60 protein-coding genes (1 of these 60 only partly in view) are annotated in these 56907 nt (G+C 58.3%); 53 read left to right on the top strand and 7 right to left on the bottom strand.

Going from position 1 to position 56907, the window contains the following annotated elements; genetic code table 11:
• Positions 1 to 276: the end of a DNA topoisomerase IV subunit A gene (parC, locus tag FHW77_RS14730; protein WP_004441156.1), read on the top strand. 1977 nt of this gene lie to the left of the window's left edge; 276 of the gene's 2253 nt are visible here — the last part of the coding sequence; the start codon falls outside the window, past its left edge; it ends in the stop codon at positions 274 to 276.
• A 66-nt stretch (positions 277 to 342) separates the two neighbouring features.
• On the opposite strand, the gene FHW77_RS14725 is transcribed toward parC, so the two are convergent.
• From FHW77_RS14725 to hemB, 5 genes are all read right to left on the bottom strand, one after another.
• Positions 343 to 732, bottom strand: coding sequence for a type II toxin-antitoxin system death-on-curing family toxin (locus tag FHW77_RS14725; protein WP_004441159.1), 390 nt, complete (start codon positions 730 to 732; stop codon positions 343 to 345).
• Positions 729 to 950, bottom strand: a complete 222-nt coding sequence (locus FHW77_RS14720) for an AbrB/MazE/SpoVT family DNA-binding domain-containing protein (protein ID WP_004441162.1) — start codon at positions 948 to 950, stop codon at positions 729 to 731. The genes FHW77_RS14725 and FHW77_RS14720 overlap by 4 nt, the downstream gene beginning before the upstream one ends.
• A gap of 99 nt (positions 951 to 1049) precedes the next feature.
• Positions 1050 to 1808: an arginyltransferase gene (locus FHW77_RS14715; protein ID WP_004441164.1), complete on the bottom strand. Its 759-nt coding sequence runs from the start codon at positions 1806 to 1808 to the stop codon at positions 1050 to 1052.
• A 176-nt stretch (positions 1809 to 1984) separates the two neighbouring features.
• A complete protein-coding gene (locus FHW77_RS14710; protein ID WP_004441165.1) occupies positions 1985 to 2443 on the bottom strand; it encodes an RDD family protein in 459 nt (152 codons plus the stop codon).
• 95 nt (positions 2444 to 2538) lie between these two features.
• A complete protein-coding gene (gene hemB / locus FHW77_RS14705; RefSeq protein ID WP_004441167.1) occupies positions 2539 to 3552 on the bottom strand; it encodes a porphobilinogen synthase in 1014 nt (337 codons plus the stop codon).
• Positions 3553 to 3726: 174 nt separating this feature from the next.
• On the opposite strand from hemB, the gene FHW77_RS14700 reads away from it, so the two are divergent.
• From FHW77_RS14700 to FHW77_RS14645, 12 genes are all read left to right on the top strand, one after another.
• On the top strand, positions 3727 to 4164 hold the full coding sequence (locus FHW77_RS14700) for a DUF6163 family protein (protein ID WP_006700200.1): 438 nt from the start codon (positions 3727 to 3729) through the stop codon (positions 4162 to 4164).
• A 234-nt stretch (positions 4165 to 4398) separates the two neighbouring features.
• On the top strand, positions 4399 to 4908 hold the full coding sequence (gene ldtR / locus FHW77_RS14695; protein WP_026363448.1) for a transcriptional regulator LdtR: 510 nt from the start codon (positions 4399 to 4401) through the stop codon (positions 4906 to 4908).
• 374 nt (positions 4909 to 5282) lie between these two features.
• Entirely contained in the window at positions 5283 to 6614 is a 1332-nt protein-coding gene (locus FHW77_RS14690; protein WP_004441170.1) for a L,D-transpeptidase family protein, read from the top strand.
• A 389-nt stretch (positions 6615 to 7003) separates the two neighbouring features.
• A complete protein-coding gene (gene glyA / locus FHW77_RS14685; RefSeq protein ID WP_004441171.1) occupies positions 7004 to 8293 on the top strand; it encodes a serine hydroxymethyltransferase in 1290 nt (429 codons plus the stop codon).
• A gap of 12 nt (positions 8294 to 8305) precedes the next feature.
• The gene (gene nrdR, locus FHW77_RS14680) at positions 8306 to 8785 is read left to right on the top strand and encodes a transcriptional regulator NrdR (RefSeq protein WP_003512508.1); all 480 of its coding nucleotides are present in this window, start codon (positions 8306 to 8308) and stop codon (positions 8783 to 8785) included.
• 2 nt (positions 8786 to 8787) lie between these two features.
• Complete coding sequence (ribD, locus tag FHW77_RS14675; RefSeq protein WP_034495789.1) at positions 8788 to 10032, top strand: bifunctional diaminohydroxyphosphoribosylaminopyrimidine deaminase/5-amino-6-(5-phosphoribosylamino)uracil reductase RibD; 1245 nt, start codon at positions 8788 to 8790, stop codon at positions 10030 to 10032.
• On the top strand, positions 10032 to 10643 hold the full coding sequence (locus FHW77_RS14670) for a riboflavin synthase (RefSeq protein WP_004441174.1): 612 nt from the start codon (positions 10032 to 10034) through the stop codon (positions 10641 to 10643). The genes ribD and FHW77_RS14670 overlap by 1 nt, the downstream gene beginning before the upstream one ends.
• 296 nt (positions 10644 to 10939) lie before the next feature.
• Positions 10940 to 11572: a LysE family translocator gene (locus FHW77_RS14665; protein WP_004441175.1), complete on the top strand. Its 633-nt coding sequence runs from the start codon at positions 10940 to 10942 to the stop codon at positions 11570 to 11572.
• Positions 11573 to 11734: 162 nt separating this feature from the next.
• Positions 11735 to 12181: a 6,7-dimethyl-8-ribityllumazine synthase gene (gene ribH, locus FHW77_RS14660; RefSeq protein WP_004441178.1), complete on the top strand. Its 447-nt coding sequence runs from the start codon at positions 11735 to 11737 to the stop codon at positions 12179 to 12181.
• 4 nt (positions 12182 to 12185) lie between these two features.
• On the top strand, positions 12186 to 12683 hold the full coding sequence (gene nusB, locus FHW77_RS14655) for a transcription antitermination factor NusB (RefSeq protein WP_004441180.1): 498 nt from the start codon (positions 12186 to 12188) through the stop codon (positions 12681 to 12683).
• 22 nt (positions 12684 to 12705) lie between these two features.
• Positions 12706 to 13935, top strand: coding sequence for an MFS transporter (locus FHW77_RS14650; RefSeq protein ID WP_022555986.1), 1230 nt, complete (start codon positions 12706 to 12708; stop codon positions 13933 to 13935).
• 208 nt (positions 13936 to 14143) lie between these two features.
• Positions 14144 to 16282, top strand: a complete 2139-nt coding sequence (locus FHW77_RS14645; protein WP_004441182.1) for a sodium-translocating pyrophosphatase — start codon at positions 14144 to 14146, stop codon at positions 16280 to 16282.
• Positions 16283 to 16357: 75 nt separating this feature from the next.
• Here the strand turns inward: FHW77_RS14645 and FHW77_RS14640 are convergent, their stop codons facing one another.
• Positions 16358 to 16888 carry an outer membrane protein assembly factor BamE gene (locus tag FHW77_RS14640; protein ID WP_004441184.1) on the bottom strand — a complete coding sequence of 177 codons (531 nt, stop codon included), beginning with the start codon at positions 16886 to 16888 and terminating at the stop codon, positions 16358 to 16360.
• A gap of 271 nt (positions 16889 to 17159) precedes the next feature.
• Here FHW77_RS14640 and FHW77_RS14635 point away from each other — a divergent pair, with 271 nt between their 5' ends.
• The 15 genes from FHW77_RS14635 (at position 17160) to FHW77_RS14565 (ending at position 29805) form a co-directional block, all read left to right on the top strand.
• On the top strand, positions 17160 to 17699 hold the full coding sequence (locus FHW77_RS14635) for a ubiquinol-cytochrome C chaperone family protein (RefSeq protein ID WP_004441188.1): 540 nt from the start codon (positions 17160 to 17162) through the stop codon (positions 17697 to 17699).
• Positions 17700 to 17706: 7 nt separating this feature from the next.
• The gene (locus FHW77_RS14630; RefSeq protein ID WP_006697939.1) at positions 17707 to 18270 is read left to right on the top strand and encodes a YceD family protein; all 564 of its coding nucleotides are present in this window, start codon (positions 17707 to 17709) and stop codon (positions 18268 to 18270) included.
• A 101-nt stretch (positions 18271 to 18371) separates the two neighbouring features.
• Positions 18372 to 19433: a phosphate acyltransferase PlsX gene (gene plsX / locus FHW77_RS14625; protein WP_004441191.1), complete on the top strand. Its 1062-nt coding sequence runs from the start codon at positions 18372 to 18374 to the stop codon at positions 19431 to 19433.
• A 4-nt stretch (positions 19434 to 19437) separates the two neighbouring features.
• Positions 19438 to 20409 (top strand): beta-ketoacyl-ACP synthase III, encoded by a 972-nt coding sequence (locus tag FHW77_RS14620; RefSeq protein ID WP_004441193.1) that lies wholly within the window; start codon positions 19438 to 19440, stop codon positions 20407 to 20409.
• 243 nt (positions 20410 to 20652) lie between these two features.
• Positions 20653 to 20991 (top strand): integration host factor subunit alpha, encoded by a 339-nt coding sequence (locus FHW77_RS14615; protein WP_006697942.1) that lies wholly within the window; start codon positions 20653 to 20655, stop codon positions 20989 to 20991.
• A 276-nt stretch (positions 20992 to 21267) separates the two neighbouring features.
• The gene (locus tag FHW77_RS14610) at positions 21268 to 21801 is read left to right on the top strand and encodes a MerR family transcriptional regulator (protein WP_004441196.1); all 534 of its coding nucleotides are present in this window, start codon (positions 21268 to 21270) and stop codon (positions 21799 to 21801) included.
• 84 nt (positions 21802 to 21885) lie between these two features.
• The gene (locus FHW77_RS14605) at positions 21886 to 22614 is read left to right on the top strand and encodes a thermonuclease family protein (protein ID WP_044458767.1); all 729 of its coding nucleotides are present in this window, start codon (positions 21886 to 21888) and stop codon (positions 22612 to 22614) included.
• A 558-nt stretch (positions 22615 to 23172) separates the two neighbouring features.
• A complete protein-coding gene (locus FHW77_RS14600) occupies positions 23173 to 25764 on the top strand; it encodes a DNA-directed RNA polymerase (RefSeq protein WP_182590595.1) in 2592 nt (863 codons plus the stop codon).
• Positions 25765 to 25843: 79 nt separating this feature from the next.
• Complete coding sequence (locus FHW77_RS14595; RefSeq protein WP_162180300.1) at positions 25844 to 25993, top strand: hypothetical protein; 150 nt, start codon at positions 25844 to 25846, stop codon at positions 25991 to 25993.
• 409 nt (positions 25994 to 26402) lie between these two features.
• Positions 26403 to 27080: a hypothetical protein gene (locus FHW77_RS14590; protein ID WP_182590594.1), complete on the top strand. Its 678-nt coding sequence runs from the start codon at positions 26403 to 26405 to the stop codon at positions 27078 to 27080.
• Between the two features lie 349 nt (positions 27081 to 27429).
• Complete coding sequence (locus FHW77_RS14585; RefSeq protein ID WP_149741539.1) at positions 27430 to 28113, top strand: ssDNA-binding protein; 684 nt, start codon at positions 27430 to 27432, stop codon at positions 28111 to 28113.
• Between the two features lie 2 nt (positions 28114 to 28115).
• Complete coding sequence (locus tag FHW77_RS14580; protein ID WP_113049071.1) at positions 28116 to 28538, top strand: endodeoxyribonuclease; 423 nt, start codon at positions 28116 to 28118, stop codon at positions 28536 to 28538.
• Positions 28529 to 29179 carry an N-acetylmuramoyl-L-alanine amidase gene (locus tag FHW77_RS14575; protein WP_149741538.1) on the top strand — a complete coding sequence of 217 codons (651 nt, stop codon included), beginning with the start codon at positions 28529 to 28531 and terminating at the stop codon, positions 29177 to 29179. The genes FHW77_RS14580 and FHW77_RS14575 overlap by 10 nt, the downstream gene beginning before the upstream one ends.
• Before the next feature lie 106 nt (positions 29180 to 29285).
• Entirely contained in the window at positions 29286 to 29498 is a 213-nt protein-coding gene (locus FHW77_RS14570; RefSeq protein WP_182590593.1) for a helix-turn-helix domain-containing protein, read from the top strand.
• Positions 29499 to 29661: 163 nt separating this feature from the next.
• On the top strand, positions 29662 to 29805 hold the full coding sequence (locus tag FHW77_RS14565; RefSeq protein ID WP_162730948.1) for a hypothetical protein: 144 nt from the start codon (positions 29662 to 29664) through the stop codon (positions 29803 to 29805).
• Positions 29806 to 29823: 18 nt separating this feature from the next.
• Here the strand turns inward: FHW77_RS14565 and FHW77_RS14560 are convergent, their stop codons facing one another.
• Complete coding sequence (locus FHW77_RS14560) at positions 29824 to 30201, bottom strand: hypothetical protein (RefSeq protein WP_182590592.1); 378 nt, start codon at positions 30199 to 30201, stop codon at positions 29824 to 29826.
• A gap of 202 nt (positions 30202 to 30403) precedes the next feature.
• On the opposite strand from FHW77_RS14560, the gene FHW77_RS14555 reads away from it, so the two are divergent.
• The 25 genes from FHW77_RS14555 to FHW77_RS14435 all read left to right on the top strand — a co-directional run bounded on the left by FHW77_RS14555 (position 30404) and on the right by FHW77_RS14435 (position 56866).
• Positions 30404 to 31870: a DnaB-like helicase C-terminal domain-containing protein gene (locus tag FHW77_RS14555; protein WP_182590591.1), complete on the top strand. Its 1467-nt coding sequence runs from the start codon at positions 30404 to 30406 to the stop codon at positions 31868 to 31870.
• A gap of 115 nt (positions 31871 to 31985) precedes the next feature.
• A complete protein-coding gene (locus FHW77_RS14550; RefSeq protein ID WP_182590590.1) occupies positions 31986 to 32750 on the top strand; it encodes a hypothetical protein in 765 nt (254 codons plus the stop codon).
• A gap of 9 nt (positions 32751 to 32759) precedes the next feature.
• On the top strand, positions 32760 to 33362 hold the full coding sequence (locus FHW77_RS14545; RefSeq protein WP_182590589.1) for a hypothetical protein: 603 nt from the start codon (positions 32760 to 32762) through the stop codon (positions 33360 to 33362).
• A gap of 54 nt (positions 33363 to 33416) precedes the next feature.
• Positions 33417 to 35468: a DNA polymerase gene (locus tag FHW77_RS14540; protein ID WP_210277015.1), complete on the top strand. Its 2052-nt coding sequence runs from the start codon at positions 33417 to 33419 to the stop codon at positions 35466 to 35468.
• A complete protein-coding gene (locus FHW77_RS14535; RefSeq protein WP_149741534.1) occupies positions 35440 to 35661 on the top strand; it encodes a hypothetical protein in 222 nt (73 codons plus the stop codon). Before FHW77_RS14540 ends, FHW77_RS14535 begins: the two co-directional genes overlap by 29 nt.
• Positions 35661 to 36065, top strand: coding sequence for a hypothetical protein (locus FHW77_RS14530; protein WP_182590588.1), 405 nt, complete (start codon positions 35661 to 35663; stop codon positions 36063 to 36065). The genes FHW77_RS14535 and FHW77_RS14530 overlap by 1 nt, the downstream gene beginning before the upstream one ends.
• Positions 36062 to 36808, top strand: coding sequence for an exonuclease (locus FHW77_RS14525; protein ID WP_182590587.1), 747 nt, complete (start codon positions 36062 to 36064; stop codon positions 36806 to 36808). Before FHW77_RS14530 ends, FHW77_RS14525 begins: the two co-directional genes overlap by 4 nt.
• Positions 36784 to 37365, top strand: coding sequence for a deoxynucleotide monophosphate kinase family protein (locus FHW77_RS14520; RefSeq protein WP_149741532.1), 582 nt, complete (start codon positions 36784 to 36786; stop codon positions 37363 to 37365). The genes FHW77_RS14525 and FHW77_RS14520 overlap by 25 nt, the downstream gene beginning before the upstream one ends.
• 448 nt (positions 37366 to 37813) lie before the next feature.
• On the top strand, positions 37814 to 39355 hold the full coding sequence (locus FHW77_RS14515; RefSeq protein WP_182590586.1) for a portal protein: 1542 nt from the start codon (positions 37814 to 37816) through the stop codon (positions 39353 to 39355).
• A 3-nt stretch (positions 39356 to 39358) separates the two neighbouring features.
• Positions 39359 to 39583, top strand: coding sequence for a hypothetical protein (locus FHW77_RS14510; RefSeq protein ID WP_182590585.1), 225 nt, complete (start codon positions 39359 to 39361; stop codon positions 39581 to 39583).
• Positions 39583 to 40356, top strand: a complete 774-nt coding sequence (locus FHW77_RS14505) for a capsid assembly protein (protein WP_182590584.1) — start codon at positions 39583 to 39585, stop codon at positions 40354 to 40356. The genes FHW77_RS14510 and FHW77_RS14505 overlap by 1 nt, the downstream gene beginning before the upstream one ends.
• A gap of 18 nt (positions 40357 to 40374) precedes the next feature.
• Positions 40375 to 40614, top strand: coding sequence for a hypothetical protein (locus FHW77_RS14500; RefSeq protein WP_113090363.1), 240 nt, complete (start codon positions 40375 to 40377; stop codon positions 40612 to 40614).
• A gap of 221 nt (positions 40615 to 40835) precedes the next feature.
• Positions 40836 to 41810 carry a phage capsid protein gene (locus FHW77_RS14495; RefSeq protein ID WP_113090362.1) on the top strand — a complete coding sequence of 325 codons (975 nt, stop codon included), beginning with the start codon at positions 40836 to 40838 and terminating at the stop codon, positions 41808 to 41810.
• A 93-nt stretch (positions 41811 to 41903) separates the two neighbouring features.
• Positions 41904 to 42485, top strand: a complete 582-nt coding sequence (locus tag FHW77_RS14490) for a phage tail tubular protein A (protein WP_149741528.1) — start codon at positions 41904 to 41906, stop codon at positions 42483 to 42485.
• Positions 42482 to 44848 carry a phage nozzle protein gene (locus FHW77_RS14485; protein WP_182590583.1) on the top strand — a complete coding sequence of 789 codons (2367 nt, stop codon included), beginning with the start codon at positions 42482 to 42484 and terminating at the stop codon, positions 44846 to 44848. Before FHW77_RS14490 ends, FHW77_RS14485 begins: the two co-directional genes overlap by 4 nt.
• A gap of 1 nt (position 44849) precedes the next feature.
• Complete coding sequence (locus FHW77_RS14480; protein ID WP_182590582.1) at positions 44850 to 45338, top strand: DUF2833 domain-containing protein; 489 nt, start codon at positions 44850 to 44852, stop codon at positions 45336 to 45338.
• The gene (locus FHW77_RS14475; RefSeq protein ID WP_149741525.1) at positions 45317 to 45847 is read left to right on the top strand and encodes a virion core protein, T7 gp14 family; all 531 of its coding nucleotides are present in this window, start codon (positions 45317 to 45319) and stop codon (positions 45845 to 45847) included. The genes FHW77_RS14480 and FHW77_RS14475 overlap by 22 nt, the downstream gene beginning before the upstream one ends.
• A 104-nt stretch (positions 45848 to 45951) precedes the next feature.
• Positions 45952 to 48120 (top strand): hypothetical protein, encoded by a 2169-nt coding sequence (locus tag FHW77_RS14470; protein WP_182590581.1) that lies wholly within the window; start codon positions 45952 to 45954, stop codon positions 48118 to 48120.
• Positions 48121 to 48165: 45 nt separating this feature from the next.
• Complete coding sequence (locus FHW77_RS14465; protein WP_182590580.1) at positions 48166 to 51930, top strand: hypothetical protein; 3765 nt, start codon at positions 48166 to 48168, stop codon at positions 51928 to 51930.
• A 74-nt stretch (positions 51931 to 52004) separates the two neighbouring features.
• Positions 52005 to 53381: a phage tail fiber domain-containing protein gene (locus tag FHW77_RS14460; RefSeq protein ID WP_182590579.1), complete on the top strand. Its 1377-nt coding sequence runs from the start codon at positions 52005 to 52007 to the stop codon at positions 53379 to 53381.
• Positions 53381 to 53824, top strand: a complete 444-nt coding sequence (locus tag FHW77_RS14455; protein ID WP_182590578.1) for a hypothetical protein — start codon at positions 53381 to 53383, stop codon at positions 53822 to 53824. Before FHW77_RS14460 ends, FHW77_RS14455 begins: the two co-directional genes overlap by 1 nt.
• Before the next feature lie 8 nt (positions 53825 to 53832).
• On the top strand, positions 53833 to 54075 hold the full coding sequence (locus tag FHW77_RS14450; RefSeq protein ID WP_113090355.1) for a hypothetical protein: 243 nt from the start codon (positions 53833 to 53835) through the stop codon (positions 54073 to 54075).
• Positions 54060 to 54308 carry a DNA packaging protein gene (locus tag FHW77_RS14445; protein WP_210246908.1) on the top strand — a complete coding sequence of 83 codons (249 nt, stop codon included), beginning with the start codon at positions 54060 to 54062 and terminating at the stop codon, positions 54306 to 54308. The genes FHW77_RS14450 and FHW77_RS14445 overlap by 16 nt, the downstream gene beginning before the upstream one ends.
• Before the next feature lie 429 nt (positions 54309 to 54737).
• A complete protein-coding gene (gene terL / locus FHW77_RS14440) occupies positions 54738 to 56426 on the top strand; it encodes a phage terminase large subunit (protein WP_182590577.1) in 1689 nt (562 codons plus the stop codon).
• 89 nt (positions 56427 to 56515) lie between these two features.
• Entirely contained in the window at positions 56516 to 56866 is a 351-nt protein-coding gene (locus FHW77_RS14435) for a hypothetical protein (protein WP_182590576.1), read from the top strand.
• Positions 56867 to 56907: the final 41 nt, after the last annotated feature.

Raw genomic sequence — 56907 nt, 5'->3', positions numbered from 1 at the left:
GCTGTCGTCGGCGAAAACCGCAAGCTCCTGGCGTTCCCGCTGGCGCAGGTCCCGGAAATGTCGCGCGGCAAGGGCGTGCGCCTGCAGCGTTACAAGGACGGCGGCGTCGTGGATGTGAAATGTTTCGCGCTTGCCGACGGCCTCAGCTGGTCCGACACGGCCGGGCGTCTCTTCAACAAGGTGGGTGAAGAACTGCGCGAATGGCTTGCCGACCGCGCCACCGCCGGCCGCACCGTGCCGAAGGGCTTTCCGCGCAGCGGGAAATTTGGTGGGTAAAGCCGCCTGGTATTGACAGGTTATCGATGAAGCGCCGCGCATCGGAAAGATGTGCGGCGTTTCTGTCTATTCGAGTGGGATGACGTGGTCCTTGAGGAACAGATATGCGCCGTCCTCATCGATCTCACCTGCCGCGACATCAAGAACAAAAGCCACGATCTCCGCTTGTTCGGCAACGACTTCAAGTCGGTTGATAAAAAGGAAGGTGTAGGCGGCAAGAAAAGCGGTCCGTTTGTTACCGTCGGAAAAGGGATGGTTGCGCGCTATACCGTAAAGATAAGCGGCGGCGAGTTTCAGCGGTTCCTCTTCTCCATAGGCAGCTTTGTGCAATGGACGCGCCAAAGCTGCCTCGAGTGCGTTTTCATCCTTAAGGCCCGGCAAGCCACCATGTTCGGCTAATTGCTCTTGATGTATAACTTCGATGGCGACACGGGAGAGCCACTTTATATTGCTCACTTAGCGAGTTCTCTCAGAGCTTTATGGTATTTTTTCATACCACGCCGGGCGGCTTCAAGCTGTTCTCTCATTTCCGCATGCTCGGGAATGAGTTCGATATTGCCGGCAGTTTCTCTGAGTTCCAGCGCGTCGCCGGCCTTGAGACCCATGCGATCCAGAACTTCCTTCGGAATGAGGATGCCTTCGGAATTGCCGATTTTGCGGATCGTAATGTTCATGGTAGTAACTCCTGTTATAACAGTGGTTATAACATGGCTGAAATTCGTACACAATGTACGATTTCCGGAGGTTCTCGGTATGACACTTCCAAACGCGGGTTACTTATCTTCCGGCGTATAAACCTCCCACCCGCGCGGCGTCAGATGCTCCTGCGGGTGGTAGCGGGTCTTATAGCCCATCTTTTCGGAGCCATCGACCCAATAGCCGAGATAGACGTGTGGCAGGCCGAGCGCACGGGTGCGGGTGATATGATCGATGATCATGTAGGTGCCAAGCGAGCGCTTCTCGAGTTCCGGATTGAAGAAGGAATAGACCATCGACAGGCCGTCGCTCATCACGTCGCTGAGCGCCACGGCGAGAAGCTCGCCGCGTTTGCTGGAATCGATGCCGGAGCCGGGCTCGCGGACGCGGTATTCGATGATGCGGGTGTTCACATGTGTGTCTTCCACCATGATCGCATAATCCAGCGCCGACATGTCGGACATGCCGCCAGACTGGTGCCGGTGGTCGAGGTAGCGGCGAAACAGGGCAAACTGTTCGGTGGAAGGCTCGGCCGCATGCACCGTGGCGACGACATCCTTGTTGGCGGCAAGAACGCGTCGCATCGATTTTGTCGGTTGAAACTGCTCGGTCAGGATCCGCACGGATACACAGGCGCGGCAGTTTTCGCAGGCCGGACGATAAGCGATGTTCTGCGAGCGCCTGAAACCGCCCTGGGTCAGAAGGTCGTTCATTTCCGAGGCGCGCGGGCCAACCAGATGGGTGAAGACCTTCCGCTCCATCTGGTTCGGCAGATAGGGGCAGGTGGCCGGCGCCGTAAGATAGAATTGTGGAGAGGGCGTCGCCTGCGTGTTCATCGAACCGTGATCGCCTCCTGCGTCTGTTATAAAGCGCGCCGCGATTTCACGGGGCTGACGGCGGCGCTTCAAGCGACATGCATAATGTCACAGAATGGCAAAATGACGGAAAACGTCAACTGCGGGATGAGGTATTTGGCGGGGTGAAAGCCACGTTTCCGTGGCTTTCCGTAATATTAGCGTGTTCTGACGATGACGGTGCCGAGCAGGAAGTCGTGAACGAGGCGCGAGCGCTCCGTAAACAGGCCGGCAAGCAGGATCAGCGGCGTCAAAACCGAGTTGATGACCCAGAAAAGCACGATGTGAACGGTGGACAGCAGGAAATCGATTCGCCGCCCGTCCATGCGCGCCATCGCAATACCCATCGCCCGCATACCGGGGGTGGCCTGCGACGGGCCTCCGAGCGTCATGCCGAAATAGAGTACCGCAACGATAATGAAGAGCGAAGGCAGGAGAATGAAGCCGAGACCCAGCGTGATAATGCCGAGAAAGATGACAATCACGGCGGCCGGGATGCACAGGAGGAGAACGATTGCGTAATCGATCAGGAACGCAAAGACCCGTCGGCTCAGGACGCCGCTATAGGCGCGCCAGTCATCCGGTGCGGCATAGGTGGGGTTCTGGTCGAGGCTCATCGGTCGTTTTCTCCTGAAGGAACTGACAGCTCGGCATGAGTGCCGTGTCAGCAACAATATGGGTAAGGAACCACCGAATACAATAAGCGCTGGCCTTAGCCCCTGTTGAGTTTGTGTGCGGCTTCGATGGCGAAATAAGTCAGAATGCCGTCGCAACCTGCACGCTTGAAACAGAGAAGCGTTTCCATCATCACCCGCTCGCCGTCGATCCAGCCGTTCATCGCCGCAGCCTTGATCTGGGTATATTCGCCGGAGACCTGATAGGCAAAGGTCGGCAGGCCGAAATTCTCCTTCAGCCGCCAGCAGATGTCGAGATAGGGCAGGCCGGGCTTGACCATCAGCATGTCCGCGCCTTCTTCCACATCGAGCGCCGCGTCGCGGATGGCCTCCATGCCGTTGGCAGGGCTGATGTAGTAGCTTGCCTTGTCGCCCTTCAGCAGGCCGGCGGTGGAAATCGCCTCGCGATAGGGGCCGTAATAGCCGGATGAGAACTTTGTCGCATAGGCCATGATCCCGACATTCTGGTGCCCGGCCGCATCAAGGCCGCGGCGGATGGCGCCGATACGGCCGTCCATCATCTCAGAAGGAGAAATAATGTCCGATCCGGCTTCCGCCTGCAGGATCGCCGCCTTGACGACCTGTTCCACGGTCTCATCGTTGACGATCTCGTTGCCGCGCAGAATGCCGTCATGCCCGTGGCTGGTGAATGGGTCGAGCGCCACGTCGGTGATCATGCCAATATTGGGAACGGCTTTCTTGACGGCGGCAGTCGCCTGATTGATGAGGTTATTGGCCTCAAGCGCGTTCGAGCCGGTCTCGTCCCGCAATTCCATCTCGACATTCGGGAAGGTGGCGATTGCCGGAATGCCGAGATCGGCGGCTTCCTTCGCCGCTTCGACCAGTCTGTCGACGCTCATGCGGTTGACGCCAGGCATCGCCGGAATGGGCTCCAGAATATTGCTGCCCGGCACGATGAAGACCGGCCAGATCAGGTCGTCCACAGTGAGGCGGCTTTCCTGTACCAGACGGCGCGTCCAATCCGCCTTGCGATTGCGACGCATGCGGCGATGGCCGGTGATTTCGTCGACCAGGTGGGTTTTGTCCTGCATGTCAGAATGTCCTTCGATCAAATTTGGAAGGCTGCATACCATGAAGCGCGGCGCATGCGAATGCGACAATCTTCCCTCATTGCCGTCCGGCAATGACGATGATGCTTTGACAAGGCAGGCGGCGGAATTCAGTATGGGCTGGTCGCCCGTTCGTCGAGACCGTATCTTCCGGCCATGGAACCTGATTCTCAACCTCTGCCGAAGCGCCCGCTCACTGAAATCCTGTTTCTGGTCTTCATGAGGCTGGTCGCGGTTTCGTGTTTCTGGTTCGGGCTGCAATATTGGGCAATGCTGACGGGCTATTCTCTGGGCGGTCACGGCAGGTTCGATATGCTGAACCTGCCCTGGCGTGTGGCCGGCAGCGCGCTTGCCGTCATTTTCCCGGTCGCCGCCCTCGGCCTTTGGCTCGGCGCCTCCTGGGGCGCTGTCATGTGGGTGATGGGCGCGGGCACGCAGATCGCGATGTACAAGGTGTGGCCCCACATCTTCGGCGCCAACACGCTGGTGCCCGTCATGCACGGTCTCGTGGCAACCATTTATATACTATTCCTGGTCGCTTTCTGGCTGGATCAGCGGCAGAATGAAGAACGGGCAAGAATTGATTTACCATAAGAATAAAGCAATTCGGCCTGATTTGCGGCCGAATTTCATATCTAACCCATTGATTTATAACGATCGCCTGTCAGGCATTCCCGCTTCGCCACAAGTTGGGGCCTCCAGGCAAAATGCAGGTAACCATTTGTTAATCGTAGCTTTTAAGTAGAATTTTATGCGCATTGATTAGGTTCTCACTCAAGGCGGGAGACAAACAAACACACCGCCAAACAAAACAGTGAGGCAGTCATGATCAATAGCAAAGTTAAGCCCCAGGCCGTTGTTGCCGATGCACATGAAGATACCATCCGCTCGCTCTACATGGAGTCGCTGCATCTGGTGGAACGTCTCCACCGCCGTCTCCTCGATGTCATCAAGGATGAGTTCGACCGCCAGGGTCGCGATGACGTCAACGCCGTTCAGGCCCTGCTGCTGTTCAACATCGGCAATTCTGAACTGACCGCCGGCGAGCTTCGTTCGCGTGGTTATTATCTCGGCTCAAACGTTTCCTACAACGTCAAGAAGCTGGTCGACCTTGGTCTCATCAACCACCAGCGCTCTCGCGTCGATCGCCGCTCGGTTCGCATCAGCCTGACCGAAAAGGGCCAGGAAATCGCCGAAACGGTTGCCCGCCTTTATGAACGCCACGTCGGCTCGATCGAAAAGGTCGGCGGCATCGGCACCGGTGAGTTCTCCGAAATGAACAAGCTGCTGCAGCGCCTCGATCGCTTCTGGAACGACTCGATCGCTTACCGCCTGTAATGCCGCGACGGTTTCACTGTTTAGGCCGGGGGCATTCTTGCTCCCGGCCTGCGGATTCGGCGGCTACATCTCTGCCGTTTCTTCATGTCAAGCCCAACCTGCAAAGCTCGTAGGAACCCTGTTTTGTGGGGCATACACAGCTTCGTGAGAAATGGCCCGTGACACGAATTGGCCATATTGATATGGGACCCGCAAAGCTTGAGGAGCCGGCTGTTTCTCCTGCTGTCGCGGCAAGTCCCGACCGTTCTGCCAGACAATAGCGCCCAGGCGATGGGTGTCGAGTATTCCAGGCCGGCAGGCACGTTGTACGTGTTTGTTAATCATATTGATTTAGGCATTATAGAGAATGCCGAATAGAGTGGCTGGTAGGTAGAATGACAAAGACATCCGTTTCCAATTCCGTATCGCGCCGCACGCTTCTGCGCTCGGCCGTTTCCGCTGGTGTCGCCGCGCTCGCTGCGCCGGCCTTGGCGCAGGACGCGCTTAACGATCTCATGGGTTCCTCGCGCCGCGGCAACTGGGATGACCAGTTCGACGCCAATACGTCGCGTTCGGCTGTGGGCGTCGTTTCCAACAATCCGGTCCTCGGCCGCGAAGCCCCCGTCTATATGCAGCAGGCGATCATGCAATATCAGCAGATCGTGCAGAATGGCGGCTGGCCGGAAGTTCCGGCGTCGCAGCAGCGTCTGCAGATCGGCGTCTCCGATCCCTCCGTTCAGGCACTGCGCCAGCGACTGATGGTATCGGGCGACCTGCCGCGTGAAGCCGGCATTTCCAGCGCCTTCGACTCCTATGTCGATGGCGCGCTGAAGCGTTTCCAGGCCCGTCATGGCCTTCCGGCTGACGGCGTCAGCGGCGAATATACCACCAAGGCTCTCAATGTGTCCGCGCAGATCCGTCTCGCGCAGCTGCAGACCAACCTCGTGCGCATCCAGTCCATGTCCGGCGATCTCGGACAGCGTCACCTGATGGTGAACATTCCGGCCGCCGCCATTGAAGCCGTTGAAAACGAACGCGTCGTGCTGCGCAACACTGCCGTTGTCGGCCGCGCCAGCCGTCCGACGCACGTTATCAATTCGAAGATTTACGAGGTCATCCTCAACCCCTATTGGACCGCACCGCGCTCGATCGTCGAAAAGGACATCGTGCCGCTGATGCAGAAGGATCCGACCTATCTGGAGCGGAACAATATCCGCCTTATCGACGGCAAGGGACAGGAAGTCTCGCCGACCACGGTCGACTGGTTCGCGCCGAAAGCGCCGAACCTGATGTTCCGCCAGGACCCCGGCAAGATCAACGCCATGTCCTCGACGAAGATCAACTTCCACAATCCGAACAACGAATACATGCACGACACGCCGCAGCAGGGCCTGTTCAACAAGCTGATGCGCTTCGAGTCCTCCGGTTGCGTCCGCGTGCAGAACGTGCGCGACCTGACGTCGTGGCTGCTGCGCGATACGCCCGGCTGGTCGCGCCAAGAAATGGAACGCGTCATTGCCTCGCGCGTCAACACGCCGATCAAGCTCGCACAGGAAGTGCCCGTCTACTTCGTCTACATCACCGCATGGTCGGCGAAGGACGGCGTGGTTCAGTTCCGCGACGATATCTACGGCAAGGACGGCAATGCCGAACTGGCGCTGAACACGACGGCGGGCATGGAACAGCCGGCCGGTGCCGTGGACGACGATCTGCTGCCGCGCAACTGATCGGGCATTGCTGTCAGTTTCTTATCACGAATGAAGGCCGCGCTTCGCCGAGTACGGCGTAGCCTCATACGCCGTCACCCCGGACCTGATCCGGGGTCCAGTGCGATCAAGTCCTTGATCGCGAGAGAGTCCTTTCACGGCGCAGACGCGCCGTGGCTGGATGCCGGATCTAGTCCGGCATGACGGGAGCAAAGCTTGTCGCCTTTCCTCACAAGTCTGATCCTCCCGCTGCGTGCGGCTTTTTCTCCTCTCATCGCTGCCTTCATAAAAACAACTGCCACTTTTCGTCGCGACGTCGCAGTTTGACGGGCAAATCTCGCTCTCCGTATTGCTCTTGTTCGGGCAGGGCGCTAAGACGCCATCGCATTACTGTTTCAGGAGCCTTCACCATGTCGAACACAGATGCTTTCTTCTCCAGTCCGCTTGCCGATGTCGATCCGGAAATTTTCGGCGCGATCGAGAAGGAACTGGGCCGCCAGCGCCACGAGATCGAACTGATTGCCTCGGAAAACATCGTTTCCCGTGCAGTGCTCGAAGCACAGGGTTCGATCATGACGAACAAATATGCGGAAGGTTATCCGGGCAAGCGTTATTACGGCGGCTGCCAGTTCGTCGACATTGCTGAAGAACTCGCCATCGAACGCGCCAAGAAGCTGTTCGGCGTCAACTTCGCCAACGTTCAGCCGAATTCCGGCTCGCAGATGAACCAGGCCGTGTTCCTCGCGCTGCTGCAGCCGGGCGACACCTTCATGGGTCTCGATCTGAATTCGGGAGGTCACCTGACGCATGGTTCCCCGGTCAACATGTCCGGCAAGTGGTTCAACGTCGTGTCCTACGGCGTGCGCGAAGGCGATAACCTGCTCGATATGGACGAAGTGGAGCGCAAGGCCAAGGAACATAAGCCGAAGCTCATTCTCGCCGGCGGCACCGCCTATTCGCGCGTGTGGGACTGGAAGCGCTTCCGCGAAATCGCTGACGAAGTCGGCGCTTACCTCATGGTCGACATGGCTCACATCGCCGGTCTCGTGGCTGGTGACCAGCACCCGTCGCCGTTCCCGCACTGCCACGTCGCAACCACGACGACGCACAAGTCCCTGCGCGGCCCGCGCGGTGGCATGATCCTCACCAACGACGAGGATCTGGCGAAGAAGTTCAACTCCGCCGTCTTCCCCGGCCTGCAGGGCGGCCCGCTGATGCACGTCATCGCCGCCAAGGCTGTTGCCTTCGGTGAAGCGCTGAAGCCCGAGTTCAAGGATTATGCCGCACAGGTCGTGAAGAACGCCAAGGCGCTGGCCGAAACCCTGGTTGAAGGCGGTCTTGATGTCGTTTCCGGCGGTACCGACAACCACCTGATGCTGGTCGACCTTCGCAAGAAGAACGCCACCGGCAAGCGTGCGGAGGCAGCCCTTGGTCGCGCCTACATCACCTGCAACAAGAACGGCATTCCCTTCGACCCGGAAAAGCCCTTCGTTACCTCTGGTGTCCGTCTCGGCACGCCGGCCGGCACGACGCGCGGTTTCAAGGAAGCGGAATTCCGCGAAATCGGCAAGCTGATCGTTGAGGTTCTCGATGGTTTGAAGGTCGCTAATTCGGATGAAGGCAATGCCTCCGTCGAGGCTGCGGTGCGTGAAAAGGTCGTCGGCCTGACGGACCGTTTCCCGATGTATCCGTACATGTAAGGAAAGAAGACGATGCGCTGCCCATTCTGCGGTTCCGAAGACACACAGGTCAAGGACTCGCGTCCGGCGGAGGACAACACCTCCATCCGCCGGCGGCGCATCTGCCCGGATTGCGGCGGCCGTTTTACGACCTATGAGCGCGTGCAACTGCGCGAGCTGATGGTCATCAAGAAAAGCGGCCGCAAGCTTCCTTTCGACCGCGAAAAGCTGGTGCGCTCGTTCGAGATCGCGCTGCGCAAGCGGCCGGTTGATCGAGACCGGATCGAACGCGCCGTGTCGGGCATTGCCCGTCGCCTCGAAAGCTCCGGCGAGACGGAAATTCCCTCGGAAGAAATCGGTCTTCAGGTTTTGGAAGCACTGAAAAGCCTCGATGACGTCGCCTTCGTTCGTTATGCTTCGGTCTATCGCGATTTCAGCCATGCCGAGGATTTCGAGAACGTGATTGCCGAAATCAACGCCAAGATCGCGCGCGATACCGACGCTGGAGCATAGACGTGATGAGCCGTGCCGATGACGAAAGGTTCATGGCGCGGGCCATCGAGGTTTCGCTTCGCCACCAGGGCCAGACGCTGACCAACCCCTCGGTCGGCTGTGTTCTCGTCAAGGACGGACAAATCATCGCCGAGGCCGTGACCGCCATCGGCGGACGCCCCCACGCCGAACGCCAGGCGCTGGAACTGGCCGGAGAGACGGCACGCGGCGCGACCGCCTACGTGACGCTCGAACCCTGTTCACACTGGGGCAAAACCCCGCCCTGCGCCAACGCGCTGGTGGAATATGGCGTTGCCCGTGTCGTGGTCGCGGTGGACGATCCGGATGAGCGCGTCTCCGGCCGTGGTTATCAGATATTGCGCGATGCTGGTATCGTGGTGGAAACCGGTCTGCTGCGTGCCGAAGCCCAACGGGCGCTCGCCGGTTACCTCACAAGACAGGTAAAGAAAAGACCGCATGTGATTCTGAAGCTTGCGGTTTCTGCTGACGGAATGATCGGCAGGCAAGGTGAGGGGCAGATTGCCATTACCGGCCCTGAGTCACGCCATGCAGTGCACCAACTTCGGGCGCGCTGCGACTGCATTCTCGTTGGTATCAGGACCGCTATCGCGGATGATCCTGAGCTGACCGTGCGCATTGCCGGTTTGGAAAACCGCTCGCCTGTGCGGATCGTGCTGGATCGGCAATTTGAATTGCCATTGACGTCGAAACTGGTGCGGAGTGCGCGGGAAGTTCCGGTGGTGGTTGCCGCTTTACCCCCCTCTGCCCTGCCGGGCATCTCCCCCTCAAGGGGGGAGATCGATGGAGCGCTGCTTCGCCCTGCATCGACGGCTGGAGAGGGTGCCTATAGGGCACAATTTGAACGAGCGGACAGCCCCTTGCCAATCTCCCCCCTTGAGGGGGAGATGCCCGGCAGGGCAGAGGGGGGTAACCTCGACCTCCGCCGCCAACTCCTGACCAACGCCGGCGTCGAAATCCTCGAAGCCCCCACGTTCGAAAACCTCCTCCACATCCTTGCCGAAAGCGGCATGTCGGAACTTCTGGTTGAAGGCGGCGCCTTTGCCGCAAAATCATTCCTTGAAGCTGGATTGGTGGATCGTATCATGCTGTTTGAAAGCCCCGTCGTGATCGGCAAGGGCGGCATTGAAACGCCGCTCAGCCGTGCCGACATCAAGGGCGACTATGCTCTGATCAGTGAAACCACCTACGGGCCGGATCGCTGCTTTAATTATGAAAGGCCGATTTGATGTTTACCGGAATTGTCACCGACGTCGGAACCGTTTCCGAGCTGGAAGCTCTGGCCGAAGGCGTGCGTCTGCGGGTGGCTACAAATTACGACCCCAAGACCATCGATATGGGCGCGTCCATCTCCCATGGCGGCGTCTGCCTGACGGTGACGAGACTGCCTGATGATGGCAGCAATGAGCGTTGGTACGAGGTCGAGGCCTGGGAAGAGGCGCTGCGCCTGACGACGATTGCCAGCTGGCAAAAGGGCACGCACGTCAACCTGGAGCGGGCGCTCAAGATCGGCGATGAGCTTGGCGGTCACATCGTTTCCGGCCATGTGGACGGCAAGGCGGAAATCCTGTCGGTTGAGCCGGAGGGCGAGGCTGTGCGCATCCGCCTGCGCGCGCCGGAACATCTGGCGAAATTCGTTGCCCCCAAGGGCTCCGTGGCGCTCGACGGCACATCGCTCACCGTGAACGCCGTTGATGGCACCGATTTCGACGTGCTGTTGATCCGCCACACGCTTTCCGTCACCACCTGGGGTGAGCGCCAGACGGGCGATTTCGTCAATTTCGAGGTCGACACCATGGCGCGTTACGCCGCGCGGCTTGCGGAATTCCCCTCGGCGTAATGTGACGATGCTTTGGAGAGGAGGACGCACCGACGCCTCCTCCGTCATTCCGGCCTCGAGCCGGAATCCAGTCACCCAAGTCTTTGGGCTGAAAGAACTTTTCCCGCCGCGCAGACGCGCGTCGACTGGATTCCGGCTCAAGGCCGGAATGACGGAAAGGGGAGTGGCCAACACCTGAAATCGCGGCCTATAGCAATTGTTCTCAAGCACCCGCTTCCGATGAAGCTGGAAACGCTATAGGACTTTTGGGCCGTTTGAAATCGATCGCGAGCCAAACGGGGTAGGGGAAATACATCATGCCTTCCTTCGAACTGCTGACCGCCTTTTTCATAACCACCGCCCTGTTCGCCTATATCCCCGGTCCGGCCATGCTTTACGCGGCGGCGCAGACCATGGCGCGCGGCCGGTTTGCCGGGTTGATGGCAGTGCTCGGCATCCATGTCGGCTGCTATGTCCACATCTTCGCCTCTGCGGCCGGTCTCTCGGTGTTGTTTCAGGCGGTTCCGTGGCTCTATCTCGCCGTGAAGCTCTGTGGCGCGCTTTATCTCGTCTGGCTCGGCTTCTCGATGTTGCGCAGCAAGATGGAAGGCGAGGCGGTCAATCTGACCATCGAGCCGAAATTGGCACGCCGCGCCTTCATCGACAGCATCATCGTTGATATACTCAACCCGAAGACAGCGCTGTTCTTTCTGGCTTTCCTGCCGCAATTCGTCGATCCGGCCGCCGCCTTTCCCGTCTGGCTGCAGTTCCTGATCCTTGGCATCGCCGTCAATTTCATTTTCTCCTCCGCCGATCTCGTCGGCGTGCTTGTGGCAGGCGCAATGGTCGGGCGCTTGAAGCGTTCGAGAGCGGTGCAGATGCTTGTCCGCCGTGCTGCCGGAACGGTGCTGATGGGGCTCGGCGTCCATCTCGCTTTCCAGAAAACCTGAGTCACGGGGAGCCGCGCCGGGAGCGCAAAACCCGGCCAAATGCCCCGCAAACGCGGCCGCTTGCGCCGTCGACACATGAAATTACTTGCCAAAAACGGCCAGCCGTGGTTTGACCGCCGCAAAAGCCGGTATGATCCGGCATCAAGCTTTTCAGGAAATATCATGTCCAAACCCCATCTTCTTATCGTGGAAGCACGTTTTTATGACGATATGGCGGATGCCCTTCTTGAAGGCGCGAAGTTCGCGCTCGATGAAGCCGGCGCCACCTATGACGTCATCACCGTTCCCGGCGCGCTCGAAATCCCGGCCGCCATCGCCATGGCGCTTGATGGCGCCGACAATGACGGCACCGAATATGACGGTTTTGTCGCACTCGGCATGGTCATTCGTGGTGAGACCTATCACTTCGATATCGTCGCCAACGAATCTTCCCGCGCCCTGATGGATCTGGCCGTCAGCGAATCGCTGCCGATCGGCAACGGCATCCTCACCGTCGAGAACGACGAGCAGGCCTGGGCGCGCGTGCGCCGCTCCGACAAGGATAAGGGTGGTTTCGCTGCCCGTGCGGCGCTCACGATGATCGAGTTGAAGAAAAAACTGGGTGGCTGAACGCATGTCTAATGTGGAAAATGGCGGTGAACCGCGCCAGCCTTCGGTAAAGCCCGCCAATCAGCGCGGCGCAGCCCGCCTTGCGGCCGTGCAGGCGCTTTATCAGATGGATGTCGGCGGAACCGGCGTTATGGAAGTCGTCGCTGAATATGAAGCGCATCGTCTCGGCCAGGAAGTCGATGGCGATACCTATCTCAAGGCCGACCCGTCGTGGTTCCGTTCGATCGTCTCGGGCGTCGTGCGTGACCAGACGAAGATCGACCCGCTGGTGCGCTCCGCCCTTCTAGAAGACTGGCCGCTGTCGCGACTCGATGCCACCGTCCGCGCTATCCTGCGTGCAGGAACTTTCGAGATTCTCGAGCGCAAGGACGTGCCGGTCGCCGTCATTGTCACGGAATATGTTGAAATCGCCCGCGCTTTCTTCGAGCATGACGAGCCGAAGCTGGTGAATGCGGTTCTTGACCGCATTGCCAAGCAGGTGCGCGGCGAGGCAAAACGCTGAACTAAAAGCAGATGAGGAAGAGATGAGCGCCGTTTCCGTCCCCGGACTTGAAGGTCAACTGGACGAGGCGAAGCGCAACGTCTTCCTCCTCACCATGGCGCAGGCGATCATGGGATCGGCCGCGCCCATGAGCTTTTCCGTCGGCGCGCTCGCAGGGTACCAACTGCTTGGCGCCGACAAGTCGCTGGCGACCGCACCGCTTACCGGGTTTAATATCGGTGTGGCGCTTGGCGCGATCTGCGTGGCGGCCGCATCCCGTTTCCTCGGTCGCAAGGCTGGCTTCATGGTCGGCGCACTGATGTGCTCGATCGGCGGCGGAGTTGCTGCGGTCGCGCTCTTCCGGTCGGATTTCTGGCTTTTTGCCGTCGGCCTGCTGCTGATCGGCATTTCCGGCGGCTTTACGCAGAAGATCCGATTTGCCGCAGCCGACGCATCGCCGTCCTTCTACAAACCCAAGGCTATCTCCTGGATACTTGCGGGCGGTATCATCTCCGCCATTGTCGGACCGCAGCTCGCCATCTTCGGCAAGGACCTGCTGGCGCCGGTCACCTTTGCCGGCGCTTTCATGGCGCTCGTGCCATTGGGGCTCGTTTCGATCGCCATTCTGGCGTTTTTGAAGTTGCCCGATCCCAAGGCCGCCACCCATGTTGAATCGGCAAGGCCGCTTTCTGAAATCGTCCGCACGCAGCGTTTCGTCACCGGCATGATCTGCGGCATCGGCTCTTATGCGCTGATGACCTTCATGATGACCGGCGCACCGCTTGCCATGGTGGTCGGCTGCGGTTTCCCGACCGAACTCGCCACGCTCGGCATCCAGTGGCACGTCCTTGCCATGTTCGGTCCGAGTTTCTTCACCGGGATGCTGATTTCCCGGTTCGGCGCGGAAAAGATTGTCGCTTCCGGCCTCATCGTGCTGATGGCCTGTGCCATCGTCGCCCACATGGGCATCGAATTGTGGAATTTCTGGACGGCGCTGATTCTGCTCGGGCTTGGCTGGAATTTCGGTTTCATCGGCGCGACCGCCATCATCACGTCAAGTTACCGCCCGCATGAAGCGGACAAGGTGCAGGGATTTCACGATATCGTGCTGTTCGGCACGGTTGCCCTGTCATCCTTCTCCTCCGGCAAGGTCTTCACGGCATGGGGCTGGTCGGTCATGAACCTCGTCATCTGGCCCGTTTCAGGGCTTTGCCTCCTGCTGGTGCTGTCGCTCATCTTCACGGCACGCAGAAAAGCGGCCTCAGTCGCATAGCCGGCGCTACGCCTTTCAAGTTTCAGGCAAATTTGTGGGCTTGACGCGAGACGTCGCGCCAACGCAATCTCCCGTCGAGGACATTTTTCCTTGGGAGGGGAACAAATGCCCAATAGGGGACTTCGGACAGGCCGTCCGCGTCCCGCTGCACATGGTTTCGCCACGCCGGGGTGGGAGTGAGGCCCGGCCTTTTGGGAGGTAAGTGCGCATGACCGTAATACCCATAGTCATTTTATGCGGTGTCCTGTCCGTGGTTTACGCGGTATGGGCAACCAAGAGCGTCCTCGATGCCGATCAGGGCAACGAGCGCATGCGTGAAATAGCAGGTTATATCCGTGAAGGTGCGCAAGCTTATCTCACCCGCCAATATCTCACCATCGCCATCGTCGGCCTGATCGTCGCCGTTCTGGCCTGGTATCTCCTGTCATCCATGGCCGCGATCGGTTTCATCATCGGTGCCGTCCTTTCAGGTGTTGCCGGTTTCGTCGGCATGCATGTGTCCGTCAGGGCCAATCTGCGTACGGCGCAGGCCGCGTCACACAGCCTGTCCGCCGGACTCGACATCGCGTTCAAATCAGGCGCCATTACCGGCATGCTGGTGGCGGGCCTCGCGCTGCTCGGCGTATCCATCTATTATTTCATCCTCACCTCGGTGATGGGCCATGCGCCCGGCTCGCGGGAAGTGATCGATGCGCTGGTGTCGCTCGGATTCGGCGCGTCGCTGATCTCCATCTTCGCGCGTCTCGGCGGCGGCATCTTCACAAAGGGCGCCGATGTCGGCGGCGATCTCGTCGGCAAGGTCGAGGCGGGCATTCCTGAGGATGACCCGCGCAACCCCGCAACCATCGCCGACAATGTCGGCGACAACGTCGGTGACTGCGCCGGCATGGCGGCCGATCTTTTCGAGACCTATGCCGTTTCGGTGGTGGCCACCATGGTTCTCGCCGCGATCTTCTTTGCGGGAACGCCGGTACTCGAAAGCGCAATGGTCTATCCGCTGGCGATCTGCGGCGCCTGCATCCTGACCTCGATTGCCGGCACCTTCTTCGTGAAGCTCGGCACCAACAATTCCATCATGGGCGCGCTGTACAAGGGCCTCATCGCCACCGGTATCTTTTCCGTCGCGGGTCTTGCCGTCGCCACTTATGCGACGATCGGCTGGGGGACGGTGGGCACGGTGGCCGGCACGGAAATCACCGGCACCAATCTCTTCCTGTGCGGCCTTGTCGGTCTCGTCGTGACGGCGCTGATCGTCGTCATTACCGAATATTATACCGGCACCAACAAGCGCCCGGTCAATTCCATCGCCCAGGCCTCGGTGACGGGCCACGGCACCAACGTCATCCAGGGGCTTGCCGTTTCGCTCGAATCGACCGCATTGCCGGCCATCGTCATCGTCGGCGGCATCATCGGCACCTACCAGCTCGGTGGCCTGTTCGGCACCGGTATTGCCGTTACCGCCATGCTTGGTCTCGCCGGCATGATCGTCGCGCTCGATGCCTTCGGGCCGGTCACGGACAATGCCGGCGGCATTGCTGAAATGGCTGGTCTTGATCCAGACGTTCGCAAGGCGACAGACGCGCTGGATGCTGTCGGCAATACCACGAAAGCCGTGACCAAGGGTTATGCCATCGGCTCAGCCGGTCTCGGCGCGCTGGTTCTGTTCGCCGCCTATGCCAACGACCTTTCCTATTTCGCAGCCAACGGCGACACCTATCCCTACTTCAAGGATATAGGCGAGATTTCCTTCAGCCTCGCCAACCCTTACGTGGTTGCCGGCCTGCTGTTCGGCGGCCTCATTCCTTATCTCTTCGGCGGCATTGCCATGACGGCGGTGGGCAAGGCGGCAGGCGCCATCGTTGAGGAAGTCCGTCGCCAGTTCCGCGAAAAACCCGGCATCATGGCCGGCACGGAAAAGCCTGACTACGGCAAGGCCGTGGACCTGCTCACCAGGGCGGCGATCAGGGAAATGGTCATCCCGTCGCTTCTGCCGGTTCTGGCGCCTCTCGTGGTCTATTTCGGTGTGCTGCTGATTTCCGGTTCCAAGGCCTCGGCCTTTGCCGCACTCGGCGCATCACTGCTCGGTGTCATCATCAATGGCCTCTTCGTGGCGATTTCCATGACGTCAGGCGGCGGCGCATGGGATAACGCCAAGAAGAGCTTCGAAGACGGTTTCGTCGACAAGGACGGCGTACGCCACGTCAAGGGTTCGGAGGCGCACAAGGCATCGGTCACGGGTGATACCGTAGGCGATCCCTATAAGGATACCGCGGGTCCGGCGGTCAACCCGGCCATCAAGATTACCAATATCGTGGCGCTGCTGCTGCTGGCGGTTCTCGCCCACTGAAGGCTACCGTTTCGACAAATTGAAAAGGCCCGGGGAGCGATCCCCGGGCCTTTGAATTTTCCGTTCCTGCTGAGGTCAGGGCGTATTGCCGCCCTGGCCGAGAATGCTCTTGGCGATATTGGCGCCCGAGGTGCCGCCGGAAAGCAGCTGCTGCAGGAAGGTGAGGTCCTTGCCGCCTGTCGGCGTGGTGCGCGAAATCGTGTCGAAGACCTTGCCGTCCTGCAGCGTGTAGTTGGCCTTGCGCTCGATGACGCCGTCCTTGTTGAAATAAATGGCGAGAATGTTCTGTTCGACCAGCGACGGCTTCATGAAGGCCGCACGGCGCACACGCTTCTGCGAGATGTAATAGAACACTTCATTGCCGAAGGTCGCGGTCGTGGAGGGCGTGCCCATGGTCAGGAGAACCTGCTCACGGCTCGAGCCTTCCGGGATCAGCTGGAGCGACTGCTCGTCCATGACATAGCCGTTATGGAATACATCTGTCGTGCTGGTGCAGGCGGAAAGCAGGCTGGATGCGAGCACGATTGCGATGGCGGTCTTGCTCAGAATTTTGCCGTGACTTGCGGATTTCTGCTTGCTCAACTGCTTTTCCCCGACTGCGATCATGAATGGCACCTTCCGGCATTGCGTGGTGCACAGTGTCTGTGCACATGATTGTGTCAATCCGGGGACGGAAAATCCCGATCACCCCCCAAATTCAATGCTTTCCCGGCCTTTTGGAACTCCTCCGGTTCTCTTCGACTGTTTCAGCGCAAAGACGAACGTGACCGCGACAGCATTGCAATTCGTGGATGCTTCGGTAAACCAGCTTTGACGATCATGCAACAAGTGCGATGGGCGGTAAGCGCATTCACCCGTCCCGTTCGGAAAAAAAACGATGATATTCGGGCTGTTCAAGAAGAAAAACAACAATCGCGCCATAGTTGACAGGCAATATGCGACCTTGACGGCAGCAGCCCGCACACCCGAATTTTATCTCGATCTCGGGGTACCGGACACTGTAATGGGCCGTTTCGAGATGCTGTCAGTCATGATGATTCTCTATTTCCGCCGCACCAAATCCTCCGGTGTCAGCGGGCAGGAGATTGCCCAGGAGATTGTCGACGCCTTCTTTCAGGACCTTGATCACTCCATCCGTGAGCTTGGCATTGGCGATCAGGGCGTGCCAAAACGCATGAAGAAATTCGCCGGCATGTTTTATGGCCGTCTCGAATCCTACGCGGCGGCGCTGGATACGTCCGACCTTGCGGCCCTTGCCGCGGCACTCCGGCGCAATATATATCCGCAGGCAAACGAGAACGCGCCGGCGCTGGATGGGCTGGCGGGCTGGATGATGGAGGCTTCTTCCGTCCTTGCCGCCTGTTCCGAAGAAACAATTGCAACCGGAAGCCTGACGCTGCCCTTGCCTGGACGATGAGGTTCACATGAACGCGCGACACGCCGCAAATGACGACCTGCCTTTCTCCTATCCCGTGAAGGTAGGCCATATTTCCGCCAATCCCGTCAGGATTGGTCTCGAAGCCGATGCCGAGGAGCTCAAGGCGCTGGCGAAATTCTGGGACGTGGTTTCCGTCGAATATCTGAAGGCAGAGCTGCAGGTATCCCGCTGGAAGAAGGATGGCGTGAAGGTAAAAGGCGAGGTGCATGCGGCCGTGACCCAGTCCTGCGTCGTGACGCTGGAGCCGGTGTCGAGCAAGATCGACGAGACTGTCGAGCAGATTTTCGTGCCGGAAGGTTCGAAACTGGCGCGGATGGTCACGAACGAAGAAGGCGAAATCGTGCTCGATCCCGATGGTCCCGACATTCCCGATCAGTTCACCGGCGACAGCATCGATGTCGGCGCTGTCGTTGCCGAATTTGCCGCCCTTGCCATCGATCCCTATCCGCGCAAACCGGATGCGGCGTTCCCCGAAACGGCCGAAAAAGAACCTGAAGAAGAGAAGCGGCCATCGCCCTTTGCCGTGCTGAAAGATTGGAAAAAAGACTGAATGGCCCAGCCGGGCTGAAATAATTTTATTGTAACGAAGGCCGGAAAAGGTATTTTCGCGCAAAATCCGCTTGATTGGCGGCAAGTAAGGATAAGGGACGAGTGATCAGAATTGCAATTGACGTCATGGGCGGCGATTTCGGCCCAGATGTTGCCATCCCGGGTGCCGCCAAGGCGCTCGAACGGCACAACGATGTAACTTTTCTGCTCTACGGGCAGAAGAGCAAATGCGACCCCATTCTGGCACAATATCCCGCACTTCGGGAAAAGTCGGTCTTTCACGATTGTGAAGTCTCTGTCAGCATGGACGAGAAGCCCAGCCAGGCGCTGCGCCGCGGCCGCTACGTCTCCAGCATGTGGCGCGCCATTGAGGCCGTGAAACTCGGCGAGGCTGACGTCGCCGTTTCCGCCGGCAATACCGGTGCGCTGATGGCCATGGCGAAATTCTGTCTGCGCACCATGGCGCGGGTGGAACGCCCGGCAATCGCCGGTATCTGGCCGACACTGAAGGGCGAAAGCATCGTGCTCGACATAGGCGCGACGATCGGCGCCGACTCCCAGCAGCTTCTGGATTTCGCCCTCATGGGCGGCGCCATGGCGCGCGCGCTCTTCGATATCGACCGTCCGACGGTCGGCCTGCTCAATGTCGGCGTCGAGGAGGTGAAGGGTCAGGAAGAGGTTCGCGAGGCCGGACGGCTGATCCGCGAGGCAGATCTCGGCACCATCGATTATCGCGGTTTCGTCGAAGGTGACGATATCGGCAAGGGCACGGTTGATGTCGTGGTGACCGAAGGTTTCACCGGCAATATCGCGCTGAAAGCGGCCGAAGGCACCGCCCGCCAGATCAGCACGTTGCTGCGTGAGGCGATCTCCCGCAGCTTCTTCGCCAAGATCGGTTATGTTCTCGCAAAGAGCGCCTTCGACGTGCTGCGTGAAAAGATGGATCCGCGCAAGGTCAATGGCGGCGTGTTTCTCGGCCTGAACGGCATTGTCATCAAGAGCCATGGCGGTACGGATGCCATCGGTTTTGCTTCCGCCGTCGATGTCGGCTACGACATGGTTCATAACGGCCTGACGGCCAAGATAGAAAACGATCTCAAGATTTACCACGCAAGACGGCTTCCGCCCCCGGCGCCCGAAGCACTCGTGGCTGACGAGGAATAACGGAATGATCCGCTCTATAGTTCGTGGTTTCGGGGCAGCGCTGCCGAAGCGTGTGATGACCAACAGCGAAATCGAAGGCGTCGTGGAGACGTCAGACGAATGGATCGTGCAGCGAACCGGCATCAAGCAGCGCTACATCGCCGGCGAAGGTGAAACCACCGCGTCTCTCGGCGAAGCGGCGGCGCGTGCGGCTCTCGACAATGCCGGTCTGACGCCCGACGATATCGATCTCATCATCCTGGCCACCTCGACGCCGGATAACACCTTCCCCGCGACGGCAGTGAACATCCAGAACCGCCTCGGCATGACCCACGGCTTCGCCTTCGACATGCAGGCTGTCTGCTCGGGCTTTGTCTATGCCGTCTCTACCGCCGACCTCTATGTTCGAGGCGGCATGGCCAAGCGCGTTCTTGTAATCGGCTCCGAGACCTTTTCGCGCATTCTTGACTGGAAGGACCGCACCACCTGCGTTCTCTTCGGCGATGGCGCCGGCGCGCTTGTTCTGGAGGCTGGGGAAGGCGAGGGTACCTCTGCCGATCGCGGTATCCTGACGGCGCAGCTGCGTTCCGACGGTTCGCACAAGGAAAAGCTCTATGTCGATGGCGGGCCCTCAACAACGGGCACGGTCGGTCATCTGCGCATGGAAGGCCGTGAAGTGTTCAAACACGCCGTCGGCATGATCACCGACGTGATTGAACAGGCATTCGAAGCCACGGGCACCACGGCAGACGATCTGGACTGGCTCGTTCCGCATCAGGCCAACAAGCGCATCATCGACGGATCGGCGAAAAAGCTCAACATCGACCCGGAAAAGGTCGTCATTACCGTCGATCAGCATGGCAATACCTCCGCGGCCTCCATTCCGCTGGCGCTTGCCGTTGCCGCAGGTGATGGCCGCATCAAGAAGGGCGATCTTGTCATGCTGGAGGCCATGGGCGGCGGTTTCACCTGGGGTGCGGTGTTGCTGCGCTGGTAAAGGCGCGATTTCAGCGTTTGCCGGGGCGGTGAAGCGAAATCCGCTGTGATTTTCGCGCTCACGCCCCGATAAGGCGCGTCTTGACGGCTCGGCCTGTGTCAAAACCGTATCAGTTGCTCTAAGCCCTTGCAGCGATTGCCGAAAGCCGCAAATGAATCTGGAACAGTCCCTTGACCGGCCGCCACAAGGGAAATAATCTCGGCGTCTCCTAGAGAAGAATTCAGACACGGTTTGTGGGGAAAAATGGCCGGGAAGACAGTGACACGCGCAGATCTTGCAGAATCTGTGTTTCGTAAAGTCGGGCTGTCCCGCACCGAATCCGCTGAGCTGGTCGAAACGATTATCGACGAAATATGCAACGCGATCACCCGCGGCGAAGTCGTCAAGCTCTCCTCTTTCGCGACGTTTCAGATCAGGGAAAAGAACGAGCGCATTGGCCGCAACCCGAAGACGGGGGAGGAAGTTCCGATTTCCCCACGTCGCGTCATGACCTTCAAGGCTTCGAATGTATTGAAGCAGCGCATTCTGAAAGCGCATACCGCCCGTAAAGCCAAGCAGAAGGGCCAGAAGTCCGGTACGTAAGCCTTCGCGCGAAGCAGCGCCATGGCGCGGTTTTGCGCCTCCGTAAGCCCTTTTTCCCATTCTTCCTGTGAACATGCTTGAATTTCAACGCGCAAGCCGTTGAAATCCGGTCGACTCACATCATAATCAATTTTAGTGATTTGTATCCTGCCGCAACCGGTGTTGGCGCGAAGGTCGGACCTGACCTTGCGTGATATGCGGGCCGACGGGTGAAAAGCGTTCTCGTTCAGTGTCCGGCCGGATGCATGGCGCTCCGGTTCGGATGGGAGTGGAAATTTGGATAAAAGCCCCGACGCGTTTCGGACGATCAGTGAAGTGGCGGATGAGCTGAACCTGCCGCAGCATGTGCTGCGTTTCTGGGAAACGCGCTTTCCGCAGATCAAGCCGATGAAACGGGGCGGGGGCCGCCGTTATTACCGCCCTGATGACATCGACCTGCTGAAAGGCATACGTCATCTTCTTTATGACCATGGCTACACTATCAAGGGCGTGCAGAAGCTGCTGAAAGCCAATGGCAACCGCTTCGTGGCTGCCATTGCCTCCGGTGATCTCGCGACCATGGAAGCCATCATGGCGGCGAGCGGCGAAAAGGAAGTCAACGAGCCGCGGGTTATCGATACCGATGGCGATGAGGTCGTCGGCCGTCCGAAGGCGAAGCCAAGCGGCCGGTTTTTCGGTTTTGGCGGTGGCGGCAGCGACGCTGAAATATCGGTGGGCAAGTCCGGCATTGGCAAGGATGACCAGGCGCTTTTGCAGGAGGCCCTGTTTGATCTGCTCGAATGCAAGCGCCTGCTGGATCAGGTTCGCTAAACCTTTTCCACAGCTGTTTCGGGACGCCAACCTTTCAGAAACCCCTTTTGCCGATAATGCGGCTCCGTAAAAAGGAGTCCGACCGTGAGCAACCGAAAATCGACAGCGCGACGCCGCACGGCGAAGAAATCGAGTGGCGGTAGCGTTTGGCCCTGGGTGCTGATGCTGGGTGTGGTTGCCGGCGGCATTCAGGCCTACGAACATCGCGATAGTCTTTTGCCGCAGCGGGCTGTTGCTAAGGCGACGTCTTCGGCAGCCAACGCTCCTAAAGTCACGACGGCGGCCAAGCGCGAGGCGGTTACCTCCGAGAAAGTCGCGGCCATGCGCCCTGCTGCCCCCGTCCTGCCCGGCAACGCACCGGTTCCGCCACGCCCCATCGCCATGCCGCCTACGGCCTCTCAGAACAAGGTCGCAGCTATCCTGCCGGAAACCCGCCCGTCAGTCGAAAAGGTCTCGCTCGGCGAAAAAAGCGGCACTTTTGCCTTTTGCGGCCGCTCCGGCCTCAACAATTGTGTGGCCGATGGCAACACCTTCTGGATGAAGGGCGTCAAAATGCAGCTCGCCGGCATTGAGGTTCCGCAGATCGACCGGGCGCGCTGCATGGAAGAACGCCAGCGCGGTTTCATTGCGAAAGTCAGGCTTCGCGAAATGCTGAACGCCGGCGCCTTCGATGTCGCATCTACCGGTGCTGCGGGCGGGCAAACTACGGAACGGACACGCCTTTCGCGTTCAGGCGTCTCCTTCGCCGATCAACTCGTGCGCGAAGGTCTGGCCCATCCGCTCTCGGGAAAAAATCAGTCCTGGTGTGGCTGAGGCCCCGTTGACCGAAACGGCCCGGACTGTGTAGATGAGGCGCGGTCGTGTTTAAGGTCGGCCTTTGCGCCGGCCACCTGAACGATGACAGCATTTTTGCAGCGACTTGACCCCAAACGGTTCATGGCGCCGCAATGCGGACGTGGCGAAATCGGTAGACGCAGCAGACTTAAAAGATCACCTTTAGTCTAGTCATCCGTGGATAGTTTCAGAATAGAGAGGCGTGGAACCTAGCAGTTCTGCGCCTTTTTTACGGCTTATAACTATCCACTACTGCATAACAGATCGTTTTTGCATAGTTGGTTCCTCTGCCTGTGGCAGGACTTGTGGCGTAAAAGCGGGAATTTGACGTCCTACTGAGCCAGCACCGCAGGCAATTACCCCACACTTAAGGAAAAGACGGCAAGGGCATCCCCTTCGTAACGAGAGGGTGATTAGCCGTGCGCCGATTACCCCTCACCATAGGCATCTCACAAAACCCCTCACCATAGGCCCAGTCCCCGGTTCACTTACTTAGGTGTTCCGAGGGCGGGCCTTTTCTTTTGGAAGGCTCTTCCCTTGATCGACCTCGACACCACCAACGAACTTTTTCTCGCCGCCCATGGATGCCTCCCGACCGAGCATGAAGCTTGGGAAAAGCAGATCGCTCTTGAAGAAGAGATGCGTTCGGCAGGTATCGCCCGCTTCGAGAAGGGCTTGGAAAAGAACCGGGAGAAGAACGCCGAGGCGTCCAATCTCTCTTCGCGCCGCATGATCATCCATGCACACGCTCAAGTGATCGCTGGTCTTGAGGCATTTCTAGCCGAGGCAAGCTCAGGCAAGGCAGGGAAGAAGCATACCGCCGTGGCGTATCTCAAAGATGCGGACCTCGACGTGGTTGCCCATCTCACGCTGCGAAACCTCTTCGATTACGTCTCCATGCGCATGAAGCTCACGCCGCTGTCCATCCGGCTCGCTGCGATGGTCGAGGATGAGCTGTTTTTCAACGCGTTCAAGGGTCACGACAAGGACGCCTATGAATACGCAAGGAAGAAGATCAGCGAGCAGACGCAAAACGCGGTCCACCAGAAGCGCGCCATGACCAAGCATGCCAAGCATAAGGGTGCCGAGTGGCAAGACTGGAGCCAAGACGTGAAAGCCAAGGTCGGCTTGAAGCTGATCGAGATCGCCGTGGAACAGACCGGCCTCTTCGAGATCGTCCGTCAATCGGAAGGCGCGCACAACACCAACATTTATGTGGTCGCTACCAAGGAAACGTTGGATTGGCTGGCCACGGAGAACTCCCGCCTTGCGCCGTTGTCTCCGGTCTATCTTCCGACCCTAGTTCCGCCGCGTCCGTGGACCTCTCCATTCCGAGGCGGCTACTGGTCGGGCAGGGTTCGCAACCTCAGGCTCATCAAGACCGGCAACCGTCAGTACCTGATGGACCTTGAGAGCGTGGATATGCCGAAGGTCTACCACTCGATCAACGCGATGCAGAACACAGCTTGGTCAATCAATCACCGCGTCTATGAGGTGATGGCCTCGCTTTGGGATAATCAATCCACCCTCGCATGCATACCCCAGGCTGATGATATGCCGCTCCCGGAGAAACCCATGTGGCTCGCCCCGGAAATGAAGAGGGAAGACATGTCGCCGGAGCAGCTCGAAGAGTTCTCGCGTTGGAAGTCCGAGCGGACCACCATCTACGAGGCGAACGCCCGTGCCGTCTCCAAGCGTCTGGCTTTCTCCCGCATGCTGGGCGTTGCCACTCGGTTCAAGGATGAGGAGGAGTTCTACTTCCCGCATCAGATGGACTTCCGTGGTCGCGTCTACGCTGTCCCGCTCTTCCTCAATCCCCAGGGCGATGATGCGTCCCATGGTCTCCTCCAGTTCGCAAACTCGGTCCCGATCACGAACGAGGAGGGGGCTGACTGGCTTGCCATCCATGGCGCTGGTCTTTGGGGCGTGGACAAATGCTCGATGGATGAGCGTGTCGAGTGGGTCATGGCGAACCAGAGGGAAATCCTCGCGTCCGCTGAGAACCCCTACGACAACCGCTTCTGGTTGACCGCAGAGAAACCATGGCAGGCGCTTGCGTTCTGCTTCGAGTGGCAGGGCTACGTTGCCGAGGGCTTCGCCTTTCATTCGCACCTGCCGGTACAGATGGACGGCACATGCAACGGCCTCCAGAACTTCTCGGCCATGCTCCTGGACGAGATCGGCGGGGCAGCAGTCAACCTCGTGCCCAGCGACAAGCCCAACGATATCTATGCCACGGTCGCTTCGGTCCTTATCGCGAAGCTCCGTGATATCGCTGCGGCATGCCCGGAAGACACGACCACCAAGGAAGTGAAGGACAAGGAGACGAAGGAGAGCAAGACCATCGTTGTTGAAAGCGATGGTTCGATGGCTCGGAAGTGGCTGGCCTACGGCATCACCCGCAAGGTGACCAAGCGCCCAGTCATGACGCTTGCATATGGTGCATCCGAGTTCGGCTTCCGGGAACAGGTGTTCACCGATACGGTCACCCCCTGGAAACAGGCAGCGGGCGAGGCGTTCCCCTTCGAGGGCACCGGCTTCGCTGCGGCTTCCTTCCTCGGTCTCCTCATTTGGGATTGCGTGGGTGAAGTTGTGGTCGCGGCTGCGGGTGCCATGGACTGGCTCCAGAAGGTGGCCAAGATCGCGGCTAAGGAAAGCCTGCCCGTCATCTGGAATACCCCGGCTGGCCTCAAGGTCATGCAGGAATACACCACGAGCGAACAGAAGCGGCTTGAGCTGACGTTCCAGAAGGTGCGCCTCCAGCTCTCCATCGACGTTGCATCGAAGAAGATCGACAAGCGCAAGCAGGGGAGTGGCATCTCGCCCAACTGGGTCCACTCAATGGATGCGGCTCACATGCAGCTCACCGTTTCCCGATGCCACGACGAAGGTATTCGGTCCTTCTCTCTCATCCATGACAGCTACGGAACTCACGCGGGTAACGCCTGGGCGATGGCTCAATTCCTTCGGGAAGAGTTCGTCAAAATGTACGGGGACCACGATGTCCTTGCTGAGTTTGGCCGAGAGATTACGGCCATGCTCCCCGAAGGAACCCAGCTTCCTCCGCTCCCTGAAAAAGGCTCCCTGGATTTGTCTCAAGTCCTTGAGAGCCCTTTCTTTTTCGCCTGATCAATCCACTAGTGGAAACATTTGCGATGGTGATTACCCCTCACCATAGCAATCCTCACGAATCGACAAGGATTTTCCCATGACCACCAACGTCAATGAAATGCAGTCCACCCTCGGCAAGGCAATCGTACTCTGGAAGTCTGGCCGCAATGTCAGCTTCGCAATGGCCACGGAACTCCGTGAGCAGGGCTACGATGTCGCCGCGCTAGCCAAGGCTCATCGAGCATGAGCGTTCATCCCAAGCCCTGCGTCTCCTGCCGGTTCCATGGTGATAGTTATTGCTACAACATGGACGTGGCCAAACCGGACGCGGTGAGCGGTTTCAGTTACCGCATGTGTTACGAAGCCCGCCTCAAAGGGAGACCTTGTGGTCCCGATGGCGCTCACTTCGAACCCCGGAAGACGCTCCTCCAAAGGATAAAGGGGGCGTTCAAAAGTGACGCCTCCTGAGATCACGCCGAACACAGTCTCCTCATGGTGCCGCACCTTGTCCCTCCATCGGGAAGAGCTGGCGAGCAAGCCCTGCCATCAAGCAGCACTCAACATCCAAAACGCACAGCGCATATTGAACCAGACAGTCGCCCAGGTTCGGGCTGGCTTTCGTCTGGTCAAGCGCACCTGACAAATAGGAAATGCGAATGACGAAACTTACGCCTGCCATCTACGGCGCAGCCCCGAAAGACTTGGGCGAAATGAAGCTCGACACTTCCGAGATGATGTTCTGGCTCTACCTGCCAATCAAGATGCCCGGAACATATTCCGAGCAGTTGCCCAAGCAACTCGACCCATACTTGGAGATCATCGACCGCGTTTATATGGACGTGAACAAGACCTACGGGCGGCAGCGCTGGAAGGACAGCTACGTATACCTCTCGGTCAAGGTTCTGCATGTCACTCCCGATGCCCCCGGCAATCGCCCTGGCTGGCACAGTGATGGCTTCCTTACAGGTGACCTGAACTACATCTGGGCCGACCGTAACCCGACTGAGTTCTTCATCACCGACCGGCCCTTCAAGGTGGTCGAGGACCATAAGGAATCGATGCAAGTCTTCCACCGAATGGCAACCTTGGCTCTGGCCTCAGCCGGTGACCGCCTCGAACACGCCAAGGTCAACCACCTCTACCGCCTCGATCAGACCGTCATCCATCGGGTGTCACTGAACGTTGACAGCGGCAAGCGGGCATTCGTGAAGGTCTCGGTTTCCGACAAGCCTTACGTCCAGCTCGGTAACTCCATCAACCACCTGCTGCCTAAACATCCGCGTCCTTCATTGGCACGTCAGGCCGAGCGCAACTGCCCGCAGGGTGGTGCATGATCTACCTCCGCATCCGAGGCAAGGTGGCACGTATCGTGGACTGCCCTCGTTGCAATGGCTCAGGTGTTAGAACGTTGCGGTCGGGAAGCGTTCTCATATTACAGCCTGACGGTAGCCTGTCCGAGATGATGACGGGTCATACTTGGCGCTGCCGCTGCCAAGCTGGAAAGATCGTGACCCATCCTTGGACCCGAGGACGCAGCCTGCCTCCCTTAATCGCAGCCAATATCCACCGCCGCTAAGCGATTACCCCTCACCATAGCAATTCTCATAACCGCCCAAGCTCGCCCCCTGCGCCACCTCGGCCAGGGGGTTTTTCTGTTTGGGCCAAGCCAACGGAAATTCAACAATGGCAAAAGCCCCCCAGCGTCCGACCCTCACTTCCATGAAGGGCGCTTTCAAATTCCCCAAGCTCACCGTGCCGGACACCAAGTTCAAGGCCGAGGGTGAATACTCCGTCAAACTCGTGGTCGCATCCGATGCCCCCGGCGTGGCTGACTTGATCAGCAAGTGCGACAAGGCCGCAGCCGACAGCCTCAAGGAAGCCAAGGCAAACGCGAAGAACGTGGCCGAGGCCAAGAAGTGGGAGACGAAGTATCTCCCGTATGCATACCTCGAAGACGAAGAGACCGGCGAACCCACGGGTGAGGTCGAGTTCAAGTTCACGATGAAAGCTTCCGGCGTCTCGAAGAAGACCGGCAAGCCGTGGACCCGCAAGCCGTCCCTGTTCGATGCCAAGGGCAAGCCGATCAAGGACGAGCCGGAAATCGGTGGTGGCACCATCGGTAAGATCAGCTTCCAGATTATCCCCTATGCCCCGACCACAACGGTGGGTGCTTCCGCCAAGCTGGCTCTCGAAGCCGTCCAGATTATCGAGCTGCGTCAGTTCGGTGACAAGTCCGCATCCGCCTACGGCTTCGGTGAGGAAGAAGGCTACGAGTACACCAAGGACGAAGACGACGACAGCACGTTCCCCGATGGTGACGAGGACCAGTCCGGCGCTCCTGATGAAGAAGAGATGGTGGACTTCTAATCATGGGATACCGCACCCCCGCCGACAAGCTGGGAGATGTGGGCCTACGTGAAGGCTTTCGCTCAGGGCTGGAGGAGAAGGTTGCTGACCAGCTCCGCGCCCTGGGCATCGAAGTGAAGTTCGAAGAGCGCCGGGTGAAATACACCAAGCCCGCTCGGACGGCCACTTACACCCCGGACTTCGAGCTGCCGAATGGCATCATCATCGAAACCAAGGGTCGCTTCGTCACCGCCGACCGCCAGAAGCATATCCTCATCAAGGGCCAGCACCCCGAGCTGGACATCCGCTTCGTCTTCTCAAACTCGAAGGCGAAAATCTCCAAGACCTCCGCGACGACTTACGCCGACTGGTGCCGCAAGAACGGTTTCCAATTCGCGGACAAGACCATCCCCCTCGGGTGGATCAAGGAAACCCCATGTCAATGAAATCCCGTACCCGCACGGACTACATCGCCGTGCATTGTGCGGCCACGCGACCGTCCCAGGACATTGGCCGCGCTGACATCGACCGCTGGCACCGCGCCAAAGGCTGGCTGATGATCGGCTATCACTTCGTCATCCGCCGCGATGGTCGCGTAGAAACCGGGCGTCCGGTTGATGCTATCGGCGCTCACGTCGAAGGCTACAATTCTGTCTCGGTCGGCATCTGCCTTGCTGGTGGTGTCGATGAACATGGCCGCAGCCAGGACAACTTCACGCCTGCCCAGTATGCGGCGCTTGCCGAGCTGCTCATCGAACTCAAGGCCAAGTATCCCAAGGCCACCATCCAGGGGCACCGCGACTTCCCGAAGGTCGCCAAGGATTGCCCATGCTTCGACGTGCGGAGCTGGGTGAACCAGACCGGCGTGTTCCTCACGAAGGAACCCGTGGTCAATCCCAAGCCCGTCGAAGGCACTCCGAAGAAGGCACCGAAGGACAACGGCTGGGCGTACCACACGATTGTCGAGGGCGACACACTGTTCGCCCTGGGCCGCAAGTATGGCGTCTCGGTCGATCAGATCACCGCACTCAATCCGGGTATCCGGGTCAAGTCTCTCAAGATCGGCCAGACCGTCCGGGTTCGCTGATTACCCCTCACCATAGCAATCCTCACAAATCACCCTCGGTCCACTCGGGCCGGGGGCCTCTGTGTTTCCAGCGCCAATGCGCAATCAACAACCGATAGGAAATCCAATGACAACCAAGATCGAGCGCATCCGCCAGCACTTCTTGTCTGGTCGCTCTCTCACCCAGCTCGAAGCAATCGGCCTATACGGTGCCTTCCGGCTCGCCGCCCGTGTCCATGAACTCAAAGCCAGCGGCATGAAGATCGACACAAAGATGAAGGAAGACCCGAACGGTTCGCCGTATGCGGAATACAGCCTCCGGTCCGCGAGGGTCCGTTAATGGATTGGCTCTTCAAAGACATCGCTGAGTTCATGCCTGGGCCGGAGAAGTTCTTCGCCATCTTGATCATGATCACCGTGGCGCTCTCGTTCTTTCTCTTTTGCCGATGAAGAAACCGAGGCCATCTCTGGTTCGCCTCCCGGTCGTCTCTCTCGATGCCGTCATGACCATGATCGTCACCAGCTACGCCCAAGCGCTAGCCGGGTCGGTCGGTCGTGGTGAGTTGACGACCGCGCAGGCCAGTAACATCATCGACCATGCCAACGTGCTGATGCTCGAAGGCGTCAACAAGCTTTCGATCGATTAAGCGTTCGTGTGAAGATGCTCAGTCGTAAAGCCATGGCATTGGATCATCGTACCACTTCTCGATTTTCGTTTCGACAACTTGCACCTTCTTTTCGAGCCTACGCACGTGCACCCGTTCCACCAACCACACTGTGAAACAAGCAGTCGAACCGAAGACAAGTCCTGCAATCATCAGAAGCGTTGCTAGCTCCGTGGAGTTCCGACCGGACCACCACGAAGCTGCGGCGATTAAGAGCATCCAGAAGAAGACCAAGCCAGCCTGTGTGCCAAAGCGCATGTGAGTGAACAACTCACCTTCAACCAGCTTTTTCTCCTCGTAAAGAACGTCGAGAAGCATGGTGTGAAGAGCTTCTTGCTGATGCTTGTTGAAGTGCTTGTAGTCCCTGACGGCTACCATCTTATCCCCCAATAACACCTCAACCTTACATCAAGACATGACAGAAGAAAGCTCCTTCGTTCGCAAGGAGCCATGCCCCAAGTGCGGCTCAAGGGACAACCTTGGCCGGTACTCGGACGGTCACGCCCATTGCTATGGCTGCGGCTACCGCGAGCGGGGCGATGGCTCCAGCTACACCCCATCAAAACCCAAAGGCACAACAATGTTTGACCCTATCCAGGGCGAGTACCGCGCTTTGCCGAAGCGTGGGCTGACCGAAGAGACGTGCCGAAAGTTCGGTTATCTGGTCGGCCAGAACAAGCACGGCAAGACCGTGCAGGCCGCTCCTTACTATGACGAGGAGGGCAACCTCGTGGGCCAGAAGACCCGCGATGCTGACAAGAACTTCTCCTTCCTCGGCTCCTCTCGTGACGCCCTTCTTTTCGGGCAGCACCTTTGGCCGTCCGGTGGTCGCCGGGTGGTGATAACCGAAGGTGAGATCGATGCAATGTCGGTCTCCCAAGTTCAGAACCACAAGTGGCCCGTGGTCTCCATCCCGAATGGTGCCCAGGGTGCCAAGAAGTCCCTCGCCAAAAACCTCGAATGGCTCAACTCGTTTGAGGAAGTTGTTCTGATGTTTGATCAGGATGAACCGGGCAGGGAGGCCACCCGAGCGTGTCTCGATCTCTTCCCCTCGGGCAAGGTCAAGATTGCCGAGCTTCCCCGCAAGGACGCCAATGAAATGCTCATGGCAGGCGAGGGGGACAAGATCGTCCAGGCTGCGTGGAACGCTAAGACCCACCGACCGGACGGCATTGTCACCCTCGGGGACATCAAGGAAAAGCTGCTCAAGCCAATCGAATGGGGTCTCCCTTGGTGGCTCGGCTCTCTAACCGAGCTAACCTATGGTCGGCGCTATGGTGAACTCTATGCCCTCGGAGCTGGCACGGGTATCGGCAAGACCGACTTCCTCACCCAGCAGATCGTCTACGATATCACCGAGCTTAACCAGCCGGTCGGCCTGTTCTTCCTTGAGCAGCAGCCCGAGGAAACCGGACGGCGTGTAGCCGGAAAGCTTGCCGGTCGTCGCTTCCATGTTCCCGATGCGGGATGGACCGAAGGCGAATTGACCCAGGCCGTGGACCAGCTCGAAGCTGGCGGCAAGCTCTTCCTCTATGACAGCTTCGGTGCGACCGACTGGGAAGTCATCCGCGAAACTATGCGGTTCCTCAACAAGTCTGAGGGCGTCCGCATCTTTTACCTCGACCACCTCACGGCACTCGCTGCCGCCGAGGAGGATGAGCGCAAGGCCCTCGAAGTCATCATGGCTGAGATCGGCGGTCTCGTGAAAGAGCTGGACTGCATGATCATCCTCATCAGTCACTTAGCCACCCCCGAGGGCAAGCCCCACGAGGAAGGTGGTCGCGTCATGATCAGGCATTTCAAAGGCTCCCGAAGCATCGGCTTCTGGTGCCATTACATGTTTGGCCTGGAGCGCGATCAGCAGCACGAGAATGAGGAGCTTCGGTCCATAACTACCTTCCGGGTTTTGAAGGACCGATACACCGGCCAAGCAACTGGCAAGGTCATCTATCTCGGTTACGAGCAAGAGACCGGGCGGCTCTTCGAGACCACTCTGCCGGAAGAGCGTCCGTTCGAAAACGAGACTTCCGACGACATTCCGTTCTAGGAATTTCATCCTCACTATCCACAACCAGAAACAGAATAGGAAATTTGTCCTAGCTCTTTGCCGTGCTTTGAGTTACACAAATGTTCCTGTTCTGTTCTAATTTAGGGAACCGCAAATGATGCACCAAGACACCAGCATGCACGTCCTCTCCGCAGTAGCCGCAATTGGTGCACTCGGGAAAGAGAACAGGGAACTATCTGGCGACAACCAGAAACTCATCAGGGGAGCAGCCAATCAGGCCGCGACTATTCGGACGCTCGAAGAGCGCAACTCCAAGCTGGAAGCCGAGGTCACCCTTGAAAAGTACAATGTCGAGTTCCTGAAAAACCAGGGCCGAAAGACGCGGTTCAAGAACAGGGAAACCAAGAAGGCTTTGAGCCAAGCCCGAAACCATCTAGGCCAAGTTCTCGACCGGGCCGAACGCGCAGAAGCAGCGAACGCAACCCTTAGCGCCGCAATGAGCAAGCTGGTCGCGGAGAAGGTGAAGCTCTTGGAAGAGAAGGAAAAGCTGGAACTCGCCATTGACCGCATGGTCGAAGGTGAGCGTCTGCCGTTCCAGATCGTCACCGAGAAAGCACCCTTCAACGTCCTCGTCTACAAAGGCGGTCCTAAGGATTTTCAGATGGATCAAGTCGTGGTCCGTCAACTCGGGATGTCCCTTCGTATCGCCCCTGAACATCGCCGTGATCTTCTGGCGCATGCCGCTATGGCAAAGGAAGCTGCCGCAAAGGTTTCCGAGAAGATGGAGCTGGCAATCCTCGAAGCACTCCGAGGTGAGCCGGTGACCCATGGTGAGATCAACCAAGCTCGCCACGCATACTACGTCGAGCGCACCAAGCGCTTTATGGACCCCGACCTCTACCGTCACCCGCTTTTCTAAGGAAACCTCATGCACTCTCTGCACAACATATTCCCCAACGTGGGAGCGCTTCCGGCTGCTTGGAAGACGGAACTTTTCTGGCTCGGCGCTACTGCCTATCCCTTCAAGCCTGTCCTCTCGGGCGGCGCGCTTCGTGACCATTTCCATGGTGCTGAGGTGAAAGACCTTGACGTCTTCCTACCGTATGGTCCGGGTCTCGTGTCCGCTATTGATGCAGCCCTCCAGTCCTCCGGCTGGCTACTGACCCAATCCATACCGCCTTCTTGCGCTGGTCTAGGTGAAGTCGTGGAAGTCCGAGGCTACCAGAAGGACGGCGAGACCGACCTCAACATCATCTTCCTGGACCCCGGTGTCGATTACTCGGCTCTCGGTGTTGCTCAGCGGAATGACTTCGGCATTTGCCAGATCGCCGCCTGGATCGAAGATGACGAGTGGCGCTTCGAATATACCGATGCCTTCATTGAAGACGTGATGGGGAAGACCTTCACGCTTCATCGAGAGGGTGACGAAGCCCGCAGCCTGCGGCGCTACGAGCGGCTCAAAGAAAAGTACCCCGACCACACATTGGTCACCCCGAACATTACCCCCACGACGAACCTCCTTCCGATCTAATCGAAGGGGGTTTTTTCTTGCTCGTGGGTGTCACTCCCGCGAGAGGACATCCCTTTGATCTCCCCACCATTCATCTGGCGGAACCCTGACGGTTCGCCGGTTGCTATCAGCGGTCCACGCTATAACTTCGACATTGAGACAAACGGTCTCCTTGATGCCACCGACCGCATCCATTCCATTTGCATGGAAGACCTCGACACCGGGGTCATTTACTCAGCACACGATCACGCCGACACCTGGAAAAACCCGAACGAAGCAGCGGGTATCGTGATCACCATCACCATTGAGCAGGCCGTGTGCGTGCTCATGGAGGCCGGTGAACTCATTGGCCACAACATCATCAAGTTCGACATCCCGGCTATCCAGAAGGTGTTTCCGTGGTTCAAGCCGAAAGGCCGCATCACGGACACCTTGGTCCTCTCTCGTCTCATCTTTCCGAACCTCGGGGACTGGGATGCGAAGCAGTCCCGCAAGGGGAAGTTCCCAGGCAAGCTCATCGGCTCTCACGGCCTTGAAGCCTGGGGCCTTCGCCTCGGGGAGTGGAAGGGTGACTACTCCAAGATGATGGAGGAGCAGGGGCTTGACCCTTGGGCGCACTGGTCTCCTGAAATGCAAACGTATTGCGAGCAGGACATCAGGGTCACTGGGGGTCTCCTCCAGCGGATTGAAGCGAAACGTTATGCTCCTCAATCAATAGAGCTGGAGCATGCCTTCGCCACCATCATCGCAATGCAGGAGCGTTACGGCTTCGGCTTCGATGAAGAGGGCGCTGCTCGTCTCTATTCCACTTTGATCGCCAAGCGGCAGGAGATCGCGGAGAAGCTCAAGGTTTCCTTCCCGCCGATCACCGTTCGAACCCCGTATGTCCCCAAGGTCAACAACAAGACCAAGGGGTGGGTCAAAGGCGTACCGACCTTCAAGGAGAAGGTTGTCGAGTTCAACCCATCATCCCGCCAGATGATCGCCCAGCGCTTGAAGGACTTCGGCTGGGAACCCGAGGAGTTTACGCCCAATGGCCAACCGAAGGTCGATGAAACAATCCTCTCAAAGCTTCCCTGGCCAGAAGCCAAGGTTCTTGCTCATCACTTCCTTATTGAAAAGCGAATTGGACAACTGGCCGAAGGAGATCAAGCCTGGCTGCGTCTTGTCCGTAAAGGACGTATCCATGGTGGCGTCAATACGAACGGTGCCGTTACCGGGCGCTGTACCCACTCTCGTCCCAATGTCGCCCAAGTTCCCTCAGTCGGCGCGCCATACGGTGAAGACTGCCGAGCATTGTTCTGTGTCGCCAAAGGCCGGAAGCTTGTCGGTGCCGACCTCTCGGGCCTGGAGCTTCGTTGTCTCGCTCACTTCATGGCTCGCTATGATGACGGCGAGTATGGCCGGATGCTTCTCGAAGGAGACATCCACTGGGTCAACGTCCTCGCCCTTGGCTTCGTCCCAGCCGGGACCGAGCGTGATGAGGAACGATTCCCCATCCACAAGCTCTTCCGAGGCGGGGCCAAGACGTTCATCTACGGCTTCCTCTATGGTGCCGGTGATGCGAAAGCCGGGTCTATTGTGGCAGACATCGCCATGCGTGAAGTCCGAGATGGCCTAGGCTGCTCGGTTTACAAGCGGTATTTCCCAGCCAAGAATGAGCTGGGGTATAACCCAAGCCCGAGTGAGGACGACCTCAAACGGGTAGGGAAGCGTCTCAAGAAGAGCTTCCTGGATAAGACCCCGGCCATCGCGAAGCTTCGTGAGGCTGTAAAGAAGGCCGCAGAACGTGGCTACCTCATTGGCCTGGATGGCCGCAAGTTGCACATCCGGTCACCCCATGCAGCTCTCAACACCCTCCTGCAATCCGCAGGTGCCCTCATCGCCAAGCAGGCGACCGTCTTTGCATATCTGGAGCTATCCAGACGTGGATATCAATTCGAACGTGACTTCGCCATCGTGGCGCATGTGCATGACGAATTGCAGGTCGATGCCCGCGAACCAATCGCCACCGAAGTCGGAGAAGTCCTCGTCCAGTCGATGAGGGATTGCACCGCTCACTTCAAGTTTCGCTGCCCAATCGACGGAGAGTTCAAAATTGGCAACAACTGGAAAGAAACTCACTGACGTTCTCAGCCGCGCTTGGCATGGCCCGTTCAAGACCAAGAGCGATTTTGCACGAGAAAACGCTGACATGATCGGCATGGCCGCATCGGACGGCTTCATCACCACCCGCATCGCCACCGGCATGTATGGTCGTGAATGGCGTATCACGGCTTCCGGCATCCAACACCTCCATACGCTGCGGGGTGAAGCCTGATGTTTGATCGCAACTACCGGGGCGGAGATCATTTCTCCTCCTCGACCCATGTAACCCAGCAGCCTCACGATGCCGCAGATGCTGCTCGTCTTTACGGCGAGATCGAAGCCAAGGCCCAGGCCAAGGTTAAGCAGGTGGTGCATCAGCAGCTCGATAGCATCAGCGCCGAGTTCGTCACCCTCCACGCTCAGCGCACCGTCATGGACTTCAAGGACCATTTCCACGTCTTGTTCAAGGTAAACGGCAAGGGAATGGAGGCCCGCATAGAGGTTGATGAGCTGGACAAGCGGAAGGAACCCTCCGTCGAAATGATGGTCTACCGGAAGATTGCCGAGGGTATCACCGAAGCCATCCTCCAGCAGCTCGCCCCGCATCTCTACTCTCTCGGGAGGGGTTTGCGATGAGCCGAACCCTCCTAATCGACGCTGACGTGGTGGCCTATCAAGCTGCTGCAGTTTGCGAAAAGGCGACCGACTGGGGCGATGGTTACTGGACGTGGCATGCAGATGAGAACGAGGCAAAGGCCAAGGTTCTCGAAGCAATCGACCGGACGATGGCCGAGCTGGGAGGCACGGCTATCAAACTCTGCCTTACCGATAGCGAAGGAAACTTCCGGTTCGGCGTCCTGCCTTCCTACAAGGGAAACCGGAAGGGCACCAAGAAACCCTTGGTCCTCAAGGCAATCAAGCAGTGGCTCATTGACGAGCATGACGCTTATTTCCGCCCCGGCCTGGAAGGTGACGACTGCATGGGCATCCTCGCCACTGCGAACATCATCAAGGGCGAGAAGGTCATCGTCTCCATCGACAAGGATATGAAGACCATCCCCGGCCTTTTCGTCCATCGCCTCGAAGACGGCATCATGGAAATCTCGGAAGCCGAGGCCGACTACTGGCACCTCTACCAGACGCTCACCGGGGACACCACGGACGGCTATGCCGGTTGCCCTGGGGTCGGCCCGAAGAAAGCCGAGGCTCTCCTTGGGGATGACCCGAGCTGGGCCACGGTCGTCAAGGCATTTGAGAAGGCTGGTCTCACTGAGGCCGATGCTCTCCAGCAGGCCCGCGTTTCCCGCATCCTCCGCGCATCCGATTACGACTTCAAGAAAAAGGAACCAATCCTTTGGACCCCAAGAACCCCAACCTGATTGCCTTCTATTCGCCTGCGGCACAGATGGGGAAATCCACGGCAACCCGGCTCCTCAAAGAGGGGCTGGGCTACCAGAACGTTAAGTTCGCGGACCCCCTCAAGGCAATGACCCGCTGCTTCCTGGAGCAGATCGGCGTCCCTCCTGAACAAATCGAAGACTACGTTGAGGGTCACCTCAAGGAAGAACCCCTCACGGAGTTCGGCTTTGACGGCCTCACCACCCGCAAGATCATGCAGACCCTCGGTAAAGAGTGGGGTCGTGATCAGATCGACCCTAACCTCTGGACAACGATCGCTGCCCGTAAAGCCCGCCGCATCATCGCAGACGGCAAGCGAGTAGTGATCGATGATATGCGCTTCCCGAATGAATACGACCTCGTGAAGAACATGGGTGGCGAGACGTGGTGCGTCTATAACCCCCGCGTGGAAATCCCTGTTTCCGGCCATCAGTCGGAAGGACTTCTCGCCAATCACGCCTTCGATAAAGCGCTCATCAATGCAGGGACGATTGAAGACCTGGAGCAGTCGGTAGCAGAGGCGGTCACCCGCTTCTGATTACCCCTCACCATAGGAGGCTCCTTTCATGTCTCAATCCATTCCACCAATTCCCGAAGGTTTGCTCAAGGAGCTGGAGAAGCGATTTCCCCCAACCTATCCCGACATTTCCCTTTCCGAGCGAGAGCTTTGGGCAAAGGCAGGTGAGGGGAGGATTATCCAATTCCTTCGAAGACAGTTTAACGAGCAGAACGAGGGACGCCTGAAAAGGTCACCCTAATGTGCAAGACCCCTAAAGTGCCCAAGTCGGAGACACCAGCTCCCGCACCGGCACCTCCTGCGCCCTCGGCAGCTACCGCCCAGGGCGATGTCATCCGAGAGGAAGACAACGACACGTCCGTCCAGAAGGCCCGTAAGAAAGGTCGTAACTCTCTTCGCATCAAGCTCGATGCTGGGAACACTGGCGGCTCAACCGGACTGAATATCCCGCAAGCCTAAGGAACCCAGCATGGCCAAGACCGCTGCTGCGCGTTACTCGCAGCTTGAGCGGCTGCGCCAACCGTTCCTTTCCAGGGCCAGAAGCGCAGCGAAACTAACCATTCCCACGCTGCTCCCTCCCGAAGGCCACAATGGCGATGCATCTCTTCCGACCCCTTTCCAGGGCATCGGTGCACGAGGCGTCAACAATTTGGCCTCGAAGCTCCTCCTCGCACTCTTTCCACCGAACAGCCCGATCTTCCGCCTTTTGATTGACGACTTCACGATTGAAGAACTCACGAAGCAGGAAGGCATGAAGGCTCTGGTCGAAGAGGCCCTCGGCAAAGTCGAGCGCGCCGTGATGACGGAGATCGAGGGAGCAGCAATCCGCGTCACCGCCTTCGAAGCGCTCAAGCAGCTCATCGTGGCCGGTAACGTTCTCCTCTACCTCCCACCTGAGGGAGGCATGAGGGCTTACCGATTGGACCGCTTTGTCGTCAAGCGCGACCCCATGGGGAATATCCTTGAGCATATCACCAAGGAGACCGTCGCTCCCGACACGCTGCCCAAGGAGTTCGTTGCCAAACTCGGCCCGAACGCCAAGCAGAAATTCAACAACGCGATGTCGGCGGATAAGACCCTCGATCTCTACACCCATGTCAAACTCGTGAATGGCATGTGGCGCATCTACCAAGAGGTGGAAGGCGTCAAGGTTCCGGGCACTGAGGGCACGTATCCCAAAGGCAAGTCCGCCTGGATACCGCTTCGGTTCACCAAGATCGACGGCGAGGATTATGGCCGTGGCTACGTCGAGGAATACTACGGCGATCTCAAGTCTCTCGAAACGCTAACCAAGGCGATTGTCGAAGGCTCTGCCGCAGCCGCCAAAATCCTCATCCTGGTAAACCCGAATGGGTCCACCAATAAGAAGGTGATTGCCGAAGCACCAAACGGCGCTGTCCGTTCTGGTGACGCCAAAGACGTTACCTTCCTCCAGCTCGATAAGTACGCTGACTTCCGCATCGCCAAGGAAACGATGAGCGAGATTTCGCAGCGGCTTGCTATGGCATTCCTTCTCAACACTGCCATCCAACGGGCAGGGGAGCGGGTAACTGCCGAGGAAATCCGCTACATGGCGGGCGAGCTGGAGGATGCCCTGGGTGGCGTCTATTCCATCCTTTCCCAAGAGTTCCAGCTTCCCCTCGTGTCCCGCATCATGTTCTCCCTAGAACGCACGAGGAAACTTCCGCCGCTGCCCAGTGGCGTGGTGAAGCCCGCTATCACGACCGGCCTTGAAGCTCTTGGTCGTGGTCACGATCAGATGAAGCTCGACAGTCTCCTCCAGCGCTTGGCTCCGCTCGGTCCCGAGGTGCTGGCCGAGTATCTGAACGTTGGCGATTACATCAAGCGCTCCGCAACTGCCATCGGCATCGAAGCCACCGGCCTCGTTCGAAGTGACGAGGAGGTTCAGCAGATGCGCCAGCAGAAGCAGCTCCAGCAGATGACACAGCAATTCGTGCCTGAGATGGCCGGTGCTGTCCGCGATCAGCTCAAACCCGAAGCCCAAGGATAACCCATGGAAACCCCCGAAGTCACCCAGCCGGTGACACCGGAGATGCCCGAGGTTGTGCCCGCAGTTCCCCCGGAGGTCACCCCTGAGGTGGCCCCCGAGCCTGCGAAGCCGAAGCCCGCCGCCAGCTCCAAGAAACCCAAGAAGACCCCCGAGGTATCCCCGGAACCCGCAACTCAGCCGCAATCGACCGCCCATTGGTCGCTCGGCTTTACCATCGTGGACAACTGATGACGACTGAAACAACCTCAAATGCAAGTCCGGTAGACGCCCCGAACGGACACGACCAAGCGATGGCCGAGAAGTTCGATGCAGCTCAGGCCAAGTCCGGCCAGCATGAGCAACCGACAACGCCGAAGGTCGAGCGACCGGCTGGCCTCCCGGAGAAGTTCGCTTCTTGGGAAGACATGGCCAAGGCTTACTCCGAGCTGGAGAAGAAGCAGGGCCAGACCACAACGACCCCGGAAGTCCCGGCGAACGCCGAGGACGCCCTGGCCCAGGTCGAAGCTCTCGGCCTCGATTTCAATGCGTTCTCTGCTGAGTATGCGGCAAACGGCGAGCTGTCCCAGGCGACCTATGATGCACTCGCCAAGGCCGGTGTTCCCAAGGAAATCGTAGACGCCTATGTCGCTGGCCAGGAAGCCCAGGCTGCGCAGATGGTCGAGAGCGTTCAGGCCGAGTTCGGTGGTGCCGAAGCTTATGGCCAGATGGTCAACTGGGCCGCAGCCAACATGTCGAAAGCCGAAGTCTCCGCGTTCAACAAGGTGATGGATGGTGGCGACCTCGGCAGCATCAAGCTTGCCATCAGTGGCCTCCAGGCGCGCTACAAATCGGCGGTGGGTGATGAACCTAACCTCCTCAATGGCGGTAACGGAAACACTGATGTCGATGCATTCCGGTCCACCGCTGAGATTACCTCGGCCATGTCCGACCCACGCTATGCCAAAGACCCGGCCTACCGCGCCGAGGTCCAGGCCAAAATTGGAAGATCGAACGTCTTCTAATCCAACCAAGGAAAATCAATGGAAATCCTCACGACCGTTTGGGCGTGGCTCCTGTCCAACTGGGAGACACTCCTTGCAATCGCCTTCGCCGTAGAAGTCGTGGCCGTGCAGATCGTGAACCTTACACCCACCCCGGTGGACAATAAGGCTCTGGTCGCACTCCACAAGGTTCTCGTCTTCGTGGCCAATATCGTCCCGAACACCAAGGTCCAGGCAAATCGGGCCGCTGCTGATCAGGCGATGAAGTCCCTGAAATAACTATGATCTTGCTCCTCCCGCTTCGGCGGGCGGGGCACCTTATTCCTGATGATGAAGTCTAGTCACGCTGCGCCAAAGCAATGCGCGGTGACGCAAAGGTAAATCCCGAAAACAACACATGCCGACCCATTGCCCTCTGCGGAGGATAACCTTGGTTCTGCTTGTGACGAGTTCGCTGGAAAGCCTGATCAACTTCCAAACTCATCACAGGAAATCCAAATATGACTGATGCAAATGTAACCCGCCTTGGCCAGATCAACGGCGCTGGTGAAGTCGATGCAACCTTCGCAAAGATTTATGCCGGTGAAGTTCTGACGGCCTTCGAAAAGGCAACGGTTATGACTGATCGCCACATGACCCGCTCGATCTCTTCGGGCAAGTCTGCGGCGTTCCCGGCGACCGGCCTCATCGACGCCTACTACCATACTCCGGGCAAGGAGCTGGTGGGCCAGAAGGTGAACCAGAACGAAGTCCTCATCCATATCGATGACCTCCTGGTCTCGGATGCTTACTTCGCGAATATCGATGAAGCCAAGAACCACTACGACATGCGTTCCATCGTCACGACCGAGCAGGGACGCAAGCTCGCCCAGGTCATGGACAAGCACGTCCTCCAGGTCGGCGTCCTCGCAGCCCGTGCGGCCAATGCTGTCTCCGGCCTTCCGGGCGGCTCGGTCGTCTTCCAGAACGAGAGCGGTATGCCGAACTCGGCTGACTTCCTCGGCAATGGCGACCATCTTGCCGCAGCTCTCTTTGCTGCTGCGCAGAAGTTCGATGAGAAGGACGTTCCCGAAGAGGACCGTTACGCCTTCGTCCGTCCGGCCCAGTATTACAAGCTGGTACAGGCCGAGAAGACCATCAACCGCGACTTCGGTGGCGCTGGTGCTTACTCGGACGGCAAGGTCTACCGTGTTGCCGGTATCGAGATCGTGAAGACCAACAACCTCCCGAGCGCCAATATCACGGAAGGCGTCGAAGCCGGTACTTCTGCTCGCTATGCCGGTGACTTCTCGAAGACCGCGATGCTGGTCATGCAGAAGCAGGCCGTTGGCACGGTGAAGCTGCTCGATCTCGGTCTCGACGCTGGTTACGACCCGCGCCGTCAGGCTCACTTCGTGATCTCCAAGTACGCAGTCGGCCACGGCATCCTGCGTCCCCAGGCTGCAATCGAAGTCCGAGCCGCTGCTTCGGCCTAATATCATCCACCTTCGGGTAGGAAACCACAATCGACTAGGGGAGTGAGCTTCGGCTTGCTCCCCTTTTTTTCATCATTTGACCGGAGGCCCGCCATGCTGGCAGAAACCCCCACCACGGTCCTCGAAGCTGTGAACCAGATCATCGCTACCATTGGCGAACCCCCGGTGAACAGTGTGGAGGACAATGGCGTCATTGACGCTGTGATGGCGCTCCAGGCGCTATCTGCGGTGAACCGAGCAGTCCAACTCAAGGGCTGGCATTGGAACACCGAAGAGAACTACCCGATTGCTGCGACGTACCCCGAGGGCGAGCTTCGGCTTCCCAAGAACACCCTCAAGGTGGACACCTCGGGTGCCGATGGTGATCTCGATCTCGTCCACCGTGGCCAGCGGCTTTACGACCGGAAGAACCACACCTTCCAAATCGGTCGGTCGGTGAAGGTGGACATCGTGTTCCTCTTACCTTTCGAAGAACTTCCCGAAGCTGCCAGAACGTACATCACCGTCAAGGCTGCACGGCGCTTCAATGAGGGACAGATCGGTTCCGAACTCCTCTCGAACTTCACCTTACGCGATGAGCAGATGGCTTTGTTCGCGCTGGAGGAAGCCGAAGGCGAGACCGCTGATTACAACATCCTCGACAATGCATTCATCGGTGAGGTCACCAGCCGATGACATTGATCAGCACGACCATCCCAAACCTCATCAATGGGGTTTCTCAGCAGCCATACTCTCTTCGCTTGTCATCCCAAGCGGAGGCCCAAATCAACGGTTACAGTTCTGTGGTCGAGGGTTTGAAGAAGCGGCCACCTGCGCGCTTCATTGCTAAGATCAGCAATACATCACTGGGCCGCGCTTATATACACATGATCAACCGCGATGCTACTGAGCGGTATGTGGTGGTGGTAACCAACGGTAACCTCCGGGTTTTCCGCATGGACGGCTCCGAGGTCTCCGTGGCGTTTCCCAACGGCAAAGGCTACCTTGCATCTAGCGCGCCTGATGCCAACTTCGTGGCGGTCACCGTGGCCGACTATACGTTCATCCTCAATCGCGCCATCACGGTCCAGATGGAGGGGACGCTCACACCTACGCGCCAGAAGGAAGCGATGGTATGGGTTCGTCAAGGCGCATATGGCCTCACCTATGGCCTCGACATTGGCGGTTATTACCGTGAGTTCAAGACGCCAGACGGCAGCTCAGCCACACAGTCAAACCAAGTCGCTACAGACTTCATCGCGCAGAACCTCGTAAACCAGCTCAACAACGATGCGGGCTTCGTATCACAATACGCTTTGTCTCTGCATGGCTCGACCATCCATGTTGTGCGGCGAGACGGTGCCGATTTTTATGTCCAGACTAAAGACGGTCTTGGCGACCAGGGCATCAAGGTATGCAAGGATTTCGTCCAGCGCTTCACCGATCTTCCCGCCCGTGCCGTTCATGGGTTCCGGGTGGAAATCCGTGGGGATAGCTCGTCTAGCTTCGACAATTACTGGGTCGAGTATGACAACCCAACGGGCGGCAACGCGACCGGAGTTTGGAAAGAAAGCTATCGTGGCGGGCAGCAGTATCGTCTCAACGGTGGGACGCTCCCGTTTGCATTGAAGCGATTGTCCAATGGCACATTCTCATTCGAACAAATTCCATGGGATGCCCGTAAGGTAGGTGACGCCGAAAACATTCCGCCGCCCTCATTCGTCGGGAAGCAGATCAACGACCTATTCTTCCATCGAAACCGCCTCGGCATTGTCGCGGATGAAAACGTTGTCTTCTCCCGGTCGGGCGAGTTCTTCTGTTTCTGGCGCTCTTCGGCAACTCAGCTTCTCGATACAGATACCATTGACGTGGCCGTGAGCCACTCGAAGGTGTCCATCATCCGGCATGCTATCCCGTTCAATGAGACGCTTCTGCTCTTCTCGGACCAAACACAGTTCATGCTTGGGGCCAGCGACATGCTCACCCCGTTCACGATCTCGATCAACCAGACAACCGAGTTCCAAGCGTCGCTCCTGGCGAAGCCGGTGGGTGCTGGTCGAAACGTTTATTTTGCCATGAACAAAGGCGCGTTCTCGGGCATTCGGGAATACTACGTGGACGGCGAGACGAAGACCAATGACGCGGCAGACATCACCGCGCATGTTCCCAAGTACATCCCTGGGGGTGTCACGAAGTTGGCCGCAAGCTCAAACGAAGATGTCCTCGTGGCGCTCACGCCGGAAGAGCCGAACGCCCTCTATGTCTATAAATACTACTGGCAGGAGCTGGAGAAGCTTCAATCCTCGTGGTCGAAGTGGACATTAAGCCCCGGCTCCAAAATCCTTTATGTCGATTTCATCGAGAGCGACCTTTGGATGCTTGTCGAGAGGAATGGGCAGGTTTCCTTTGAGGTGATCAGTCTGGAGGCGGGGCGGTTCGATGAGGGGGTACCCTTCATGTTCGCTCTCGACCAGCGGGTAAACTCCAGTCAGTGCGCGGTAACCTACGATGCCGCCTCAGACACCACCAGGATTTCCCTTCCGTACACCGTTGATGCGCCATCGACTTTCCAGATTATCGGCATGGATGAAGGCCCGTATCGTCGCGGTCAAATTGTCCCATTCACCTGGGCTGATCAGCGTTTTGTTGTGAAGGGGAAGGTGACCAAGTTCCTGGTCGGAAGGGTCTTCGAGTTTAGATACACCTTCTCAAAGCTGGTCATCAAGGAAGAGGCGCTAGGCGGTGGGCAGATGACCGTGGGCGCAGGACGCATGCAGCTTCGGCGCATGATCGTAACGTTCAACGACACTGGTTACTTCCGAGCGGAGGTCACGCCGTTCCGCCGAGATACCTTCCGATCGATCTTCTCTGGCCGGGTTATCGGCTCAGGCCACAACATCCTCGGCGCTCCATCTATCGAGCAAGGCCGCTTTCGCTTCCCGATCTCGGGCCGGAACGAGGACATCAAGATCGAGATCGTTAACGACACCCCGCTTCCTTGCGCGCTTCTCTCTGCGGAATGGGAGGCCACTTTCATCATCCGCTCAAGGAGAACCTAAGATGCTCACAGCCCGACCTTCGACCGCCGAGGACGTTGCCTATCTGGCCCCTCGGCTCCGCAAGGAGGATGTCGAGGAAGTCTTGGCCGCTGGGGGCGTGACTATGGAAGAGAGCCTGATGGACGGCCTCCAGTCTCCCGATGGGTGTTTCACCGGGATTGATGAGGATGGCAGGCCGGTCGTGATGTTCGGCACAGCTCCGCACCCTGCCTCGCCAATGGTGGGGTGCATTTGGCTTTTGGCGAGCGATGACATCCATAAACACCGGACGGACTTCCTAAGGAAAACTAAGCCGTTCGTTGATCTCTTCCAAGACAAGTATCAGCTCCTCATGAACTATACCGATTGCCGGAATGTCCTCCATCACAGGTGGCTCCGCTGGTGTGGTTTCAGCTTCATCAACATCGTCAAGGGCCTCGGCCCAGGAGACCATCCGTTCTTCGAGGTGGTCAGAATTAGGAACGACCAATGTGCGACCCCATTACAATGATGGTCAGCTCGTTCGCGATTGGTGCTGTGCAGACCGGCATGGAATTTATTGGTGCCAAACAGCAAGCCAAGGCGCAGAACGATATGGTCCGCGAGAACCAGAAAGCAGCAAACGCAAACCTTGTCCGGGAATATGCTGACGTTCAGACGCGGCAAATCCAGGAAGAAGATGCTGCCGCCGTTCAGAAGCAGGACATTTCCCGCGAAGCCCGAGCAGCCCGTGCCACCACCATGGCCGCAGCCGGGGAAGCCGGTGTATCCGGTCTCTCGGTCGATGCTCTCCTCGCGGACGTTTACGGCAAAGAGGCGACCGCCAAGGACCGCATCAGCCAGAATAGCGGCTTCACCACCTCAAACCTCACGCGGGAGATGGACGGCCTTAAGGCGAAAGCCCAGGACCGCATCAACTCCATGCCGTGGGCAACCGGCCCCAGCCCGTTTGCGGCTGCGCTCAAGATCGGTGGCATCGGCCTGAATAGCTACGACAAATACAACAAGCCCAAGGGGTAACCATGGCAAACCTACCGGGATTGACCCGACAAGATGACCGCCCTTCCGTGGGTGGTTCGAACCGTGGACGTGTCCAGGTGAGAAACCCCATCGGGGATGTAGCCTTGCAGCCGCAGGCTCGCCCGGTGGATACCTACAGCCGCCCGCAGGCTGCACCATCTGGACCCAATGGCCTCCAGCAGCTTGCCGGTGCGCTCGCTCAGATCAGCCCAGCGCTCACCAACTATCTCGATAATACCGCCGCCAAGGCACAGAAGGACGCCGAGGACCGCGCTATGCGGCGCATTGGCGGTATGAGCTTCCAAGAGGCCCGTGATGCTGTGAATAGCGGCAAGATGAGCGAAATGGATAACCCGTGGTTCAAGGCTGCTTTCATGAAGCAGTACGGTGAGCGGCTGGCCTATGAGCGCGTCAATGAGCTTTCCACGGAATACGAGACCAACTTCGACAAGAACTCCGGTGATGTCGATGGTCTCATCCGTGGCCGGACCTCGGAAGATTTGGAGCAATATGGGAACGACCCTCATTTTACCGGGGCGTATACCAAGGTCATGGACGGCTTCGGTGCCAGGGCAAAGACCGCTCAGGCTCAATACAAGACCGAGCAGGTAAAGCAGGACACCGTAAGCGGCGTCTATGACACCTTCCATGGCGAAGCCACTGCACTACGGGAAGCCGGTAAAACCCCTCAGGAAATCGTCAACACCCTACGGGGGAAATACGAGGGTAACCGATCTCTGCTCCATGTGGACTTCAAAGAGCAAGACAGGGAGATGGTCCGTCTGGCCGAAGCTTTCGCGGCCAAGGGCGACATGGCGATGGTCAACGCCATCCTCAACTCCGAACGCAAGGGAACTGATGGCACCGTTCTCGGTCCCTTGTCAGCCAACCGGGAATTTCAGGCGGATGCCGTCCGTATTCAGAACGGTGCCAAGCGACAAAACTTCGAGCAGAACGAGGAAGCCACCCGTGATGTCCGAATGGACTTTTGGGACCAAGCCAGACAGGGCCAGCTAAAACGAGATGATCTTGTGGCTTGGCACCGGGCGAACCCTGGGGCTTTCTCAGAGGCTCAAGTTCTCTCTCTGATCAATCAGAACGACACCTTCAACGAGCAGCAGTCCAAGGAGCTGGCCAAGGCAGAACAGAAGATCGCTCTGCAAAAGGCCGCTGATCAAGCCGAGGAAGATCTAGTCTCCCGGAACCTCGAAGCAACCACGCGGGGCATGCTGCCGTATATCGAAGAAGCAACCGTCCCCACGAAGACAGGGGAAACCCGAACGATCTCCGTGGATGACCAGAAGAAGGCAGTGGCTAAGCGCTTGGTCGATCAGACGGAGTGGCTCGTAGGGAAGGGCAAAGCTACCCCCGAGCAGGCTTTCGGGATGCAGGTTGAGAGCTTCTCAGTCGGGAATCTCACGAACCCGAAATGGGAGCATGTCCTGGGTGCCGGTCCTAAGGCCGCAACGCAATTCACGCTCTCCGGTGGCGAACCACCGCCCGCTCTCCAGGATAGTGTTGATCTCTACATGAAGCTACACTCGGCCAACCCGAAGCTTCTTGAGACACACATAAAGGACAGTTCCGACCGGGATTTCTACGAGGCTTATCGCATCGCCACTCAATACGGGAAGATGAACCCGACGCAGGCAATGCAGACCGCGATGATGCAGACCTCGGACCCGTCGAAGTTCCAGGGGGCGGGAACCCAGCAGCGCTTTGATGCAATTGATGAACGTGTGAAGGACATCACCTTCGGAGGCATCGCCGGCTGGTTCTCATCTGCTCCGAGAAACCAAGGCTACGTTGCAAACGAAATCGGACGCCTCGGAAAGTTCTATGCTCAGAACGGGATGGGAACCGATGCAGCGCTTGATGAAGCCAAGAAGCGTTTCGAGGCGACCCACACTGAGGTCAATGGAAACTTCGTCTACACCGCAGGCCGCGATATCCCGCCCAACTTCGGGCAACTCGCGTCGTTCGCAATCGAACAGTATGTGAAGGACTTCGGAGACAAGGAAGGCGTTGATGTCAGTGACCTAACGCTTCGCCCCGCGACCAATGGGCAGGGCTGGATGATCGTCCATCAGCTCGGTCAATACCCGGTCGAGAACCCAGCTCGCGGAAACATCAGCCTTCGTTCGCTCTACGATCTTGATCAGAAGCGGCGTGCTGATGTCATCCAGGGCGTGATTGATGCTCAGGATACGACGCAAGAAAACCGAGCCTTGTCCAAGGAGCGGGTCGATATCGAGAAACACTTCCTCCCATAACACGGGTCACCTTCGGGTGGCCCTTTCCATTTCTAAGGACCACCTATGTCAAACAGCAATAGCGCGCCTTCGTGGCTGCGGTACGCCAACCGTGGCGCAAAGCGTAACCTTCCGATCAGTGGCGATCTCGTCAGCGCCCTTGGGTTCCTTGAGGACATGGGTGTCGAAATGGAAGTTTTCAGTGGCGGGCAAGTAACCAAGGAAGAGGCTAAGGCTGGTAAAGGTCAACGCACGGGTTCCGTTCGTCACGACCACGGCGGCGCGGCGGATGTCTTCTTCTACCAAAACGGCAGGAAGCTCGACTGGTCTAACCCTGCGGACGTTCCGGTTTTCCAAGAGATCGTCCAACGCGCCCGTGGTGCTGGCGTCACTGGCTTCGGCGCAGGGCAGGGCTATATGCAGCCCGGTTCTATGCATATCGGCTTCGGGAACCCTGGAGTGTGGGGCGCTGATGGCAGCGGTGATAATGCTGCACAGTGGCTCCGTGATGCTTACAACCGCGCTCCATCATCCACCAATCGGGAACCCACTCGGCTCACCTTCTCAAACCCAGGTCCCGACCAGCCGCAATCCAACTACACCCTAGGCCAGCCTGAGAACACCGTGTCAGTCATGGACGCTACTCGGCCAATGCTTCCGACAACCATGCAGGAAGACAGGGAAGTGGCTCAGGCCCGTGAGGATGCTATACCGGACGTATCGCTGTGGCAGGGCGTGAAGGATGCCGTCAGCTCCCAGTCCTCGGTTGTTGCGCTCTTTCAAGACCGACCCGAAGCAGCGCCCGACCCGAACTTCCGGCTCGACAAGAAGCTCACCGAGGAACTCACCAAAGGCGTCCCGGAGCAATACTGGGACCGTTTCGCAGATGCGCAATCACTTCCCCATGCGGAGCTGATGCGAAACACTATCATCAAGAACATGGAAGCCGAGCAGCGTCTTGCATCTATGGGATGGGGCGGTGTCGGTTTGAAGATCGCGGCAGGCGTGACGGACCCCTTGGCTTGGGCTGCGGGCGCGGGCATCTCGGCTTTATCCATGGGAACCGGCGCACCTGCTGCTATGGCGGCTCGGTTTGGTCGGATGGGTCAGATTGCGTTGGCTGGTGCCGAAGGTGGTGCAGGCGCTGCGGTTTCCGAAGGCATTATCTACGCGAACAAACCCACCGCCGAGAGTGCTGATCTATGGTGGGGCATTGGCACCGGTATGCTCCTCGGCGGCGCGTTCGGCACCCTTGCGAGAAACCCGGCAACCCGTGAGGAGGCCCAGCAGCTCCAGCAGATTGGCAGGAACATGCAGAATGGGACAGCCTTGTCACCGCCCGGTGGGTCAACCACGGGTGCGATGCAGGTGAACCCGAGGGAACCCCTCAGGATGGACACTGCGGATATCGTCCGCGATGCCGAGAGGCCGGATGTCTTCCATGCTGGTGGTGCGAGATATGACAGCGCCTATTCGCTAAAGAGTTCCGACAACGATCTCACCTCTATGATCGGTAACGTGATCGTTGAGGACGGTGCGCGAAATAAAACCGGCCTCACTCCTATCGGCGCATCTGAGGTCCAAGCACTCCTCCATCAACGCGCCGAGGCCCGCTGGGCAGCTACCAATCAAGCCAACTGGAAGCAGTTCAAAGAGCGAAACCCGGAAGTCAGCCGCGACGAGTTTCATCGGCAGGTTACCGCGTTCGTCCGAGATCGCGATCTCATGGTGGAATATGACCCAGCCGTGAAAGCCCAAGGCTCCATCCTCAGGGATATCTTGGGCACCTATGCGGAGACCGCAGCGAACCCCGGCCTTATCGATGGTCGCACCTTGCGTCCCGTTCGGGGTTTCGAGGGGATGACGCGGAACGACTTCTATGTCCCCCGCATCTTCGACCTCGGCTCTATTCAGGAACACCTCACCAAGTTCGGCCATAAGACCCTCTCGGGCTTGGTTGCCCGTGCCATGCGTGAGGTCAATGACGAGATCAGCGAAGAGCTGGCCAACAAGTTTGCCTCGAATTACATCAGGAAACTCCACTCGCTTTCCGCTGGCGAGTTACAGGGGATGTCCCGTGTGTTCTCCGGGGAAGACCTTGATGCTCTCAAGGCAAACCTCACTCGGGACACCGATCTCTCTGAGGCCGACATCGACGCGGTTGTCAGTCACATGAAGCCGGGGAAGAAGGATGGTGCCAGCCGCCACGGGAAAAGCCGGATGTTCTATGATGAGAACTTCGGCCTCATGCTCCCATATTCCAACGGCCAGCCGGGGGCACAGTTCGTCCGCATCTCGGACCTGTTCGTCAACGATGCTGACACGCTCATGCGGTCCTACTCTCGGCAAATGTCGGGGCGTATCGCCATGGCTCGCATGGAGATCAGGAACCCGAAGTGGCAGGCCGGTGACATGTCCGATGAACACTTCGTCAAGGGCATCACCTCGGATGGCGAATGGCAAACCCTGATGGACAAGGTGCGTGATGTGGGCGATCAGAAGGGCATCCAGGCTACCACCAAGGAGGACATCGAGCGCCTCAACTGGGTCTATAACACCATCGTCGGGAAGCCTACGTGGAACGAGGGGTCCAGATGGAGCCAGTTCCTTCGGATGGCCCGTGATTACAACTTCGTCCGCGTGATGGGGCAGGTGGGCTTTGCTCAGTTGTCGGAGACCATGAACACGGTTTCCCAGCTCGGCCTAAAAGCCTCATTCACGAACGTCCCTTCGTTCCGGGCAATGTGGCGAAACGCCAAGACCGGGATGCTGGATGATGCCCTGGCCCGCGAATGGGAGGAGATGACGGGTGTTGGTGCCGACTGGGTTCGCCACTCGACCCACCGCAGGGAAGATATCTTCGACAACCCGCTGGACGCCTTCAATAACCCGATGCTCCAGAAGTTAGACGATGGACTTCAAGCCGGGAAACGTGCGGTCTCCGCAATGTCCGGCATGGCTCCGGTGAATACCGCGCTCCAGCGATGGACCGGCAGGGCGATCATGAACAAGTTCGCGCTGATGGCCCAAGGGAAAACCACGATGAACCCCCGGCGACTGGCCGCGCTTAACCTCGATCAGCGCAGGGTGGAGGCTATTTATGACAACATCCGCAACCACGCTACGTTCAAGGATGGTCGGCTCAAGTCGATGAACTTCTCCAAGTGGGCAGATCAGGAGGCCGTGGCAAATTTCGAGTTCGCCGCGTTCCGTCTGAGCCGCTCCATCATCCAAGAGAACGACATCGGCCAGATGGCCATGTGGATGTCAGCTCCTCTTGCTCGGACGTTCCTCCAGTTCCGCTCCTTCGTGCTGGCGGCTTACACCAAGCAGACGCTCCAGGGGTTCAACTTCCGGGATGCCACGACAGCTACGGCGTTCATCACGACCTCCTTTGCTGCCTCCATGAGTTACATGATGCGGACCTATGCCAACTCAGTGGGCCGCAGTGACCGGGAGGATTATCTGGAGAAGCGCCTATCTCTCGGAAGCATCGCGGCTGCGGGCGTCCAGAACGGCTCCTGGGCTACCATTATGCCTATGATCGTAGATACCTTGGGCGCTCCCTTACGTGAGGGTGGTCAGCCGATCTTCGATGCCCGGTCAACCGAGCTGGGGTCGGATGCAATCTTCGGAAACCCATCGGCCGATTTGGCATCCAGTGGCATCAAGGCTCTCAGCGTCTTCGGTCAGCAAGCGCACGGCAAGCGGTTCTCGCAGGCAGATGCCAGAAACCTTGCCCGCATCCTTCCGTTCCAGAACCTCAATGGAATTTCGCAGCTCCTCTCAACGATGATCAGTCCGCTCCCGGAGTGGTCACCGAAGAAATAACTGCACCCGATCAAACCTTTCTGGCCCTCGTCACCTAGCTGTGGCGGGGGCTTTCTTCGTTTTTGGAGAATGCAATGCCTCTCTCATATGCCCACTCCTCGGGTGATGGCAGCAACCGCCTCTTCGATGTTCCTTGTGAATATCTCTCGAAAGCGCACGTTACGGTGCGGGTCGATGGCGTCCTTGTGCCGTTCTCGTGGATCGATACCTACCGCCTCCAGACGACCACGGCTCCTCCCTCGGGTTCCGTTGTGGAGGTGCGAAGGGTGACGCCCAGGGTGGACCGTCTCGTGACGTTCACCGATGGCTCCACTCTGGTCCAGTCGGACCTCAACACCTCGACCCTCCAGTCGTTCTTTCTTGCTCAGGAAGCGTTCGATCAAGGCGCGGCGTCCATGGCCGTCACCGAGGACGGTCAGTTTTCAGCGCTCAATCGCCGCATCACCAGTCTCGCCGCTCCAGTCAGTGCCCAAGACGCCGTGACAAAGCTTTGGGCTGAGACTGCCATGTCCTCCCAACTGGTCCAAGCAACGCAGAAGGCTCTTGATGCTGCGGCTTCGGCTGCGCAGTCGGAAGCTTCTGCGGCCAATGCAGACAGCCGGGCCGCTGCTGCGCAGGCATCCAAGAATGCCGCTGCTGGTTCGGCCACCGCCGCCGCTCAGTCGGAAGCCAGTGCCCTCGCAAGCAAGGACCAGACACAGCTTGATCGTTCCGCCACGGGTGCCGATAGGGTGCAGACTGGCCTTGACCGAGAAGCTGCCGCTGCATCCGCTGCTGCCGCCAAGAAGTCGGCGGAAGACGCGGCCTTGTTTGACCCGTCGAGCTACTACACAAAGTCTCAAGGCGATGCGCGATATCCTGCAAAGGCTGATGTCGCGACCAAGGCTCAACTGGACGCCCTAGCGGCAATCGTTGATGACCCGTGGGCGACACAGCCGCTAGGTGTTCCTATCCCTGCAAGCATGGGAATCTCTGGAACGCAGTGGCCACCCAACAATAACCCGCGTTACCGCTACATCATCCTGACTGCCGGACAGACCGGGGCAGGAGGTTACAATAATGGCGTCCTCACTTCGGAGGGTGTTTCGGGGAGTTGGCCCGCTATCAGTGCTTCCGCTACGATCAGCTTGGCTGGTTCTCCGTTCAACGGGAGGCAGGTTCAATTGATCAACACGTCCCGCGCATTCTTGCGTCCGGGTAATGGTGGCGCTCATCAATACTTCGCGGTTCAGTCGCACAACCACGGTGTCAACGACCCAGGGCACGCCCACGGTGGTGTCCAGAACGGCACGGCCTCTACTGGCCGGTCAACGTCAGTCGATCAGCCGCCCGCCGTCTTTTCATACGGTAATACGTGGGCATCGACCACGGGCATTTCGATCCAATACGCAGGTGATGAAGAAACTCGCCCGCGCAACTTTGGTGTCGATTACGTAATGAGGATTAAATAATGCCATACGCATTCGAAGGCGGTGTTACGACCGATCACCATGTCGGTGCCGTCGAAATTTCGTGGGAGCAGTATCAGAACGCTATTGCTGGTTTAACGGCGGGTAAAGCTGTGACCATCAAAGACGGGTTCCAGCTTATCAATGTACCACCTGTGGAAATGCCCAGTGATGAACCTTCGGTAGACATGGGCCTCCCAAACATTTCCGGTAGGCAGCTATGGCTTGCTGCTCTCAGCATCGGCGTGAGAAAAGATGCCGTGCTGTCTTCCCTCAGTACTATCGAGGATGAAGAGCAAGCTGAAATCCTCCGCATTGAACTCACCGAGCCGCCATTGAACGGCTACGAGCGACTTAGCCCCGCAGTGGAAACCTTCAGGGCGATGCAGGGTATTCCGATGGAGCAGTTCAATGACCTCTGGCGATGGGCCTCTCAGATCAAATAGCAGGACCAATGGACGACACTCAGAACTTCTATCTGATGTTCGGGCGGCTGGAGGGCAAGGTGGATACTTTGCTCTCCCAGCAGGGCGGCATCAACAAGCGCATTGACGATCACGACACGCGCATCACTCAACTCGAAAACCAACGAGAGCAACAAGTCGGCATCCTGTCCTCCATCCGGTGGGGCTGGGTGCTGGTGGCCGCAGCTATCGGCACGTTCTCGGAGGAGATCAAAGCATGGATACTGCGATGACCAATCTCAGCGAAATCATGAAGAACCTTCACGAGGCCCTGGCCCAAGAGCTTCTCGACCGGGTTAACGGCGGGCAAGCCACTGCTTCGGACCTTTCGGTAGTTCGCCAGTTCCTCAAGGACAACGGCATCGACAGCGTTCCGAAGAAGGGCGACCCCTTGGAGCGCCTCAGTCATACCCTCCCATTCACCGAGGCAGATGACGAGGAAGCCGCAAACACGCTTCCCTGTTAGCGCTCGACCTTGACCGGTCGCCAGATGATATGAGGCCCTCGTGGGTCGGGGTCGAAGAACTCAAGACTGATCTTCATTTCCCGGCCCTCACACTCTTCACACCGGAACTTCAAAGCCCACGGGCTGGTGTTCCATCCCTTGTGCGAGGCAACATCCCGCGCAAGGAACTTACCAACACGACCACAGCGTTTGCACTCCACAACAATCAACATGTTGTGCCGAGCTGCTTCTTCTAAGGTTCTCAAGCTTCCTGCCATGTCGGCATAGATGGAACGAAATGAGAACATCGTCAAGCAACCGCTGCTGGTTCTCCCGTTCTTCGTAACTCCCCAAAGGCGCATCAGTGCGGCCTTTCGCTCGCTAAGGCAGGTTTCGGCATAACGCTGAGCCTGCCTTTTCTATGCGCCCTTGGAAGCCCCAAGGCCACCAATGACATCCAAATCAGAACTTAGCTCGGGCACCAGTTTGACCCCGGCTGACCCGGTGCTGCGTGACTTTCGGAACTTCCTGTTCCTCGTCTGGAAGCATCTCAATCTTCCGCAGCCGACAGACGTTCAATACGACCTTGCCCAGTATCTCCAGAAGGGACCGAAGCGTTCCGTAATCGAAGCCTTCCGTGGCGTGGGGAAATCCTGGGTGACCTCGGCGTTCGTCTGCTGGCTTCTCCTCAATAATCCCCAGCTCAACATCATGGTTGTCTCCGCTGCCAAAGATCGAGCGGACGCATTCTCCACCTTCACCAAGCGCCTCATTGCCGAGATGCCTATCCTTGAGCATCTCAAGCCAGGGAAGGGACAGCGGGACAGCAACATCGCGTTCGACGTTGGACCGGCTGGGGCATCCCAGTCTCCCTCGGTCAAATCCGTGGGTATCACCGGGCAGCTCACCGGCTCCCGTGCAGACGTGATCATTGCAGATGACGTTGAGAGCTTGAACAACGCCATGACCTCGACCATGCGCGACCTCTTGGCGGAACGCATCAAAGAGTTCGATGCCGTCCTGAAACCAGGAGGTCGCGTGATCTACCTCGGCACCCCTCAGACGGAAATGTCGATCTACAACCGGCTCCCGGAGCGCGGCTATGAAATCCGCATCTGGCCAGCCCGTATCCCGGTGGACCCGGACAAATACCAGGGTCGCCTAGCTCCCTTCGTCATGAGGATGATCCAGGACGGCGCTCCAGCCGGAACCCCAGTTGACCCCAAGCGCTTCCATGACCTCGACCTGCTGGAGCGTGAGGCGTCCTATGGCCGCTCTGGCTTCGCCCTCCAGTTCATGCTCGATACCAGCTTGTCCGACCAGGACCGATATCCTCTCAAGTTCCGCGATCTCTTGGTCACCACGCTCGACCCGAGGATGGCCCCGGTCAAACTCATGTGGTCCTCGGACCCCGATAAGCGGCTCGACATTCCTATGGTCGGCCTCCAGGGCGATGCCTATCACCGCCCCATGTGGATGGCCCCGGAGATGGCTGAATATACCGGCTGCGTAATGGCTATCGACCCCTCGGGCCGAGGCAAGGACGAGACGGCCTATGCCATCGTCAAACACCTCAATGGCTGGCTATACGTGGTCGCCAGTGGCGGTTTCAAGGATGGCTATGGCGAGGCTACCCTCAAGGGCTTGGCGCTGCTGTCGAAGCAGCACGGGGCGAACAAGATCATTGTCGAAGCCAACTTCGGTGACGGCATGTTCACCCAGCTCCTCAAGCCTGTAGTGACCCGCATCCACGCCTGCGAGATCGAAGAGGTGAAGCATAATCAGCAAAAGGAGCGCCGCATCTGTGACACTCTGGAACCGCTGATGAACCAGCACCGCCTCGTGTTCGACCAGAAGGTCATCGAGCATGACCACAAGGGCACCTCCGAACCCATCAGGCAGCTCATGTACCAGATGAGCCGTATCACCCGCGACCGTGGCTCCCTGGCCAAGGATGACCGCCTGGACGTGCTTGCGATGGCCGTAGGCTATTGGTCCGAGAGCATGGCACGGGATACCGATAAGGCGCACGAGGAACACCTGGAGGGTCTCCGGGATAAAGCCTATGAGGCGTTCATTGAGCTTTGCCAGAGAAACAGCGGGTTCACCATGGACGATGAGCCTTCCTGGTTGAACTAAAAATAGGACGGTATAGCGCAGGTCGTGGGTTTCTACTTTATCCCTCGGCCTGCTATTTTTTGCTTCGAATAATTGGGGGGGGGCGAATTATGCAAGATTTGTTGGCTTTGGGTGCCTTTATCATTTCGGTTCTTTCTGCTTGGTTTAGTTGGTACACCTCTCAACAAAGCAGAAGGCAGGCTGACGCTGTGATGGGCGACCTACCACCAGTCGTTAGCCTCTTTCAGCCTGAAAGCCGGGGACGGGCATTTGCTATAATTGACCTGGAAGTTATCAACTACAACCGCCTCCCGCTGTACGTCGATAAGATTGAATTTGATATTCCCGAAGGTTTGCGCATCTTCAAGGAGCATACAGAAGAACGTCAGACGATGCTCTCAATCATGGTGGAGTTGCCCCTTAAAAACCGGACAGGATCAGGTTTCTGTTTGACGGTTTAAGAACTCACGAGGCGAGCAATACCCCAATGCCTTGTGCGGGT

It is taken from the genome of Agrobacterium sp. RC10-4-1 (genome assembly GCF_014138475.1).
GTDB classification, from domain to species: Bacteria; Pseudomonadota; Alphaproteobacteria; order Rhizobiales; family Rhizobiaceae; genus Agrobacterium; species Agrobacterium pusense.
This window is presented reverse-complemented; position numbering and strand designations above follow the sequence as displayed.

Bases quoted from the DNA above. Each gene is read 5' to 3' on its own strand.
- FHW77_RS14465 (WP_182590580.1), top strand. From the start codon at position 48,166: ATGTCAAACAGCAATAGCGCGCCTTCGTGGCTGCGGTACGCCAACCGT.
- FHW77_RS14720 (WP_004441162.1), bottom strand. From the start codon at position 950: ATGAACATTACGATCCGCAAAATCGGCAATTCCGAAGGCATCCTCATT.
- FHW77_RS14565 (WP_162730948.1), top strand. From the start codon at position 29,662: ATGACCATGATCGTCACCAGCTACGCCCAAGCGCTAGCCGGGTCGGTC.
- FHW77_RS14510 (WP_182590585.1), top strand. From the start codon at position 39,359: ATGGAAACCCCCGAAGTCACCCAGCCGGTGACACCGGAGATGCCCGAG.
- FHW77_RS14455 (WP_182590578.1), top strand. From the start codon at position 53,381: ATGCCATACGCATTCGAAGGCGGTGTTACGACCGATCACCATGTCGGT.
- FHW77_RS14530 (WP_182590588.1), top strand. From the start codon at position 35,661: ATGTTTGATCGCAACTACCGGGGCGGAGATCATTTCTCCTCCTCGACC.
- FHW77_RS14650 (WP_022555986.1), top strand. From the start codon at position 12,706: ATGAGCGCCGTTTCCGTCCCCGGACTTGAAGGTCAACTGGACGAGGCG.
- FHW77_RS14700 (WP_006700200.1), top strand. From the start codon at position 3,727: ATGGAACCTGATTCTCAACCTCTGCCGAAGCGCCCGCTCACTGAAATC.
- FHW77_RS14500 (WP_113090363.1), top strand. From the start codon at position 40,375: ATGGAAATCCTCACGACCGTTTGGGCGTGGCTCCTGTCCAACTGGGAG.
- FHW77_RS14715 (WP_004441164.1), bottom strand. From the start codon at position 1,808: ATGAACACGCAGGCGACGCCCTCTCCACAATTCTATCTTACGGCGCCG.
- FHW77_RS14515 (WP_182590586.1), top strand. From the start codon at position 37,814: ATGGCCAAGACCGCTGCTGCGCGTTACTCGCAGCTTGAGCGGCTGCGC.
- FHW77_RS14595 (WP_162180300.1), top strand. From the start codon at position 25,844: ATGACCACCAACGTCAATGAAATGCAGTCCACCCTCGGCAAGGCAATC.
- FHW77_RS14505 (WP_182590584.1), top strand. From the start codon at position 39,583: ATGACGACTGAAACAACCTCAAATGCAAGTCCGGTAGACGCCCCGAAC.
- FHW77_RS14450 (WP_113090355.1), top strand. From the start codon at position 53,833: ATGGACGACACTCAGAACTTCTATCTGATGTTCGGGCGGCTGGAGGGC.
- nrdR (WP_003512508.1), top strand. From the start codon at position 8,306: ATGCGCTGCCCATTCTGCGGTTCCGAAGACACACAGGTCAAGGACTCG.
- FHW77_RS14620 (WP_004441193.1), top strand. From the start codon at position 19,438: ATGATCCGCTCTATAGTTCGTGGTTTCGGGGCAGCGCTGCCGAAGCGT.
- FHW77_RS14490 (WP_149741528.1), top strand. From the start codon at position 41,904: ATGCTGGCAGAAACCCCCACCACGGTCCTCGAAGCTGTGAACCAGATC.
- FHW77_RS14475 (WP_149741525.1), top strand. From the start codon at position 45,317: ATGTGCGACCCCATTACAATGATGGTCAGCTCGTTCGCGATTGGTGCT.
- FHW77_RS14670 (WP_004441174.1), top strand. From the start codon at position 10,032: ATGTTTACCGGAATTGTCACCGACGTCGGAACCGTTTCCGAGCTGGAA.
- FHW77_RS14485 (WP_182590583.1), top strand. From the start codon at position 42,482: ATGACATTGATCAGCACGACCATCCCAAACCTCATCAATGGGGTTTCT.
- FHW77_RS14615 (WP_006697942.1), top strand. From the start codon at position 20,653: ATGGCCGGGAAGACAGTGACACGCGCAGATCTTGCAGAATCTGTGTTT.
- FHW77_RS14435 (WP_182590576.1), top strand. From the start codon at position 56,516: ATGCAAGATTTGTTGGCTTTGGGTGCCTTTATCATTTCGGTTCTTTCT.
- FHW77_RS14710 (WP_004441165.1), bottom strand. From the start codon at position 2,443: ATGAGCCTCGACCAGAACCCCACCTATGCCGCACCGGATGACTGGCGC.
- nusB (WP_004441180.1), top strand. From the start codon at position 12,186: ATGTCTAATGTGGAAAATGGCGGTGAACCGCGCCAGCCTTCGGTAAAG.
- FHW77_RS14580 (WP_113049071.1), top strand. From the start codon at position 28,116: ATGGGATACCGCACCCCCGCCGACAAGCTGGGAGATGTGGGCCTACGT.
- FHW77_RS14560 (WP_182590592.1), bottom strand. From the start codon at position 30,201: ATGGTAGCCGTCAGGGACTACAAGCACTTCAACAAGCATCAGCAAGAA.
- FHW77_RS14495 (WP_113090362.1), top strand. From the start codon at position 40,836: ATGACTGATGCAAATGTAACCCGCCTTGGCCAGATCAACGGCGCTGGT.
- FHW77_RS14640 (WP_004441184.1), bottom strand. From the start codon at position 16,888: ATGATCGCAGTCGGGGAAAAGCAGTTGAGCAAGCAGAAATCCGCAAGT.
- FHW77_RS14445 (WP_210246908.1), top strand. From the start codon at position 54,060: ATGGATACTGCGATGACCAATCTCAGCGAAATCATGAAGAACCTTCAC.
- glyA (WP_004441171.1), top strand. From the start codon at position 7,004: ATGTCGAACACAGATGCTTTCTTCTCCAGTCCGCTTGCCGATGTCGAT.
- FHW77_RS14630 (WP_006697939.1), top strand. From the start codon at position 17,707: ATGAACGCGCGACACGCCGCAAATGACGACCTGCCTTTCTCCTATCCC.
- FHW77_RS14575 (WP_149741538.1), top strand. From the start codon at position 28,529: ATGTCAATGAAATCCCGTACCCGCACGGACTACATCGCCGTGCATTGT.
- FHW77_RS14570 (WP_182590593.1), top strand. From the start codon at position 29,286: ATGACAACCAAGATCGAGCGCATCCGCCAGCACTTCTTGTCTGGTCGC.
- FHW77_RS14635 (WP_004441188.1), top strand. From the start codon at position 17,160: ATGATATTCGGGCTGTTCAAGAAGAAAAACAACAATCGCGCCATAGTT.
- terL (WP_182590577.1), top strand. From the start codon at position 54,738: ATGACATCCAAATCAGAACTTAGCTCGGGCACCAGTTTGACCCCGGCT.
- FHW77_RS14590 (WP_182590594.1), top strand. From the start codon at position 26,403: ATGACGAAACTTACGCCTGCCATCTACGGCGCAGCCCCGAAAGACTTG.
- FHW77_RS14550 (WP_182590590.1), top strand. From the start codon at position 31,986: ATGATGCACCAAGACACCAGCATGCACGTCCTCTCCGCAGTAGCCGCA.
- FHW77_RS14665 (WP_004441175.1), top strand. From the start codon at position 10,940: ATGCCTTCCTTCGAACTGCTGACCGCCTTTTTCATAACCACCGCCCTG.
- ribH (WP_004441178.1), top strand. From the start codon at position 11,735: ATGTCCAAACCCCATCTTCTTATCGTGGAAGCACGTTTTTATGACGAT.
- FHW77_RS14460 (WP_182590579.1), top strand. From the start codon at position 52,005: ATGCCTCTCTCATATGCCCACTCCTCGGGTGATGGCAGCAACCGCCTC.
- FHW77_RS14480 (WP_182590582.1), top strand. From the start codon at position 44,850: ATGCTCACAGCCCGACCTTCGACCGCCGAGGACGTTGCCTATCTGGCC.
- FHW77_RS14585 (WP_149741539.1), top strand. From the start codon at position 27,430: ATGGCAAAAGCCCCCCAGCGTCCGACCCTCACTTCCATGAAGGGCGCT.
- hemB (WP_004441167.1), bottom strand. From the start codon at position 3,552: ATGCAGGACAAAACCCACCTGGTCGACGAAATCACCGGCCATCGCCGC.
- FHW77_RS14555 (WP_182590591.1), top strand. From the start codon at position 30,404: ATGTTTGACCCTATCCAGGGCGAGTACCGCGCTTTGCCGAAGCGTGGG.
- FHW77_RS14690 (WP_004441170.1), top strand. From the start codon at position 5,283: ATGACAAAGACATCCGTTTCCAATTCCGTATCGCGCCGCACGCTTCTG.
- FHW77_RS14525 (WP_182590587.1), top strand. From the start codon at position 36,062: ATGAGCCGAACCCTCCTAATCGACGCTGACGTGGTGGCCTATCAAGCT.
- FHW77_RS14645 (WP_004441182.1), top strand. From the start codon at position 14,144: ATGACCGTAATACCCATAGTCATTTTATGCGGTGTCCTGTCCGTGGTT.
- FHW77_RS14545 (WP_182590589.1), top strand. From the start codon at position 32,760: ATGCACTCTCTGCACAACATATTCCCCAACGTGGGAGCGCTTCCGGCT.